Raw genomic sequence first — 57,671 nt, 5'->3', positions numbered from 1 at the left:
AGCATGCGGGCGGCGACGGGGCTTGACCTTGAAGCGGCTTCAACCTTTATGGCGCGCCCGGCCGGCCGCATGACATGCGCCCGCCCCCTTTTTCCAGCCGGAGATGCCGACGTGAAATCCCGCAAATGCCTGCCCCTCGCAGCGGTCGCGATGCTCCAGCCCCTCGCCCCCTGGGGCGTCGCCGCCCATGCGCAGGACGACCATGTCGAGGCCGAAGAAGAAGAGGCCGAGATCGTCGTGCAGGCAACGCGTTCGGGGCGCCGGGTGCAGGACGAAGCGATCCGCGTCGAGGTGATCGGCCGCGACGAGATCGAGGAAAAGCTGCTGATGACGCCGGGCAACATCTCGATGCTGGTCGCCGAGACGCCGGGCGTGCGCGTGCAGGTCACTTCGCCCGCGCTCGGATCGTCGAAAATCCGCATGCAGGGCATGGCGGGGCGCTATACGCAGCTGCTCTCCGACGGACTGCCGCTCTATGGCGGGCAGCCCTCGTCGATCGGCCTGCTCCAGATTCCCCCCACCGACCTGGGACAGGTCGAGGTGATCAAGGGGTCGGCGTCGGCGCTCTACGGCCCCTCGGCGCTCGGCGGCGTGATCAACCTCGTCTCGCGCCGTCCGCGCGCCGAGGCCGAAGCCGAACTCCTGGTCAACGCGACGACGCGCGACGGGCAGGACGCCACCGGCTATGCGTCGGGGCCGCTCGGCGCGAACTGGCGCTATTCGCTGACCGCGGGGTATCACCGCCAGACGCGCAAGGATCTCGACGGCGACGGCTGGATCGACATGCCGGGCTATGACCGCTGGACGATCCGCCCGCGCCTGTTCTGGGAAGGCGACGACGGCTCGACCGCGCTCGTCACCGTCGGCGCGACGCACGAGGACCGGCGCGGCGGCACCCTTGCCGGGCGCACCGCCCCCGATGGCCGGCCCTTTGCGCTGACGCAGGACAGTCGCCGCCTCGACGCGGGCCTCGTCGCCGAATTTCCGGTCGAGGCTCTCGGCAAGCTCCATATCCGCGCCTCGGCGATGACGCAGCGCCATCGCCAGCGCTTCGGGACCGACGCAGAGACCGACCGGCAGGACACGCTCTTCGCCGAAACCTCGCTCGCGGGGCAAAGCGGGAGCACCGGCTGGCTCGCGGGAGCGGCGATCCAGGCCGATCTCTACCGGTCGCGCACCTTTCCGGCATTCGACTACAGCTACACCGTCCCCGCGCTGTTCGGGCAGGTCGAGCAGGAGATCGGCGACCGGTGGCTGCTCGCGGGCAGCGCACGGGCCGATTTCCACAGCGATTTCGGCACGCGGCTGAGCCCGCGCCTGTCGGCGCTCTACCGCCCGGGACCATGGACGATCCGCGCCTCGCTGGGACGCGGATTCTATGCCCCGACGCCCTTCGTCGACGCGATCGAGGCGGCGGGCCTGTCGCGCCTCGAACCGCCCGGCCGGCTGAAGGCCGAATCCGCGACGACCGCGTCGCTCGACGTCGGCTATGCCAGGGGCCCGGTCGAGGCGCGGCTGACGCTGTTCGCGTCGGACATCGACAATGCGGTGCAGGTCGCGACGCTCGACGCCGACAGCGTCCGGCTGGTCAACGCCGCCGGGCCGGTGCGTACGCGCGGCGGCGAACTCATGCTGCGCTATCGCTGGAACGGCTTTTCGGTGACGGGCAGCTATGTGCTGGTCGACGCCAGCGAAGCAGACCCCGCCGGAACCGGCCGGCGCACCACCCCGCGCACCCCGCGCCACACCGCCGGACTGGTGGGCATGTGGGAAGAACATGGCAAGGGCCGGATCGGGATCGAGGCCTATTACACCGGCCGCCAGACGCTCGACGACAATCCCTATCGCGCGCGCAGCCGCCCCTATCTGGAACTCGGCGCGCTCGCCGAACTCACGGTCGGCAAGGTCAGCCTGTTCGTGAACGCCGAGAATATCCTGAACGTCCGCCAGACCCGCCACGACCCGCTGCTGCTGCCGCAGCGCGCCCCCGACGGGCGCTGGACGGTCGACGCCTGGGCCCCCACCGACGGCTTCGTCATCAACGGCGGCGTGCGGTTCAAATTCGGCGGCGGCCATTGATCGGGTGACGCCGGGCGCCTAGGCCGGGCCCATAGAAGCTGCAAGGTCTGGACCCATGCGTATCGGCGAACTGGCCCGCATCACGGGCGCGAGGACGGAAACCATCCGCTTTTACGAAAAGCAGGGGCTGCTTCCGCGTCCCGCGCGGACCGCGGCCAATTACCGGAGCTATGGCGCCGAACATTGCCAGCGGCTGGCGTTCATCCGGCGCGCGCGCGACCTGGGGTTCCGGCTCGACAATGTGCGCGAGCTGCTCGCGCTGGCCGACGACCGCAGCCAGCCGTGCGGCGCGGTCGACCGGATCGCGACGCGGCACCTCGATCAAATCGACGCGAAGATCGCCGATCTTGGCAAGATGCGCGCCGAACTCGGCCGCCTGCTTTCGACCTGTACGCAGGAAACGATCGGCGATTGCCGGATCATCGAAACGCTGGAACCGCGCGGCGCGGCGTAGCGCCTTCGCACATCGCGGCGCCTCCGGCCCCGATCCCTCGGCGCGATCGAACGGACCGGGTTCCCCGCCGAAGTCCGGGGCCCGATCGCACTCATGCCGGCGGATACGGCCGATTTTCAGGGGAATGGCGGCAACGTTTCGGGAGGAATTGTGGTGCCCGGGGACGGATTCGAACCGCCGACACTGCGATTTTCAGTCGCATGCTCTACCAACTGAGCTACCCGGGCACGGGCCGCTTCAGGTCATCGGACCTGCTGGCGAGCGGCGGCTATAGGCAGGGCTTTTCATCCTGTCCAGCATCTTTGTTGCAGGAATTTTTCTGTTCAGCCCTCGTCGAAACGATCGGTGTCGGCGGTGCCGTCGGGCGCCTGCGCGGCGGGCACGCGATAGTCCTCGCCGAACCAGTTCAGCAGGTCGCGGTCGCGGCAGCCGCGGCTGCAAAAGGGCTTGAATTCGGGGTCGCGCGGCTGGCCGCACAGCGGGCAGGCGCGCGCCTTGCCGGCATTCTTACTGGGCATGGCCCGCTCCTTCGATGGCGGCATCCGCCTCGACCGTCACCGGCCGGCCGCTCCGCTCCTGCAACAAGGCGATCCAGCGCGGATGCGCCGCGATATGCGCGGCGACCGCCGGGCGCGCGGTCAGGCGCAGCGCTCCCGTTCCCACCGCGCGTTCGGCCTGGCGCAGCAGCAGCGCGGCATCGGTCGCTACGGGGTCGAGCCGCACCTGCTCGACCAGCGACGGGCGGTCGCGGCGCCGGATGATCTGCATCAGCCCGAAACCGTTGACCGCGGTGCGCTCGAACGGCTGCGGCAGATGCGCGTCGACCAGCGCGTCGACGGCGTGGCGTTCGGCGCGGCCGGGCAAGGAGGGGAAGTCGATGCCGATCGACCCGCCGATACCGCAGCAGCGGATGACCTCCACCGCCGCGATCGCGCCCGCCCGGGCAAGCGCAAAGCCGTCGCCCTCGCCATCGATGTCGATCAGCACCATCGCCGGGGTCGCATCGACCCACAGCGCGCCGCCGGGAAAGGGAAAATGTCCGGTGCGGACATGGTCGATCAGTTCGGACCAGCCCGCCGCTTCGAGCCGGTCGGACCCGGTCGCGCGCAGCTCGGTCACCGGCCATTCGGTCGCGGCGATGCGCGCGCAGAGATCGGGTCCTTCGGTCACCGGCCCCTCGGCGAGCCGCGCCCGCGCGGGCTTGTCGCGCCCGCGCTCGCGCAGCGCCATGCGCGTGACCTCAACCGTCAGCCGCGCGCCGAGCGAGATTCCCTGGGGCAGCGCACCGATCGTCGCGACGGGATCCCCGGGCGCGTCGAGCACGATCCGCCCCGGTTCGACGAGCCGCGCGCCCAGCACCGCGCCGACGCGCGGCCCTTCGCCGTCGCGTTCGATCCACGCCTCGAAGATGCGGTCATCGGCGACCAGCGCCGCGCGCGTCTCGCCGATCCCGGCTTCGTAGAGCCATTCAGCCAAGCGGCACGCCCGCGGCGGTGAGCAGGCTGCGCGTCTCGAACAGCGGCAGGCCGACGACGTTCGAATGACTGCCCGACAGGAAGCGCACGAACATCTCGGCGCGCCCCTGGATCGCATAGCCGCCCGCCTTGCCCATCCCCTCGCCGCTCGCGACATACCAGTCGATTTCGGCGGCGCTCAGCGCCTTGAAGGCGACGATCGTGTCGGCGACGCGCACGCGCAGCCGGTCCTCGCGGTCGACCATTGCAACCCCCGACCAGACATGGTGCCGTCGCCCCGACAACAGGGCGAGCATGCGGCGCAGGTCGGCCTCGTCGGCCGGTTTTTCGAGGATGCGCCGCCCGACCGCGACCGTCGTGTCGCCCGCGAGCACGACTTCGTCCGCGCCGCGCTCGACCGCGCGCGCCTTGCTCTCGGCGAGCCGCGCGACATAGGCGCGCGGCAATTCACCCTTCAGCGGCGTTTCGTCGATGTCAGGGGCAGCGACGCGCGCGGGCACGACGCCGATCCGCGCCAGCAACTCGCGCCGGCGCGGCGATGTCGAAGCGAGAACCAGCGCGGGAAAGGAAACCGCGCCGCTCACTTGAAGCGATAGGTGATCCGACCCTTGGTCAGGTCATAGGGGGTGAGCTCGACGAGCACTTCGTCGCCCACCAGAACGCGGATGCGGTTCTTGCGCATCTTGCCGGCCGTGTGACCGAGGATTTCGTGGTCGTTTTCGAGTCGCACGCGAAACATCGCATTGGGCAGCAACTCGACCACCTGGCCGCGCATTTCCAGAAGTTCTTCTTTCGCCATCAATCCTCTATGGGCTCGAAATAAATGGATGCGCGCCCATAGCCGCAAATGGCCGCGATGGGAAGCGATCTGTAGCTTTGGTTTATTCGACCAGCCGGAATTTCCGCGCTACGCGCCAGCCGACTGTCTTTGCCCACGCATAGCTCGGCCAGCGCGGGGGCATCGCGGGGTCGAGTCCCATGCGGCGCAGCGCCGCGTTGGCGGCGTGCGCTTCGGATTCGCGGTAACTCCATTCGCTGCGCCAAGTGATCGACAGCGAGATCGACGGCGCATCGCCGTTGGCGACGAAATGCGGCGCCATCACGGGCATCAGCACCGCGTCGCCCGGCGCCAGCGGCACGCGCTGCTGCCCGCCTTCGAACCCGTCCTGCCACGGCAGGTTGCGGTGCCCGCCCGTGTGATAGCGCTCGTGTTCGACGCGGTGCGCGAAGCGTTCGTCGCCCGCGGGCCAGACGTTCATCACCTTGGTCCCGCGCAGCTGGAGCAGGATATTATGTTCGGGATCGAAGTGGAACGGCGTGATCGATCCCGGCGACGAGATGAAGATGAAGCCCTGCGGCGTCAGCATCGCGCCGGTGCGCGGTTCGACGACGGGCTCCAACTCGCCGAGCAGCCGCATCAGCAGGTCGCGGTACGGCGCTTCGGTCTCGATATTCTTGAGCACCGCCCAGCTGCGGTTCGCGTCGATCGTGCGGATCGTCTCGCCGATCGACAGCCCGTTCGATGGCACGTCCTCGGGCGCGATCCCGACGGGCAGGTCGCCGGGATTATATTCGACCTGCGCCGCGGGCAGGCCCTCGCCCAGCACCGCCAGCGCGTCGAGCGACAGCAGCGGATGGTCGGGCAGCCGGTGGTGGAGCAGCCCGGCCTCGCGCGGATAGAGCCGCGCCATCGCCGCCAGCGTATCGGGCGAAAAGACGGGGCGGTCGATGATGGCGTGGGCGGTCATGGCTGATCCTGATCCTCGATACTGTCGGGCCCGGCGCGCTTCCAGCGATGCCAGAGCCGCTCGGCCCTTTTGAGCGCGTTGAAACGAAACCGGTCGCCCGCGCCGCCCAGCGGCACATTTGTCCACACCAGCGCGCGGCGTTCGCGCCACACGCTGTCGATCATCGGGTGCCCCGGCGCGGCGCAGCTGTCGATCCACGCGATACGCGCGTCGCCCAGCAGGTCGAGGTTCGCCTGCTGGAGCAGGACCCCGGGCGAGAAACGCGCATAATCCTCGTCGAACGCGGTCTTGAACGAAAAGCCCCCGGGCACGCACAGGAAATTGACGAGCATCGCCAGCGGCCGGCCGTCGAGGTCGAGCGCGCGCATGTCGAGCTTGCCCGCGGCCGCGGCGCCCGCGACGATCGCGCGGAACCAGGCCTCGGTATCACCATGGCTCGCAAGCGCCGATCCGGCGCGCCCCTTCCAGCCGCGCGCCTCGAGATCGAGGAAGGCGTCGATCCACGGCTCGATCGCGTCGTCCGCGGCCCAGCGCCGAAACGCGACCGCCCCCTGTTCGGCGAGCCGGTTCGCCTGCCGCCGCAGTTCCTTGCGCTTCTTTCCGCGCACCGCGGCGTCCCAATAATCGGCCGGCGACAGCGCGCTGTCGAGCAGCGCGCGTTCCTCGCGATGGACCACCGCCGCATCGCCGCCCCGCCCGCGCGCCACGTCGGTCAGCGCGCGGTGCAACGGTCCGTCGGCGGTGAGCCGCGGCACATGCAGCATGGTCCGCGCCCAGGGCGCCGCGTCGCACCAGCCGAGCAGGATCGACCAGAACAGGCTTTCGGTCCCGGCGCGGACGAGCGGTGCGCCATGGAAATGATTGGGATGCGCCCAGCCTGTGACGTGACGCAGCGGCAGCGGCCCGTAGCGCGCCGCGGCCGCGAGCGGCATCACTCCGATCAGCGGTCCGTCCGCCCCGCCCTGTACCATCACCAGCCGCGCATGCCGCTCGGGATCGAGCAGGTGCAGCGCCGACTGCAGGCACCAGCGCTCGACGAAGGGATTGGGCTCGCTCGCCTCGGCCGCGAGCGCATCCCACGCCGCGGCGAGCGGCGGCGACAGCGCGAGCGGATCGACCACGCGCACCGCGATCGGCGCGGCGGGCGCGAGTCCGTCAACGGGAAAGGCGGGATGCACCGTCATTGCGGACCAGCCTAGCACCGAGGAGTTAAAATGAGGTGGCGATTCCAACCGGTGCCGTCCTTGCGACCCCCGCGCGGCGGCGCGCGAAGGTCGTGGCATGCTGGCGGAGTAGACCGGAAGCGGCAAGTCCGCTCCTCCCTGTGGCGAAGCCATGGGGAGGTGGCAGCGCGCAGCGCTGACGGAGGGGCGAAGGACGCGCCGTTGCGGCCCCTCCACCACCGCCTGCGGCGGCGGTCCCCCTCCCCATCGCTATGCGACAGGGAGGATTGGCGGAAAGCGACCGGTTGCCGCCGCTCTTCTCCCCTCCCGCTTGCGGGAGGGGTCGGGGGTGGGCAGCGGCGTCGCGATGGCCCACCCCGCTGCGGCTAGCCAGCAAGCTGGCAAGCCTCGCTGCCCCTCCCGCACGCGGGAGGGGAAACCGGTTCGTCGCTCAATCGGCAGCTCCCCACCCCGAAACCGCCACCGTCCCACGACGCCGCCGGGCCATCCCCGCGCGGCGCCGCTAGATCTCGAACAGCTTCGTCAGCGACTTTTCGAGCATGAAAAATTGCCAGATCAGCCGCCCATGGTCGCGGCGGCCCGACTGGTGCGCGGCGACGATGCGTTCGATTTCGGCCATGTCGAACCAGCCCGACCGCGCAAGCGTCGACGAGGTCGCCAGCGCCCTTGCCTGCTCGATCAGCGGCCCGCGAAACCAGTGCGACACCGGCGTCACGAACCCCATCTTGGGGCGATAGAGGATGTCGTGCGGCAGGTAACGCTCCATCGCCTGCTTCATGATCGCCTTGCCCGTGCCGCCCTTGACGCGCATCGACGCCGGCAGCGACGCGGCGAATTCGACCAGCCGGTAGTCGAGCAAAGGCTCGCGCACCTCAAGGCTCACCGCCATGCTCATCCGGTCGGTCTTGGTCAGGATGTCGCCGGGCAGCCAGATCATCATGTCGGCATATTGCGCGCGGTCGAGCGCCTCGCGCGCGGGCGCCTCGGCCATCGCCTTCCAGTAGCGCGCTTCGGCGACATGATCGCCCAGCGCCCGTTTCGCGGCGCCGTTGAACAATCGCGCGCGCTGCGCGGGGCCGGTCACGCCGACCGCCTCGGCATAGCCTTCGGCGCCGCTCTTCGACAGGCTGGCGAGCGTCGCGCGCGCGCGCAGCGGACGCGGGGCCCAGTCCATCTGCGGCCAGACCCTGGCGAGCGGCCCGAGGATATTCCGCCGCAGCACCCCGGGGATCAACCCGCGCAACCGCTCTTCCTGATGCTGGAATACCAGCCGGCGATATCCCGCGAACGCTTCGTCGGCGCCGTCGCCCGACAGCGCCACCGTCACCTCCTCGCGCGCGAGCTCGCACACGCGGTACGTCGGCAGCGCACTCGCGTCGGCAAAGGGCTCGTCGAACATGTCGGCGATGCGGTCGATCAGGTCGAAATCGCTCGCCGCGACGGTCCGCGTGCGGTGATCGGTGGCAAAACGTTCGGCGACCATCTGCGCATGGGCCGTCTCGTCGAGCGCCGCCTGGTCGAAGCCGATGGTGCAGGTTTTGACCGCCTTGCTGCTCGCCTCTGCCATCAGCGCGACGACCGCGCTCGAATCGACCCCGCCCGACAAAAAGGCGCCGAGCGGCACGTCAGCGACCATGCGGTCGGTCACCGCGGCGCGCATCAGATGCACCAGATGCTCGGCCGCCTCGCCTTCCGAAGCCCGGATGCGCTTCGAAAAATCGGGCGCCCACCACCGTGTCGGCCGGGGCATCGGCTTGCCGCGTTCGAGCAGCAGATAATGACCCGCGGGCAATTTCTCGACCCCCGCGACGATGCAATTGTCGTCGGGAACATAGCCCAGCGCGAGGAAATCCTCGACCGCCGACAGATTGGCCTCCTGCCGCAGCAGCGGGTGGCGCAGCAGGCCCTTGAGCTCGGAGGCGAAAGCCACCGACCCGTCGGACAGTCGCGCATGGTGCAGTGGCTTCACCCCCAGCCGGTCGCGCGCGAGGAACAGGCAACCGCGCCGGTGGTCGTGGATCGCAAAGGCGAACATGCCGTTGAGCCGCGGCAGGCAGTCGACGCCCCATTGCCGCCACGCCGCGACGATCACCTCGGTATCGCCGCTGGTCCGGAAACGGTGGCCGCGGTCCTCAAGCTCGCTCCGCAACTCGCGGAAATTATAGATCTCGCCGTTGAAGCTGATCGTCACCGCTTCGTCGTCGCTCGCCATCGGCTGCGGACTGCCCTCGATGTCGATGATCGACAGGCGCAAATGGCCGAGCCCGACGCCGGGCGCGGTCCAGGTGCCGCTGCCGTCGGGGCCGCGATGTCCCATCGGGTGGAGCATCGCGCGCAGCCGCGCGGGATCGACCGGCTTGGCCGTGTCCAGATGATAAAGACCCGCGATCCCGCACATATAGCGACCGCTCTTAACGCGTTTCGAGCGCGCGGTCAGCCATCACCTGCGCTCCGCCCGACGCGGAAACGAAATCGCCGATCGCTTGTACGCCCCCCTGTCCCTGTTCGCTCGACACGATCAGCGACAGCGCGCGCGGATCGCCGCCGAGCAGCCGCGCCTTCAATCCCGCGATCTTCGCGCGGCGCGGATCGCCGGTCGCGACGCCGTCGACGACATAGAAGGTTGCGGCATCGCGCAGCACGGGCCCCGGATGGAGCAGCCGTTCGGTCCGCCCGCCGTCGACGCCGGCGAGCCGCGCGCTCCATGCCCAGCCGCCGCCGGTATCGACCGCCCCCTGCCCGAAAGCGACGACCTCGCGCCCCTCGGCCTGGCGTTCATAGCCGCCGATCGCGACCGTCACCCGGCGCCCTTTCGCATCGACGAAATGGCGCAGCGTCACGCGGTCGGCGCCGTCGAAACGCGGTGTCCAGCGCACCCCGTCGGCCAGCGTTTCGCGCCAGCCCGCGGGCGTCGCGACCTCGATCGTCGCCGCGAGCGGCGCGTCGCGCCCGCCGACCAGCCCCGCCCACGCGGCGAACAGCAGCGGCAGCGCGAGCGCGGCGGGCAGCACGACCTTCGCCGGGCCCGCGAAACGCGGCGTGCCGTGCAACCCCGCGAGGTCGACCGCGGCGTCGTTCGCCGGGCGGTCAAACCAGCGCTTCGCGACCAGCATCACCAGCAGGATGACGAGTCCGAAAAAGATCCAGCCGTAAAAGATATGGTCGATGCCGCCCGCCGCCTCGATCCCCCAGATCTCCGCCGCGACCATCGTCGCCCATGCGCGCAGCGCATTGGCGAGGATCGTCGTCACCAGCGCGAGCGCGACGAAAACGATCCGCCGCGTCCAGCTTTTGAAGCAGAGATGCGCCGCGAACACCGAGTAAGCGAGCATCGCGATCAGGAAATTGACCCCCGAACATTCCTCGGCGACCTCGAAAAAACCCGCCCGCGTAGTGATGAACACACCCTCCATCTGCGCCTCGAGCCCCGCGAGATGGAGCAGGACGATGCTGATATGCGCGGTGAAGGTCTGGAGCAAAGGCACCAGTTCTTCGCCGAAGGGCACAAGCAGCAGCGCATAGGCCAGCGGGAAGAGCAGCCCGCGCACGAGCCTTTCGCCCAGCGCCGCGCCGACCGCGCCCTGCAGCATCAGCACCAGCCCAAGCTGGCGGAACAGGCCGACGCCAGCCGCTTCACCGACGAGCCAGGTCAGTCCGCCCCCCGCGATCCAGAGCAGCGCGGGCGGCCACCACGCCGGCGCCAGCGTCCTGAGCAGCGGCACGCGCTGCGACACCAGCCAGCCGATCATCGGCACCATCAGCAGGCAGTGGGTAAAGGTCGAACTGTGCCACCAGATGCCCGCCATGTCGGCAGCGTCGCCATGAAAGATCGCGAGCAGCACGGTCCACAGTCCCGCCAGCGCGGCAAGGTGCCGCTGCCAGGCCGTCCACGCCTTCGGCGACCCGAGCCGGATCTTCGGCGCGCTCATGCCGCCAGCCCCAGCAGATCGGCGAGCGGCGCGAGCCGCGCGTCCCAGCCGTAGCGCGCGATCATCCGGTCGCGCGCCGCGCGCCCCATCGCCGCCGCCCGCGCACGGTCGTCGAACAATGACGCGGTCGCTGCCGCGATGCCCTCGGCGCCGTCGGCGACCAGCAGATGATCCCCCGGGGTCGCATCGATCCCCTCGGCGGCGGCGGCGCTCGCGACGACCGGACGCGCCATCGCCATCGCCTCGAGCAGCTTGTTCTGGATGCCGCGCGCGAGCAGCAGCGGCGCCACCACCACATCGGCCGCGGCGAGCCAGGGGCGCACGTCGGGCACCTCGCCCGTCACCGTGACGCCGGGCCGCGCGGCGAGCGCGCGCACCTCTTCGGTCGGCGCGCGCCCGACGATCACGAAGCGCGCATCGGGGTGGCGTTGCCGGAGCAGCGGCAGGATGTCGGCCGCGAACCAGCGCACCGCGTCGATATTGGGGCGATAATCCATCTGCCCGGTGAAGACCGCGAGCGGTCCCTCGCCCGCGCCGACCGGTTCGAACGGCAGCGCGGGGTCGAAACGCCCGGTGTCGATGCCGTTCTCGACCGCGCGCACCCGGTCGGCGTCGAGCCCGCTCCGTCCACGGAACAGCGCCGCCTCGGCCGCGCTGACGAACAGGCTCGCGTCGACGCGCGCCGCGACCTCGGCCTCGTAATCGGCGAGCACGCGCGCCTCGCGGGCGTGCACCCAGTGCAGCGGCTGGCGCCCGTCCTGCGCCGCATAGGTGGCGAATTTCGCCGAATCGACGTCGACGAAATCCATCACCACCGGGCCGTCGAAACCCGCGGGCAGATATTGCGCCATCTGCCCCGAAAAGGCGACGATATGCGTCACGTCGCCGCGGGCCAGCAACGCCGCGACATGGCGCGCCAATGCGGCGTTGCGGAACAGCCGGTTCGACACCGGCTCGCCGCGCAGCACCGCCTGCGCCAGCGCGACCGGACGCGAGGCGTTGCGCACCTCGACCGCCAGGCTTTTGCACAGCGGCGCCATCTTCGCGCGCGCGGCGGCCGCATCGCTCTCATTGTCGGCCAGCGCCGCGACATGCACCGGCGCCAGCTTCGCCAGCGCCTCGAACATGTGCCAGCTGCGGATGCGGTCGCCGCGGTCGGGCGGCCAGGGCGCGCGGTGCACCAGAAAGAGGATTTCGGCCATCGTCAGCCGAGGCCGCGCGCGATCAGCGGCCCGATGCGGTTCGCCGCCCACAGCGGCAGCTTTTTCCACAGGTCGACCTGAAGCCGGTATCGGGCGCTGTTGGGATTGGTGTCGCGCGGGCGTTCGCCCGGCGCGAGCCAGCGGGCATAGACGCGCGGTTCGGGTTCGAAACCCCAGTTCTTCTTGTAGGCGAAGGGGCCGGTGCCGAGCTTCGAGCGCCCGAAATCGAAGCGCGTGCAGCCGCGACCGCGCGCGTGGCGCATCAGCGCATAATACATCAGCTCGTTCGCGCGCAGCCCGCGCGCGGCGAAGGTGCCGCCGCCCCAATAGGGCATCACCACGCCGCGCCAGTAGAGGCTGAGCACGCTTGCCACGACGCGCCCGTCATGGCGCACCTCGAGGATGTCGGCAGCGTCGCCAAAGGCATCGAGCACGTGCGAAAACAAGGCCTTGGGAAAGACCGGCGTGCCGAGGTTGCGGACGCTCTCGGCATAGACGGCATGGTGGGCAGCGCGCACGGCGGCGTCACGTCCGGTCGTCACCGTCAGCCCGCCCGCCAGCGCCTTGCGCACCTCGGCGCGCTGCTTGCGCGGGATCGCGAGCAGTTCGGCCTCGTCGTCGGCGGCGAGGTCGCGCGCAAAGCCGGCATAAACCCCCTCCTCGCGAGTCCAGCCCGTGCCGGTGGGCACCGCGCCGCCGCGCAGTTCGACCGACGGCACGCCGAGCGAGGCGGCCATCGCCGCCGCGCCCTCGGCGAGCGTCGCGGCCACCGCTGGATCGTCGGCGAGCAGCCCGCCGTCGACCGCGAAGCCGCTGCCGACGAGCGCCTGCCCGAACAGCGGCGAGCGGACGTGGTGGAGCGGCAACAAGCCGGTCAGCACCCCGGTCGCGTCGCGCGCGGTGATCAGGTGACAGCGATGACCGGTGGCGCGGGTGATCGCCTCGCACCACGCACGGCTGTGAAAGGGCGTCGCCTGCGGATGCGCGGCGACATAGGCATCCCACGCCGCGGCATCGGACAGGGGCGCACCGGCGAAATCCGGCCGCGGCGAAAGCGTCGGGGCATTCACGCCGCGGCTTGCCAGGGCATGGCGCGCTGCCGCTGCGCTGGAAGCAGCGCGTCGGCGCGTGTCCATTCGAAATCGCCGAGCAGTTTGCGAAGCTTGCCCGCCATCGCCGACAGGCCGCTGTAATGGCGGAACTTCGACCGGAGCGGCGCGTCGGCGACGCGCGGCTGGCCGGGGTCGATTTCCCACGGATGGAAATAGAGGATCGCGGGATGCCCCTCGGCGTTCATCCTCCCGATCGCCCAGCGCGTGAAGCCATAGGGCAGGAGCCGCATGAAACCGCCGCCGCCCGCCGCGAGCGTGCGCCCCGCAAAGCGCGCGGTGGTTACCGGCCATTCGACGAGATCGCTGTCGGCGAGCGGTCGCCACGCGTGGCGCGGGCTGGCGGGCCAGCCATAATGATCGTGCACGACCGGCGCGACGCTCGACGAATAGGCATAGCCCTGTTCGGCGAGCACCGCATGCGCCCAGGGGGTGCGGTGATCGACCGAGAAGCTCGGCGCGCGATAGCCGCGCACCGCGACCCCGCCCAGATCCTCGAGGATTGCCTGCGTCTTTTGGAGGTCGGCAGCGAATTCGGCGGCGCTCATCTGGAACACGCGCTTGTGGTCATATCCGTGGCTTGCGAGTTCGTGCCCCGCATCGACGATCCGCCGGATCAGCGCCGGATAGCGTTCGGCGACCCAGCCCAGCGTGAAAAAGGTGCCGCGCACCCCGGCGTCGGCAAAAATCTGCAACACCGCGTCGCTGTTCGCCTCGACCCGGCATTCGAGCGCCGGCCAGTCGGCACGGTCGATCGTGCGCTCAAAGGCGCCGACCTGGAACCAGTCCTCGACATCGACCGACAGGCCGTTCTGCATCATCCCTCACCTTCATCGACCGGTTCCGCACACGCAGGAGGTCGCCGTCAGGCGGCCCAGCCCTGCGTCAGCGTCGGATCGGGCGCATTCGCCGGATCGCGTTCGACCCAATCGATCAGCAAATCAAGTACGCGGCGCAGCGCGAGGTCCTGTTCGGCGATCCGCGCCTCGAGCCCCGCGATCTGGCGCTGCAACGCGACCAGCTGGGCATCGTCGGCCGGGGGCGCGGCTGGTGCCGGTTCGGCGACGCTCGTTTCGGGCGCGGTTTCGCCGACAGCATCGACCGCCGGGGCATCGGATCCGGCCAAAGCTTCGACCCGTTCGAACGGCTCGTTGACCGCGGCGACCACCGGCTCCGGCGCCGGTTCTGGCGCGGCGGACGCGAGGCCGAGCTGCTCGGCGACGAGCGAGCGCGCCTCGACGAAGCTTGCTGGACCCCGCGCCAGCGGCATCGGCTCGGCCTCTTCGGGCATGCCCCAGCGCGCCAGCCGTTCGAGGCCGCGGACGGGTTCAGCCTCTGGCTCGGGTGCCGGTTCATGTACCAGTTCGGGCGCCGCGAAGGGCGGCGCATCGCCGGCGACGGACACCGGATCGAAGCCCGCGGCTTCATGGTCGGGTTCGGCAGAGGCGGCCGGAGCGGGCCATTCGAGCGGTGCCTCGGCGTCGGCCTCGACCACCAGTTCGAGCGGTTCTTCGGCAAAGGGATCGGCGACCGGCGCGGCCGGCGGCGTCGGCATACGGATAACGGCTTCGGGCACCGCGACGAGCGAGGCCACCGGCTTCGGCGGGGGCGGCACATGGGCCGGCGCGCTCGCGGCGGGCGCCGCGAAGACCGCTTCGGGGACCGGCGGCACCAGCGCCTTTTCGTCGAAGCCGCGGTCGGCCTCGACCTCGGCGACGACCGCGCGGACATGGTGGCCGGTGATGCGGTTCAATTGCTCGACCGCACCGAACAGCAGCAAGCGGCTGACGAGCACGTTCAATTTGCGCGGCACGCCTTCGCTATGATCGAAGATTTCCTCGAACGCGTCGGGGCTGAAGCTCGGATTGCCGGTCCAGCCGACCTTGCCGAGGCGGTGGAGGATATAGGGCTCGACCTCCTCGGGTTCCATCGGATCGAGGTGGTGCGTCGCAATCACGCGCTGGCGCAGCTGTTCGAGCGACGGCGAGTGAAACAGCGTCTGGCGGAATTCGGGCTGGCCGAGCAGGAAGATCTGCAGCAGCGAATGCCCGCCGAGCTGGAAGTTCGACAGCATGCGCAGCTCTTCGAGCGCCGAGATGGCGAGATTCTGCCCCTCGTCGACGATCAGCAGCGTGCGGCGACCGGCGCGCGCCTGTTCGCGCAGATATTGCTCCATCGAGCGCAGCAGTTCGGCCTTGCTCTCGCCTTCCCAGTCGAGCCCGAACTGTTCGGCGACGAGGCGGAGGAGGTCGTCGCCCTCGACCTGCGTCGACACCAGCTTGACCGCGGTCAGCCGGCTGGGGTCGATCGTGTTCATCAGATGGCCGACCAGCGTCGTCTTGCCCGCGCCGACGTCGCCGGTGATGACGATGAAGCCCTCGCCCTGCGCCAGCCCGTATCCGAGGTAGGACATCGCCTTGCGGTGGGTACCGCTTTCGAAATAGAAATTCGGATCGGGCGTCAGCTGGAACGGGCGTCCCGTAAAGCCGTAATATTGATCGTACATATCGTCTTCCCCGTTACCGGAAATTGTAGCGCAGAGCGAAGAGCGCCGATGCGATGAGCTGGCTGTTGAAGCCATCCTGGTCGAAGCTGGTGAGGTTCGCCGCCGCGCTGCCGGTCAGGCCGCGCCAGAAGCGCCGCGAGTAGACGACCGAGGCGCCGAGCGACTGCGCGTCGGACGCTGCGGGCGAGCCATTGTCGGCATAATTGTAGAAGGCGCTGATGCCGAGGTCGGACTGGGCATCGAGCTGGCGTCCGATGCTGGCGAAGAGATAATAATTCTCGTCGATCACGCCGTCGAGGTTCGCCAGTTCGCCGAGCGCGGGCATCAGCAGGCGGCGGCGGTCGTAGCCCGCGCCGATGCCATAGCTCCACCCGCCGACGCGCGACGAGAAGATCGCCTGGACACCGCGGTTGCGGAATTGCGCGCCGGTCGCGTTCGACAGCGCATTGTTGAGGCAGCCGCCGCCCTGCGCACCGAACTGGCAGCTGTTTATGCCGCCGTCGATCGGGTTGCGCGTCGGGTCGAACTGCGTCGGCAGCGCCGCGAGGCCCGACGACAGGCCGCGGCCGAAGCTCGACATCCCGTCATAGACGCCGACCTGGAACACCGTCGCGTGGTTGGGGCGGTAATAGAAACTGCCGGTGTAGATGGTATCGCCGTAACGGCGCCCGACGCGCGCGGTCAGCGAGGTGCGGCGGCTCGGCTGCCACATCACGCCCGCGTCCCAGATCAGCCCGTCGGTATCGAAGGACAATTGGCGCGGGCTCGACTTGTCGGTGATGAAGCGGCCGTTGGCGTCGCGCACCGGCACGCCGTTCGCGTCGACCACCGGGTCGCGCTGGCCGATCTCGATATCCTCGTAACCGACGCCGCCGAGCAATGCGACGGTCGGCCCGATCGGCACCGTCACGTCGGCGCGCGCATATTTGCCCTCGAACCTCTGGTCGAGCTGGCTCGCATCCTCGCGTTCGAAACCGCCCGACACCTGCCAGCCGAACGGCAGCTCGCCGGGCTTCTGGCCGATGCTGCCCCACAGGACATGGTTGGTCGAACTGTCGAAGATATCCTGCGACACCGCGCCGGGCAGCAGCAGCGGCGGGCTGTCGACCGACACCTTGTTATAGCCAAAGCGATAGCCCGCGCCGACGTCGAGCCCGCCGATGCGCCGCGCGAAGGTCGGTCCGGCGTAGATCGAATAGACGTCGGCGACGTTCGATCCATTGCCCAGGAAGATGTCGTCGTCGGCGCCCTGCCCGTCGGCGCGCGTGCGCGTCGCGAGCGCCCCGGCTTCGAGGTTGAGCCCGCGCACCAGTTCGTAGCGGCCGCGGACGAGTCCGCTCAGCGTGCTCGAATCGTCGAGCCCGCGCGATTCGCCGATGCGATATTCGTAGCGGACCGACGCCGCGATCTCGGCGCGGCGCGTCACGATCGCCGCGTCGACGCCCGCCGACAGCGTCGTATAGGTCAGCACGTCGCCGTCGTTCTTGAGGTCGGCGGACAGCACCTGCCCGACCTCCAGATAGGGGACGACATCGACCTTGCGCTGGCTGCGGCGTTCGCCGCGCGCGCGTTTGTCGCCGCCGTCCTTCGCGGCGGGTCCGGGCGCCGATGCCGCGCCGTCACCGCCCTCGGGACCCGAAAATTGCGCGTGCGCGCTCGTTGCGGTCCCCGCGAGCAGCAGCGCCGCGAGCGTCAGTGCGCCGCGATGGCGAATTCTGGTGCGCATCAGGACGCGCCTCCCTGTCCATAATAGGTGCCGAAGCGGCGGCCGCCCGGCGAGAATTTGACCCCGTTGAGGAGCAATTGGATGTGCGGGCACGCGCCCATCAGTCCGATCGCGTCGCGCAGCGAGCTTTCGAGCGTCGTGTCGGCGCGCACGACCATGATCAGCTGGCCGACGTGCCCCGCGAGCACCGCCGCGGGCGACGCGGCGAGCACCGGCGGCGAATCGAGGATCAGGATGCGCCCCGGCGCCCCCGCCTCGAGCTGCGCGAGCAGCGCCTCGGTGCGCGCCGAGGCGAGCAATTCGGTGTCGTGCATGTGCGCGGTACCGGCGGGCATCACCTTCAGCCCCGCGATGTCGGTCTGGATCAGGCAGTCGCCGAGCGGCAGGTGCGGATCGGCGAGCGCGTCCATCAGCCCCGGCCCGTCCTCGAGCCCCAGCGTCTCGATCACGCTCGGCTTGGCGATGTCGGCGTCGATCAGCAGCACGTCGTGATCGGCCTCAACCGCGAGGCTGAGCGCGAGGTTGACCGCCGAAAAGGTCTTGCCCTCGCCCGGGTTCGCCGAGGCGATCAGCACGCGGTGGCCGCGCGGCAGCAGCGGGCGGTTCGCGGTGCCGCCGAAATTGCGGATGATCTCGCGCTTCACGATGCGATATTCTTCGGAAATGCCGGTGACCGGTGCGCCGGGCACGATCATCCCGCGCGCGCCAAGCCGGTCGCGGTCGATCGTTCCCTGCCGCGCCGGCACCACGGCCGGCGCCGCCCGCGCGATATCCTTGCGCGGCGACGGTTTGACGGGCTCGACCACCGGCGCCGCCTCGACCACGGGGTCGAGGATTTCGGCCTCGGGCGCGGATTCGGCGGCGGACGGCGGCGGCGGCGCCTCGGCCTCGGGCGCGGCCTTCCTCTTGGTCTTCCGGCGCTCGGGCTCGGCCGGCAGGCTCGACAGGTCGATCGTCGGCGCACCCGCGGCGGGATCGGTGCCGAACATGTCGGCGGCGCGTTCGAGCAGCGATGGCGTCCGCTTGACGGGGCGATGTTCGTTCATTTTCTTGTCCTCCGTCACGCGACCATGCCGCGCTGGACGAATTCGGCGATCAGCAGCAGTACGAACAGCGCGACGAGCGCCCCGCTGCCGCCGGCAAGCCAGACGAGCTTCTTGCGGCGGTCGAGATGACGCTCGGGGGTCACCACCTCGGTGATCGAACCGATCACCGGCAGCCCGCTCGCACGTTCGAGCTTGGCCGCGGTCGCATAGCTGGTGCGCACCTGGCTGAGCGCGAAGGCCGCGCCGATGCCGCCGCCGATGCCGACGAGCAGCACCGCAGTGAGGAACAGCGGCCGGTTGGGCGCCGAGGGCGAGGTCGGCTTGGTCGGCGGATCGAGCAGCTCGATCTTGACCGCATCGGTCTCGGTCTGGACGTCGCCGCGGAGCCGCACCTGCTCGCGCTGTGCGAGCAGCCGGTCGTACTGCGCCTTGAGCGCGGTATATTCGCCGTTGATGCGTTCATATTCGGCGGCAACGCCGGGATTCTGGATCTGCGCCGAAGTGATCTGCGCGATGTCGCCGGTGAGCTGCGCCTTGCGCGACGACAGCGCGGTCACGGTCGCCTGGCGTTCGGCGCGCATCGCCTGCAGCGTCGCATAGGCGGGGTTCTGGGCGTTGCCGCCGCCCCCGCCGCCGGTGCCCTCGCGGTCGGCCATGGCCTTCAGCGACGCGATCTGGCTTTTCAGCGCGACGACGTCGGGATGCGCGTCGGTCAGCCCGCGCGCGCGCATCGACGACAGTTCGGCCTGCGCGCCCGCGAGCTGCTGGCGCGCGACCCCGCCGCCGGTGGCGCCGAGACCGGGAACGTTGATCGTCGCCGGGGTCTGCGCCATCTGGCCGTTCGCCGCCGCGAGCGCGCCTTGCGCCGCGGCGAGCTGGGTCTCGATCTGGCCGAGTTCGGCGCGCGCCTGGTCGATGCGCTGGCCGGGCGAGCCGCTGCCGCTCGCGATCAGGCCGATATTCTTCGCCTCGAAGGCGGCGCGGCGCGCCTCGACCTCGCCGAGCGCCTTTTCGCGGCCGGCGAGCTGGCTGTCGAGGAACTTCAGCCCCTCGCGCGCGGTCATCCGGCCGCCGCGAAGCTGTTCGTCGCGGAACACGGTGATCAGGCTGTCGAGCACCCCCGAGGCGAGCTTGGCATTGTCGGCATCCGACAGGCTGCCGACGCCGATGCTCGACGTGATCTCGAAGATATTGTCCTGCTGCGGCACGACCTTGATATTCTTTTGCAGCATCGCGACCGCGCCCGCCTTTTCGCGGTCGCTCGCACCCGCGGGGATCATGCCCGTGGTCACCGCGACCTTCTCGAGGTTGCGCGCGCTGGTCAGCGTCTCGCGAATCTGGTCGATGCGCGCACGGTCGGCATAGGGGCCCGACTGCGCATCGGCGGGGATGATCTCGTTGATGTCGACGAGCAGGCGGGCGCGCGAATCATAGCGGTTGGGGATCGAGGCGATCGCCAGCCAGCCGAGGATGCAGATGCCCCATGCGACGGCGAGCACCAGCCAGCGGCGCGTCCAGACGCTGTGCAGCGCCACCCGGAATTCGTCGTAAAGGCCGTTCATCGTCTGGGTTCAGTCCTTGGCAGGTCGGGGGTCGCTGGCGCCGCGCGGCGTCAGAACATGCTTTCGGGGATGATGATGACGTCGCCCGGCTGGAGCCGGACGTTCGCCTTGACGTCGCCGCGCTTGATCAGGTCGTTGAGCCGCAGCGCATATTCCTGCTGCTTGCCGCTTCCCTTGTCGTAACGCACGAGGCGCGCCTTGTTGCCCGCGGCATATTCGCCGAGCCCGCCGACCGCAATCATTGCGTCGAGCACCGTCATATTGGCGCGGAACGGGATCGAGGCGGGCTTTTCGGTCGCGCCGACGACGCGTACCTGCTGCGAAAAGGTACTGTTGAAGCTCGTCACGATCACGCTGACGATCGGGTCGGTGATATATTGGCTGAGCTGGAGCTTGATGTCCTGCTGGAGCATCGTCGGGGTCTTGCCGACCGCGGGCATGTCGGTGATCAGCGGCGTGGTGATGCGGCCATCGGGGCGCACCTGCACCTTGCCGCCGAGTTCGGGGTTGCGCCACACGAAGATCTGGAGCTCGTCGAGCGGGCCGATGATATATTCCTCACCCGGGCCTTCCTGATTGGCGACAAAGGACGCGCTCGGCAGCTGCGGCGCATTGCCGGGGCCGCCCATGCAGCCGGCAAGCGCGGTCGCGGCGATGCCCGAAATCAGGGCCACGCGCGCAGCGCGAATGGCGGGGAAGGACGTCATATCAAATCACCTTTCCTGCGGCAGGGGTGTCGTTGCGGGCTAAGTACCTACAACAACAGCCAATGCGTCAGGGTCCGCCATGACGGAAAAGGGTAAACATACCGTTAGTAGTCCAGAGTCTTTGGCCCGGCCTTGTCGCGACATGTCCTGTTTCGGGACATAATTTCCCGTCTCAGACGAGCATCTCGCGTGCCGGCCCCTGCCCGAGGAAGGCCGAGGGACTCGCGCTCGCACCATAGGCCCCCGCCTGGAAGATCGCGACAAGGTCGCCGACCGCGCCGTGTGGCAGCGCCACCTGGTCGCCGAGGCGATCCAGCGGCGTGCAGAGGCAGCCGACCACCGAGACCGTTTCGACCGGCTCGACGCCGAAGCGGCCCGCGAGCGCGATCGGATAGTTGCGGCGGATCACGGTGCCGAAATTGCCGCTCGCCGCCAGCTGGTGGTGAAGCCCGCCGTCGGTGACGAGGAAGGTCTCGCCGTGGCTGGTTTTGCGGTCGACGATGCGGGTCAGATAGACCCCCGCCTCGGCGACCAGCCAGCGCCCCAGTTCCATCGCAAAGCGGCTGGCGCCGAGCACCGCATCGCGCGCGCCGAGCGTTTCGCCGAGCGCATCGCCGACCGCGGCGGCATCGACCGCGACGTCGCCCGGGAAATAGGGCACGCCCATGCCGCCGCCGAGATTGACCAGCGGCGGCACCGCACCCGCCTCGTTCGCGAGCCGCGCCGCGAGCGCCACCGTCTGCGCTTGCGTGTCGGCGATCGCCGCGGCGTCGAGCGCCTGCGATCCGGCAAAAATATGGAAGCCCTGCCAGTCGGCACCGGCGCCGCGCAGCCGTTTGACGAGCGCAGGCACTTGGGCGGCGTCGACCCCGAAAGGCTTCGCGCCGCCACCCATCTTCATGCCCGACCCTTTCAGGTCGAAATCGGGGTTCACGCGCACCGCGAGCCGCGGCGTCACCCCGAGCCGCGCGCCGATCGCCAGCGCGCGGTCGGCCTCGCCCGCCGATTCGAGATTGAGCGTCGCTCCCGCCGCGATCGCCGCTTCGAGTTCGCGGTCGCGCTTGCCGGGCCCGGCGAAGCTGACGTGCGCGGCCGTCATGCCGCTCGCGAGCGCCGCCTGAAGTTCGCCTCCCGACGCGACGTCGAAGCCGTCGACCATCGCCGCCATGTGCGCGAGCAGCGGGGTGTAGGGGTTCGCCTTCATCGCATAGTGAAGCTGGACCATATCGGGCATCGCGGCGCGCCATTGGGCGACGCGCGCGGTGAGCATGCGGCCGTCATAGACGAACAGCGGGGTGTCCCCCGCCTCCCCGGCGAGGGTATCGGCGCGCCGGCCGCCGATCAGCAGCATGCCGCCCTCATCGGCGACGAAGCCGGGCGGGATCGGACCGTGCGGTTTCATGACGGGGCTTTCCATTCGGCGGCAATCGCGACGCGATCGAGCTTGCCATTGGGTCCTCGCGGCAGCTCGGCCCGCCATTCGATTGCCTGCGGCTGCATGAAATTGGGGAGGTTCTGCTTCATATGGGCCGCCAGCGCTTCGGGATCGGCGCCGGCCTTGCCGCGCACGATCAGAACGATCGCGGCGCCGAGCCGCGCGTCGGGCACCCCGAACGCCACCGCCTCGAATATTTCGCCCGACGCGACCGCGACATCCTCGACCTCGGTGGGGCTGACGCGATTGCCGGCGGTCTTGATCATCGCATCGTCGCGCCCGACGAAATAGAGGAGATGGTTGGCGTCGCGGCGTACCGTGTCGCCCGACCATACCGCCGTGCCGCCATAGTGCGACGCGCGTGGCGCAGGCCGGAAGCGCTCTGCGGTGCGTGCGGGATCGCGCCAATAGCCCTGCGCGACCAGCGGGCCGCAGTGGACGAGTTCGCCCGGTTCCTCGTCGGCGGTGATCGTCCCGTCGGCGCGGCACACCAGGATTTCGGCGTGCGGGATCGCGCGCCCCATCGAGGTCGGATGGTCGGCGACGAATTTGGGATCGAGGAAGGTCGAACGGAACGCCTCGGTCAGCCCGTACATCGGATAGATGGCAGCGTTCGGAAAGGTCGTGCGCATCGCGTCGATCAGCGACGGGGTCAGCGCGCCGCCGCTGTTGGTGAGGCGCTTGAGGTGCGCCGCCACCTCGGCGGGCCAGTCGCTTTCGACGAGTTGCACCCACAGCGGCGGCACGCCGGCCAGCGTCGTCGCGCGGTGGCGCGCGACCGCCTTTACGACGTCGCGCGGGGTCAGATAGTCGAGCGGCGCGACCGCCCCTCCCGCATGCCAGGTCGAAAGCAGCTGGTTCTGCCCATAGTCGAAGCTCAGCGGCAGCACGCCGAGCACGCGGTCGTCGGGCGCGATCTTCAGGTAGGAGGCGACGCTTTCCGCCCCGAGCCACAGGTTGGCGTGGCTCAGCATCACCCCCTTCGGCCGGCCGGTCGAACCGCTGGTGTAGAGAATCGCGGCAAGATCGTCGGGCCCGGCGCCGGACGGCGGCAGCCCCTGCCCGACCGAATCGATCACCTCTTCGGCGACTTTCAGTTCCTGCACGGCACAGGCCTCGGGCAGGTCGCCGCCGAGCGTATCGGCGCGCGCCGCGTTGGTGATCAGCAGTTTCGCCCCGCTGTCGGCCAGGATATGCGCGACCTGCGCGCCCTTGAGCAGCGGGTTGACCGGCACATGGATCAGCCCCGCCCGCGCCGCCGCGAGCGGCATCAGGCACGCGAGGCGCGTCTTCGCGCTCCAGCTCGCGACGCGCTCGCCGGGCGCGCCGGCCATTTCGAGCAGCCACGCCGCCAGCCGCCCGACCCCGGCATCAAGCTCGGCATAGGTCGTAACGCGATCGCCGATCAACAGCGCCGGCGCGCCGGCGGCGCCGCACAGGGCGAGATGGTCGATCGGACGCGAGGGCGGATTCGGATTTTCGGTCATTGGCTGTTAGTCATGTGGTGATAGAGCGCTACCCCATGCAAGGGAACGGTGAAGATCGCGCTAATGATGAACGCCTGCCCGCCGGCGCGCGCGCGGCGGGCTTCGCGTCGCCGTTCGACCGCGGCGAATGGTTCGACCTGCTCGATGCGCACGGTTTTGCGGGCGAGGATCGCCACGATGCCCACGCGACGGTCGGTGCCGCGACCGCGTGGCTGCCGCTCCGCCGCGATCGCGCGGGACAGTATAGCGGCCTTGCCAACTGGTACAGTTTCGCGATCCGGCCGCTGTTCACCGGCCCGGCGCATCCCGGCGAGCGCGGCGCGGCGTTGCGCGCGCTCTTCGCAGGCCTGCGCAAGCGCGCCGCGCGGCTGACGCTCTATCCGGTGCCCGAAACCGAAGGTGTGCACGGCGACCTCGTGATCGCACTGCGCAAGGCGGGGTGGTGGGTCGAGGCGACCCCGGCGGGCGACCGTCACTGGCTCGACCTCGCGGGCATGACGCACGACCAGTGGTGGGAAAGCCGGCCCGGCGCACTCAAGAACACCGTCCGGCGCAAGGCGAAGAAGGGCGTGGTCGATATCCAGCTGCTCACCGCCTTCGATCCCGGCAGCTGGGCCGCCTATGAACGAATCTATGCCGCGAGCTGGAAGCCCGATGAAGGGCACCCCGCGCTGCTGCGTGCCTTTGCCGAGCACGAAAGCGCGCGCGGCACGCTCCGCATGGGGATCGCGCGGATCGAGGGCATCCCGGTCGCCGCGCAATATTGGACGGTCGAGGACGGCACCGCCTTCATTCACAAGCTGGCGCATGTCGAGGACAGTCTGAAGGCCTCGCCCGGAACGCTGCTGTCGGCCGCGCTGTTCCGTCATGTGATCGAGGTCGACGGCGTCGCGCGCGTCGATTTCGGCACCGGCAACGACGGGTACAAGAAGGACTGGATGAACCGCCACGAGCGGCTGTGGCGATTGGAGGCTTTCAATCCGTCGCGCATCGCGGCATGGGGGCCCGCGATAAAGGCTTTTGCGCGCTCGAAGCTGGGGCGCGAGTGAGGACGAAATGACCGATACTGCCGCCACCCCCGCCGCTTCGGGCGTCGACGCCACGCTCCGCGCGCTGCTCGCCGACATATTGGGCCTCGGCGAAGCCCGCGCCGCTGCGCTGACCGAGGACAGCGGCCTGTTCGGCGAACTGCCCGAATTCGATTCGATGGCGGTCGCGACCGTGCTGACCGAAATGGAGGATCGCCTCGGCATCATCATCGACGACGACGAGATCGACGGCGAGATTTTCGAGACCTATGGCAATCTGCTGGCCTTCTCGCTGCGCAAAGTGACCGACTGAGGGCTTTTGGACCGGGCGCCTTCCTTCCCTCCGTTCGCCCTGAGCTTGTCGAAGGGCCGTTCTTTTCTTTCTGACGCTGAAAGGAAGAAGGACGGTCCTTCGACAAGCTCAGGACAAACGGGCGAGGATCTGCAGCGTTGAGCGGCAGCGCGATGCCCGAACATATCCTCCGTATCGCTCCCGCGGGCGCGCCGCGCGCGACCGTGCTGGTCGTCCCGCCCTTGTTCGAGGAAGCGAACCGCACGCGCCGCACGCTGGTGCTCGCGATGCGCGCGCTCGCCGCGCGCGGCTTCGCCGCAGCGATGCCCGACCTCCCCGGGCAGAACGAGAGCCTCGTCGCGCTGGAAAGCGTCGATCTCGGCATGTGGCAAAATGCCCTCGCCGAGCGTGCGGCCGCCATCGACGGCCCCCTCCTCGTCGCGTCGGTGCGCGGCGGCGCGCTCATCGACCATCGGATCAAGGCCGCGGGCTGGTGGCGGCTGGCGCCGGCCGGCGGCGCATCGCTGCTCCGCACCCTGCTGCGCGCACGGGTCTCGGCCGACCGCGAGGCGGGCGCGACCTCGTCGCTCGAAAGCCTGACCGAAACGGCGAAGACCGCGCCGCTGCTGCTCGCCGGCAATCGCCTGTCGCCCGCGATGATCGCACAGCTCGGCAGCGCCGAGGTACAACCCGTCGAACCTCTGCGCACCCTCGCGCTCGGCGCCGACGGCATCGTGGGCACGCCCTTGTGGCTGCGCGCCGAACCCGGCGAGGACGCCGCGATGGCGGAGGCGATCGCCGACGACATCGCGACCTGGAGCACCGCATGCGGCGCCACCTGAGCTTCGCCTGCGACGGCGCCGCGCTCGCCGCGACGCTCGACGACGCGCCCGGCTCCACGGGGCTCCTCATCGTGTCGGGCGGCAACGAGATTCGCAGCGGCGCACACCGCGGCATGGCGATGCTGGCTCAGCGCGTCGCCGCGGCGGGGCACCCGGTCTTCCGCTTCGACCGGCGCGGGATCGGCGACAGCGAGGGCGGCAATGGCGGTTACCGGTCGAGCGGCCCCGACATCGCGGCGGCGATCGCGGCGTTCCGCGACGCCGCACCGCACGTCGCGCGCATCGCCGCCTTCGGCAATTGCGACGCCGCGAGCGCATTGCTGCTGCACCAGCCGCTCGCACTCGATGCGCTGATCCTCGCCAATCCCTGGACCTATGCGGATGACGGCGGCGGCGAGGCGGCGGACGAACCCGCACTGCCCCCCGTCTCGGCGATCCGCGCGCGTTACCTGTCGCGGCTGAAAGACCCCAGAAGCCTGCTCAGGCTGCTGAAGGGCGAGATCGATGTCCGCAAACTCGCGCGCGGCCTGTCAGCGATGGGCAAAAGAAGCACCGAACCGGCCGCCGGCAGCCTTGCCGGAGACCTCGACGCGGCGCTGGCCGGGCTGCGCCGCCCGGCGACGATCCTGCTCGCGACCGGCGACCGCACCGCGCAAGCGTTCATGGAGACACTCGCGGCACCCCTTGCCCGCATCGAGGCGAACCCGGGGACGCTCCGCGTCGAGCGGCTCGCAAGCTCCTCGCACAGCTTTGCCGGCGACGATAGCGAATGGCTGGCAACGCGGATAATCGCCGCTCTCGAATAATCGTCCTCGCGAGGGCGAGGTTGGTTACGCCTCCACCAGCGCCTTATATTCGGCCTCGGCAAGGAAGCGTTCGGCGTCGAGCGCCGCCATGCAGCCCATGCCCGCCGCGGTCACCGCCTGGCGATAGACCTTGTCGGTGACGTCGCCCGCGGCGAAGACGCCGGGGATGCTGGTCAGCGACGTGCCCGGCGTCACCTGCAGATAGCCGTCGGCGTCGAGCGGCAGCTTGCCCTTGAACAGTTCGGTCGAGGGGCTGTGGCCGATCGCGACGAAGCCGCCGTCGGTCGGCTCGTGGCTCGCCGCACCGGTGACGGTGTCGACCAGGTCGACCCCGACCAGCCCCGACACGCCCTCGCCCGCGACGAAACGCTCGACGCGCTTGTTCCACAAGACCTTGATCTTCGGGTTGGCGAACAGCCGGTCCTGCAGGATCTTTTCGGCGCGCAAATGATCACGGCGGTGGATCAGCGTCACATCGTCGCTGTGGTTGGTCAGGTACAGCGCCTCCTCGACCGCGGTGTTGCCGCCGCCGATCACCACGACCTTCTTGCCGCGATAGAAGAAGCCGTCGCACGTGGCGCACGCCGACACGCCCTTGCCGCCGAGTTCCTGCTCGCCCTCGACGCCCAGCCATTTGGCCTGCGCGCCCGTCGCAATCACCAGCGTTTCGGCCAGATAGACGTCGCCGCCGTCGCCGGTCAGCCTGAACGGGCGCTGCGACACATCGACGTCGACGATCGTGTCCCAGATCATCGTCGTGCCGACATGCGTCGCCTGCGCGGTCATCTGTTCCATCAGCCAGGGGCCCTGGATCACTTCGGCGAAACCCGGGTAATTCTCGACATCGGTGGTGATGGTCAGCTGGCCGCCGGGCTGGAGCCCCTGCACGACGATCGGCTTCATCCCCGCACGCGCGGCATAGATGGCGGCCGACAGCCCCGCGGGGCCCGAGCCGAGGATGAGCATCTTGGTTTCGTGCGTGGTGGGCATGGTGATCCTTCGCTGGCGTGGTGCGCCTAAATGGGTGTTGCCAACCGCGCTAGCAAGGGACAGGCTGTGCGCCAAGGGGGAGCCGATGAAAGAGGATAGCGCCGCCGACGACCAGGCGGCACCGGCGCGACGCGGCGAACGCTGGCCGCTCGTGACGGCATTCATCGCCGCGCTCGCGGTCGCCCTCGGCGTCTATCTGCTGATCGAGGTCGGGATGGGCGGCGCGGTCGGCTATACGCTGCTGGTCGTGCTGCCGGCCGCCCTGTCGGCCTTCGTCGCCTGGGTCGGCAGCCTGCGGCGAAACTGGGCGCGCTCGACCTATTTTCTCGTCCCCGTGTGGCTCGGCGGCGGCATGACCGCGATCGGCATGGTCTTCCTGCGCGAAGGCGTGATCTGCGTGCTGATGGTGCTGCCGCTGTGGCTGCTGTTCGGCATGCTCGGCGTGTGGCCCGTGTACCTCTATCGCCAACGCCGCAACCGGGCCGACAGCACGATCTTTCGCGCCAACGCGCTGCTGCTTCTGCCGTTCCTCGCGCTCGTCGTCGATCAGCAGGTCGCGCCGCCGCGCGACAGCTACGTCGTCACGCGCGCGATCATCGTCGAGGCTTCGGCGGCGCAGAGCTGGGACGCGCTGCTCGCGATTCCTGCGATCGCGCCGGGCGAAGGCCGCTGGACCTTCAGCCAGAGCGTGCTGCGCCTGCCCCGCCCGGTCGAATCGTCGCTCGCCGGCCGCGGCGTGGGTGCCGTCCGCGACGCGCGCTGGCAGGACGATATCCGCTTTCAGGAAATCGTCACCGACTGGCACCCGGGCCGCGAGATCGCCTGGCGCTTTGCGTTTCCCGATCCGTCGATCCATCGGCGCACCGACCGCCACATCAACCCGGACAGCCGCCAGTTGCGGATCGAACGCGGCGGCTATCGCCTGATCCCGATGGCGGATGGCCGGACACGGATCGAACTGTGGACGCGCTATCGCATGGCGACGCCCGTCAACGCCTATGCCGCGATGTGGGGCGAACAAATTCTCGGCGACATCCAGGCGAACGTCCTCGCCATCGTCGCTGCACGGCTGAGGAGCGAACATGGCTAGCTGGTGGGAAAGACACGGCGTACCGCGGCTGATCAAATGCGCCTGTTCGCAGGGGCAGATCATGAAGGCGCGCAGCAAGGTCGTGCCGCACGCCGCGGGCGACATACTCGAGCTCGGCTGCGGCGGCGGGATCAACATGGAATTCTATGACCGCAACCGCGTCAGGAGCTTCACCGGGCTCGACCCCTCGCCCGAACTGCTCGAAATGAGCCGCGCGGCGGCGCAAGCGCACGGGATCGACGCCGACATTCAGGGCGGCGTGGGCGAGGCGATGCCGTTCGGCGACGGTCAGTTCGACACCGTCGTCACCACCTTCACCCTCTGCTCGGTCGCCGAGCAGGCGGCGGTGCTGTCCGAAATCCGCCGCGTGCTAAAACCCGGCGGCACCGCGCTCTTCCTCGAACATGGCGGTGCGCCCGACGCCGGGGTCGCCAAGTGGCAACGGCGGATCGAGCCCATCTGGAAACGCATCGGCGGCAATTGCCATCTCACCCGGCCGATTTCGGATGCCTATGCCGCCGCGGGCTTCGCGGTCGAGCGACAGGGCGCGCTGTACATGCCCAAGACCCCCCGCCCCTTCGGCTGGGTCGAATATGGCGCCGCGCGGGCGAACTGAAGCCCAGCGCGTACCGCCAGCGGAGCGCGACCGGTCTCGACCGATAGCGGACTTAGATCCTCCCTGTGGCCGCAGGCTATGGGGAGGGGGACCGCTCGCGCAGCGAGTGGTGGAGGGGCCGCAAGGTCGCGCGACGCCGGACGGCGCCGGCCCCTCCGTCAGCGCTGCGCGCTGCCACCTCCCCATTGCTGCGCGACAGGGAGGATTGGCGGAATGCGACCGTTAGTCGCCGCTAGAGATGTGCACCCCGGCGAAAGCCGGGGCCCAGAATGCCGACACGAACCCGGCGTGTTTCTACACTGGACCCCGGCTTTCGCCGGGGCGCACGGAGGACTCGATTCGGTCGTGTTCCGTCATCCCGGCGAAGGCCGGGATCCCGCCCTGCAAGCCATGATGCACCGGTGAGATCCCGGCCTTCGCCGGGATGACGACTGGAAATGGACGCGATCCGCTTCTCACCCCGACGCGACGCTCTTCTGCAAATAGGCCTTTCCTATATTATCCGGCTATGCCGGCCTCCGTCCGGCTCGTTCATTTGGCGGACAAAAGCGGTCGCTGCCCGGCTCGCCGATGCGACCGCGCCGGGCGCGTCCAGCCCGGGGCAAGGCTCAAATCGGCGGGCGCACAGGGCTGAACTTACCTGAACTTTGAAAATGCCGCGCGGCGCTTGCCCCGACCGGCTTCAACCCGGACGACGACAGAGGGCCATGGCGGTTTACCATCCCGGAGCCGCCGCTATTCCTTCTCACCCACCTCGACCAGCCCGTGCCCGACGCTGACGCGCTCGTCGAAGACGAAGCAGCTGCCGTGCCAGCGGCTTGCCGCCTCGGGCACCTGTTCGAGATAGGCGAGGATGCCGCCTTTCAGGTGGACGACATCGTCGACGCCTTCGCTGCGGAGATAGGCGGTCGACTTTTCGCAGCGGATGCCGCCGGTGCAGAACATCGCGACACGCTTGCCCGCAAATTCGGCGGCATGGTCGCGCCACCAGCCGGGGAAGTCGCCGAAGCTCTTCGTCTGCGGATTGATCGCACCGTCGAAGCTGCCGTAGCCGACCTCGAAGCCGTTGCGCGTGTCGATCACCACGGTGTCGGGATCGGCGATCACCGCGTTCCAGTCGGCGGGGGCGACATAGCGGCCGACGTCGCGCGACGGATCGATGCCGGGCACCTTCATCGTCACGATCTCCTTCTTCAGCCGCACCTTGAGCCGCTGGAAGGGCATGGCGGCGGCGGCCGAATATTTGACGTCGAGATCGGCGCACCCGGGCAGCGCGCGGATGTGTGCGACCACCGCCGCGATTCCCGCCTCGGGCCCGGCGATCGTGCCGTTGACGCCCTCGCGCGCGAGCAGGAGCGTGCCTTTGACACCCTGCGCCGCACACAGATCGAGCAAGGGCTGACGCAGCGCAGCGGGATCGTCGAAGGGCGCGAATTTATAGAGGGCAGCGACGGTGAAGGTCATGATCGGCGCCCTTTAGCCGCACGGCACCACAAACAAAAGCAACGTCATTGCGAGGCGCCGAAGGCGACGCGGCAATCCAGAGTGTGCGTAAACCGTTCTGAATTGCTTCGCTCCGCTCGCAATGACGAGCTATTTCAGCGGAACGGATCGCCCCGTCCCGTCGCATAATGCGCCATCGCCATCGTCGTCCATTGCGCATTGACGCGGATGCAGCTCGGAAAGACGCTCGCATCGGTCACCAGCACGTTGGTCGTGCCGTGGACGCGGCAGCCGGGATCGACGATGCCATATTCGGGATTTTCGTGGATCGCATTGCCGCCGTGCGGGTGGCTGCTCGACAATGTCACATCGTCCTGTTCGCGAATCTCGCGCGCGAAAAACTCGTCGACGTCCATATCGGGGGTCAGTTTGTGACCGCTCGCGACCGCCGGATAGCATTCGATCGCGCCCGCCGCGAAATGCACGCGGGTCAAGGTCGCCATCGCGCGGCGCAGCACCGGCATGTCGTCGGTCGCATCGAGGCGGAAATGGAGCTTGCCATCCTCGACCTGCCCGCGCCGGTCGGCGGGGAACAGGATGCCCGCCGAATGGACCCGGCCGAAATTCTTCATCCGCGCCGCATGGTCGCCGAACCAGCCGGGCATCAGCGACGCCATCGCCATCGGCGGCTGGAAATGGCTTTCGAGCAGATAGTCGCCGCAGTCGACATAGCTCGTCATCTGGTCCTCGTCCCACGCGTCGCCGCCGACGCCGTCGGGCATCAGCGCGACGACGGGCGAGGCGACGTTGAGCGACACCTGGTATCCGGTGCGGTCGACGTCGCTGCGGTGGAGCAGCTTCGACGAGGCGATCGTGCCGCCCGCGACGATCACGCCGACGCGCGTGCGCACGAGCCTTTTGCTCCCGTCGGGCATCACCAGCCGCACCGCCTCCGCCGCTTGCTTGCCGCCGGGCGCGTCGCGCCACAATATGCGCTCGACCTTGGTTTCGGGCAGGATGCGCGCGCCATGGTCGCGGCACGCTTCGGGCAGATAGGTCTGCGCCATCCCCATGCGCCGGCCATAGGCGCAGCCCGAATTGCAATAGCCGCAATAGGCGCACGCCTGCGGCGTGTTCGGCGGGCCGAAATTCTTGTCGAACCAGTCGGTCACCGCGCGCCGCTCGCGCGGGTTCGTCGACGCCGCGGCATAGGCGTTCCAGCCCGCAATCAGATGCGTGCCGTTATGTCGCCCGCTGCGCGGTTCGGCGCGCGCGATGCCCAGCTTCCGCGCCACCGCATCGTAGCTGGCATGGAAGGCGGCCGGATCGACGGGCGCGCCGATGCTTGCCCATTTGGCGAGCACGTCGGCGGCATCGGGGTGCGTCCGCCCCGCTTCATTGACGCGCAGGCAGATGCCGTTGTTGATCGTCGACGACCCGCCGACGCAGCGTCCCTGAAAGATCACGAAGTCGCGGTTCGTCGTCGTCTGGACCGCACCATGTTTGTAGAGCTGGGCGATCATGTCGAGTTCGTGGTGGGTGATGTGGTGCGAGGGGTAGAAAGGCCCCGCCTCGACGATCAGCACCCTGTAACCCTGCGCCGCGACATTGCAGGCCGCGACGGCACCGCCCGCCCCCGATCCGACGACGACGACGTCATATTCGTCGGCAAGCGTGCTCGCGGTCAATATATGCGCATCGTCGATTTCGCGCCCGGTGACGTCGGTGATGTCGAGGTCGGGCGGATCGACGCGGTCGCGGAATTTGGGCAGGGTAAAACCGATCTGCGCGAGCACCGGATTATGCTCGTTCGCGTCCTGCCCCGCGTCGCGCGGCCGCTCGCCGCCTTCCCAATGACCGTAATAGCAGGCGTAGATGATGCCGCGCAGCCGCGCCATGTCCTGGAACAGGTCGAACCGGCTGTTCGCCAGCCGGCTCTGCACCCGCGCCGCGCGCTCGGCGACGTCGAGTTCGACGAACACCGGCGCCAGCACCAGCTCGGTCGCGTCGAGCGAAAGGCGGATTTCCCTGAGCTTGGTGCCTCCGACCTTGCCGAACAGCGTCTCGACATTGCGCACAACATCGCTCGCCGGGATCGCCATCGGCGCGCCGTGGAACAGCGCCTCGGTCAGCGCCTCCAGAAATTTGAGCTGCCCGAAATTGAACGGTGCCGTCATCGCCCTCTGCCCCCTCTTGTCCCGTCATCCAGATGCCGGGTCATAGCGGGCAAAGGCAAGGCGTATTGTACCGGATCGCCAATCACGCCGGTGCGGCAACAGCCTCCACGGGCAGGAACGGTCGCACCGCTGCCATCGCGCGATCGACATAGACGGCCTTCTCGCCCACCGGCGCAACATAGTGCAGCGCGGCTTCGGCTTCGCGCGGTCCCGCCAGCCGTGCGATAATCCACGCCGCCAGATATTGCGACGCAAGGCAGCCGCCCGCGGTCGCGACATTGCCGTGCGCCACGAACGGCGCGTCGAGCACCTCGACCCCGGCCTCGATCACCCACGGCCTGGTCGTGAGGTCGGTGCACGCGGGCAGGTCGCCGATCAGCCCGAGTTTCGCGAGCAGCAGCGTTCCCGAACATTGCGCCCCGATCAACTGGCGCTCCGGATCGAGCCGGATCGCACCCAGCAGCGCGGCATCGGCGGCGATCTCGCGCGTGCGGATACCGCTGCCGATAATCACCGCATCGGCATCGGTCGCGAAATCGAGCGACCGCTGCCGCTCGATGGTGGCCCCGTTCATCGAGGTGACCTGCGGCGTCGGCGACGTGATATGCGCTTCCCAGCCCCGCTCGCGCAGCCGGTTGAGGATCGCCGCGGCGACGAACGAATCGAGTTCGTTGAAACCGTCGAACGTCAGCACCGCGATCTGCATCGAAACCTCCGGAAAAGGCGCGCGTTCAGCGCACCGCGACGGTCAGATGGCGGATGCCGGCGATCCCCGCAAGCGCTTCGCGCACTGCGGCGCCCGGGTGATCGCCCGCGACCTCGACGATCGCGGCGTGCGCGCCGGGCCCGACGCGCCAGACATGCAGGTCGAGCAGCCGGATCCCGCCCAACTCCTCGATCCGCGCCCGCACCGCCTCGGCCAGCGGATCGACGCTTTCGTCGAGCAGCACCGCGGCGGTGTCGCGCATCAGCCCCCACGACCAGTGCGCGATGACGATCGCGCCGACGATCCCCATCACCGGGTCCATCCAGCGCCAGCCGAGGTAGCGCCCCGCGAGCAAGGCCGCGATCGCCAGCACCGACGTCAGCGCGTCGGCGAGCACGTGCAGATAGGCCGAACGCAGGTTGTTGTCGTGACCATGCCCCTGATGATGGTCGTGCGAATGATCATGGTGGTGATCGTGATGATGTCCGGCGCCGTGACGGTGATCGTGCCCATGGTGATGGCCATGACCATCGCCATGGTCGTGCCCGCCCATCAGCAACAGCGCGCTGACGATATTCACCGCCAGCCCGATCACCGCGACCAGCGTCGCGCTGGCGAAATCGACGCGCTGCGGATCGATCAGCCGCAGCACCGATTCGATCGCGATGCCGAGCGCGAACAGCCCGAGGATCAGCGCCGAGGCAAAGCCGGTGAGGTCGCCGACCTTGCCGGTGCCGAAGCTGTAACGCGGATCGTGCCGGTGGCGCTTGGCATAGCCATAGGCCAGCGCCGCGAGCCCCAGCGCCCCGGCGTGGGTCGCCATGTGAAAGCCGTCGGCGAGCAGCGCCATCGACCCGGTGACATAGCCCGCGACGATCTCCCCGACCATCATCACCGCGGTCAGCGCGACGACCCACAGCGTGCGCCGCGCATTGTCGTCGTGCGATGCGGCAAGGAAGTCGTGGCTATGCGCGGCGCTATGCGGGGGGCTGTGCAACGGACGCTCCATCCTGGTCATTTCGAATAGCGGCGGATCACCGCGAGCAGCTCGTCGGCGCCCGCCGTGCGCTCATCTTCCGACAGGCCCGGCGCCGCGACATGCGCGGCGAGATGATCGGCGATCACCTCGTCGAGCAGCCCGTTCACCGCGCCGCGCACCGCGGCGATGCGGTGCAATACCGTAGCGCAGGGCTCGCCCGCGATAAGCGCCTTCTCGACCGCGCCGACCTGCCCCGCGATGCGGCGCACGCGCGCAAGAAGGTCGGGGTTGGTCGTTGTGTGACTCATACCCTACCCCCCTATATTATGATCGTCACCCGGACAAGCGTGCAGCTTAACCGCTCCTCCATCTTCTCGCACTACCCCGATGCCCCGATCGGAGGCTCGGTTGCGCCATATCCTGCTCATCGCCGCGCTGCCGCTGCTCGCCTGGGGTGCGTGGGCGGGCATCGAACGCTCGGTCGCCACGGCGCCGGTCGAGACCGGCGGACCATTCGTCGCCGAAATCGCCCCCTGCGCGCCGCCGCCACCGAGCAAGGAGGCGGCGCTCGTCTTCGCGGGCTATTACAACGGCGCCGCCATCTCGTCGGTGCGCCTCGAAGCCGAAAACCCGCAGGAAGAGGCGACGACGGCGCTCGATCTCCGCATCGCGCCGGGTTTCAGGCCGCTCTATCTGGTCGTCGCGGGCGCGCGCAATTCGGTGCTGCGCGTCGGCGGCTGGACCAGCCGGATCGAACGGCTCGTCGTGGTCACGCAAAAACCCTATCCGGTCGGCGTGACCGGGGTGCCGCGATCGAAGCTGCTATTCGTCGAAGGCTGCTCGCTGCCGCCTGCGGCACTCTATCGCAGCCAGCCGGACCCCGCCGCGTGGCTGTTGGGTGGCCGGCGGACGCCGCAGCAGGGCGTGGAACCACCGCTGCTGCCGGGACTGCGCGCGCCCGATGTCGTCGGCGGCGGCTATGATCCGGCACTGCTGACGATCGGCGCGGACGCCATCGCGGCCAAAATCTATGCCGCGCACGATCAGGACCAGGACCTGCCCGAATGGCAGCGCGGCTACGCCGATTTCGAGCCCGCGGGGGTTTACGACATCGATCCGGACAGCCTCGTCGCCCCGGTCCCCGCGACGCGCTACGACCAGCTGCCCGGCTGGATGGGGCTCGCGCAGCTCGTCCGCGACGGCAAGCTCAAACGGATGGACACCGAAAATTTCCGCGTCCGCGGCCTCGTCCGCATCCCCGCGGGCCTTTTCGGCGCGCAGGCGGTGACCTTCGTCGTGCCTTCGGACCAGCCCGACCCCGCGGGGGACCTTGGGCACAGCAAGATCCACCGCGAGTAGCCCCGCCCCCCGGGCGGTTTATCCCGCCTTTTTCACCTGCCGATATTTGTGGAGCAGCGGTTCGGTATAGCCCGACGGCTGTACCACGCCCTCGAAGATCAGCGCGCGCGCCGCCTGCCAGGCGATGCCCTCGGGCGTCAGCTTTTCGTAAAGCGCGTCGCCCGCATTCTGCGCATCGACCTTCGCCGCCATCCGCGCCAGCGCGGCGTCGACCTGCTGCGCGGTGCAGACGCCGTGGAGCAGCCAGTTGGCGAGCGCCTGGCTCGAAATGCGCAAGGTCGCCCGATCCTCCATCAGCCCGACGTCGTCGATATCGGGCACCTTCGAACAACCGACGCCCTGATCGATCCAGCGAACGACATAGCCCAAAATGCCCTGGCAATTATTGTCCAGCTCGCGCGTGACCTCGGCCTCGTTCCAGTTGCGCCCGACGGCGACCGGGATGTTCAGCAGTCGGTCGAGCGACGGCACCGCCTCGCCCGCGATCTCCTTCTGGCGCGCGAAGACGTCGACCTGGTGATAGTGCAGCGCGTGGAGCGTCGCAGCGGTCGGCGACGGCACCCAGGCGGTGTTCGCGCCCGATTTCGGGTGGCCGATCTTGGCCTCGAGCATCGCCTTCATCAGGTCGGGCATCGCCCACATGCCCTTGCCGATCTGCGCCTTGCCCGAAAGCCCGCAGGCGAGCCCGATGCGGACGTTGCGGTCCTCGTAGCTCGCGATCCAGTCGCTCGCCTTCATCTCGCCCTTGGGGATCATCGGCCCCGCGCGCATCGAGGTGTGGATCTCGTCGCCGGTGCGGTCGAGGAAGCCGGTGTTGATGAAGACGATGCGGTCCTTCACCGCATGGATGCACGCCGCGAGGTTCGCTGACGTACGACGCTCCTCGTCCATCACCCCGACCTTGATCGTGTGGCGCGCGAGGCCGAGCATATCCTCGACCGCGTCGAACAGCCGGTTCGTGAAGCCACATTCTTCGGGCCCGTGCTGCTTCGGCTTGACGATATAGATGCTGCCCGCGCGGCTGTTGCGGAGCGTGCCGAGGCCCTTGAGATCGTGCAGCGAACAGAGGCTGGTGAACACCGCGTCGCACAGCCCCTCGGGCGCCTCGCTGCCGTCGGCAAGCCGGACCATCGGATTGGTCATCAGATGACCGACGTTGCGCACGAACATCACGCTGCGTCCCGGCAGGGTGAAGGGGATGCCGCCGGTCGCGGTCCATGCGCGGTCGGGCTCCATCGCGCGGGTGACGGTCTTGCCGCCCTTGGCGAAGCTCTCGGTCAGGTCACCGCGCATCAGGCCGAGCCAGTTGGTATAACCAAGAACCTTGTCCTCGCCGTCGACCGCCGCGACGCTGTCTTCCAGGTCGATGATCGTCGTCAGCGCGGCTTCGAGCAGCACGTCGGCGATGCCCGCAGGGTCGGTCCGGCCGATCGCGCTGTCGGGATCGATGACGAGCTCGATGTGCAGGCCATTGTGTTTCAGCAGCAGCCCGCCGTCCTTCGTGCCGGCCAGCTGCGCGGGATCGGCGAGGTCGGGCATACCGCCCGGCCAGTCGGCCCAGCTCCCCGAAGCAAGCGGGACCGCTTCGTCGAGGAAGGCCTTGGCGCGCGCGATCACCGCCGCGCCGCGCACCGCATCATAACCGCCGGGCGTCGCCGGCGGCGCGTCGAGTGCGTCGGTACCGTAGAAGGCGTCGTAGAGGCTGCCCCAGCGCGCGTTGGCGGCGTTGAGCGCGAAGCGCGCGTTCAATGCGGGCACGACGAGCTGCGGCCCCGCCATGGTCGCGATTTCGGGGTCGACATTCTGCGTGCCGACCTGGAAGGGCGCGGGCTCGGGCACAAGATAACCGATCTCGCGCAGAAACGCCTGATAGGCTTGCGGTTCGTGCGGCTGCCCTGCCCGCTCGCCATGCCAGGCGTCGATCCGCGCCTGCAGGTCCTCGCGCTTTTGCAGCAGCGCGGCATTTTCGGGAGCGAATTTTCCGAGCAGCGCGGCAAAATCGGCCCAGAATTTGTCGGCGTCGAGCCCCGTTCCCGGCAGCGCGCGATCCTGTACGAAATCGACCAGCCGCGCATCGATCGACAGCCCGTGGCGGTCCAGAAATTCGGTCATCTAAGCACCCTTTGGTTCGGCGCGGCGCGCCAGTGGACCCGGGGAGGAAAGGGCCGCCGCCCTATGCCGCGATTGCGCGGGGTTGGCAACTGCCAGCATCCTCAATCACTCCCCCCTCTTGTCGGTCGGTCCGCGATTGTCGTGCGGAATGGCATCGCCTAAAGCCGGTCACAGGATTTCGAGGCACAAGGACTCTTTGATGACTATTTCGGCATTGATTATGGCCGCCTTCATAGCCGCAGGCGAACTGGTGCCAACGCCCACGTCTCCACTGGAATCCGCTTCGGCACGGCTCGACGAGACGCAAGACCAGTTTCGTCGTCGCGCAGCACAATGGGTGCTCCAATCGTCGGAATACGGTCCTTGGTCCGCAGAAATCACTGTCAATTCGATCGTGTTTTTCCGCTGGGATAAGGCGCAACAACCGCAAGACGTTCGCGCTTTCGATTTGACCTTTCGCCTTTCGGATCGACGCTGCGTCAGCGTTGCTCTCCTGTACAGACCGGCTAAGGATCTATTCGAAAAGGGCCGAAGCCTTAGTTGGGATTGCCACGAGTTTTTTCCGAAGATGGGGCACTCTGACGAGCATATGCCCCTTGGCCGCGAAGGGATTGCGCGCGCCGCATGATCCCCCGCACCCTTCTTGCCACCGCATCGGTTCCCGGCGGCGATTCGCTGCGCCTGATCCAGCGCGGCGACGATTATTTCATTACGCTCGGCCACAGCGAATTGATGACCAGCCGGATGGCGGGGTCCGAAGAAGCGCTGGCGGAGATGAGCTGCGACCGATTGCGCGAAACCCCCGCCCCGCAGCTGTTGATCGGCGGTTACGGCATGGGCTTCACGCTGCGCGCGGCGCTGGCGCGGCTCGGCGCCGACGGACGGGTGACGGTGGCCGAACTGGTACCCGAAATCATCGACTGGGCGCGTGGGCCGATGGCCGCGCTCACCGCGGGCTGCCTCGACGATCCGCGCGTCGAGGTCGTGCTGGACGATGTCGGCGCGGTAATCGGCGGCGCGAGCCGGCGCTATGACGCGATCCTGCTCGACGTCGACAATGGCCCCGACGGGCTGACGCGCGAGGGCAATGACCGCATCTATTCGATGGCCGGGCTGGCCCGCGTGCGCGGCGCGCTGCGTCCCGGAGGCGTGCTCGCTATCTGGTCGGCGGCGCCCGACGCGCGCTTCACGCGGCGGCTGAAGGACGCGGGCTTCGCGGTCGAAGAAGTCCCCGTGCGCGCGCGCAGCAGCGGCAAGGGCGGCCGCCACATCATCTGGTTCGCCCGCGCGCCCTAGAATTCCTCACCGTAGCCCTGAGCCTGTCGAAGGGCGTCTATCCGAGAAACGCCCTTCGACAGGCTCAGGGCTACGGTTCCATGTGAACGGGATGGACTCTAATTCGCCAGCGCCCCGCCCCCCAGCGCCTGATACAAGGCGACATAGGCGGTCAGCCGGTCGGTCCGCAGCTGGATCAGCGCGATGTCGACCGCGAACAGCGCCCGCTGCGCGTCGATTTCCTCAAGATAGGGCGAATAGCCCGCACGATAGCGGTTGGTCGCATGGCGCAGCGTCTCCGCCACCGCCGCGCGCTGCGCGACGAGCGCCCTTTCCTGCACCGCCAGCCGGTCGATCACCGCAAGCTGGTCCTCGACCTCGCGAAAGGCGGTGAGCACGCTGCGGCGATAGGCAAAGGCGGCCTGGTCGCGCTGCGCGGTCGCCGCGTCGAACTGCCCCTGCAGCCGCCCGCCCGAAAAGATGGGCGCAAGGATGCTGCCGCCGATCGACCAGACCGAAACCGGATCGCCCAGCAGCGACGAGATCGCCGCCCCCGCCGAAGCCGACAGGCGGACCTGCGGCAGGAATTGCGCACACGCGGCGCGCAAATTGGCGTCGGTCGCGGCGAGCGCATATTCGGCCTGCGCGATGTCGGGACGGCGGCGGACGAGGTCGGAGGGCAGCACCGCGGGCACCGCCGGGGTGGCGAGCGCGTCGAAATCGGCGCCGCGATCGATCGCGCGCGGCGTTGCGCCGACGAGCAGCGACAGCGCATTCTCCTGCCGCGCGATCGCCGCCTCGATCGCGGGAATCTGTTGCTCGGTGGCGCGATATTCGGCCTCGGCCTGGCTGAGTTCGAGCCGCGAGGTATAGCCCGCCTCCGCCCGGTCGCGCGCGATGCGCAGCGCTTCGCCGCGGGTGACGAGCGTCTGGTGGAGGAGATCGCGCCGTTCGTCGAGCGCGAGCAGCACGATATAGCTGCTCGCGGTCGTCGCGCTGACCGACAGCAGCGCCGCCTCGCGCGCCGCTGCGACCGCCGCGGCATTGGCGCGCGCCGCGTCGGCCTGCGCCGCATTGCGCCCGAACAGGTCGACCTCATAGGCGGCCTGAAAGCCCGGCTGGGCCGAAAAACTCTCGCTCGGCTGGCCGAAAGCGTTGACGCTGCGCGCCTCTGCGCCCGACGCGCTGGCCGACAGCGTCGGAAGCAGCAGCGAGCGGGCAACGCGTTCCTGCGCCCGCGCCTCGGCGACGCGCGCCGCGGCAATGGCAAGGTCGCTGTTGTTCGCGCGCGCCTGTTCGACCAGCGCCGCCAGCCGGGAGTCGCCAAAGCCGCCCCACCAGGCGCTTTCGACCGCGCCGCCCGCGGGCATCGGGCTGCGCCAGTCGGCGGGCGGCGCAACGATGCTCGCCGCGGGCCGCGGTGCGATCGCGGGCGCGCAGCCCGCAACGAGCAAGGCGAGGACCGGAACCAGCCGCCGCATCAGTCGACCCCTGTGTGGATCGTCGCGACCACCGACATGCCCGGGCCGAGCCGCGCGGCGAGTTCCTGCTTCGGATCGATGCGGATGCGCACCGCGATGCGTTGCGGCACCTTGACGAAATTGCCCGATCCGGTGTCGGGCTTGATCACGCTGAACTCGCTGCCCGCGGCCGGGGCGACGCTTTCGACCACCCCCTTCAGTTCGGCGCCGCCGAGCGCGTCGATCTTCATCGTGGCGCGCTGTCCGACGCGGATCTTCGCGGTCTGCGCTTCCTTGAAATTGGCGACAACCCAGTGCTTCTCCGGCACCAGGTACATCATCTGGGTCCCCGGATTGACCAACTGCCCGACGCGCACCGTGACTTCGCTGAGCCGGCCCGCGCGCGGCGCGCGGACGATGGTGCGCTGAAGGTCGATGTTGGCAAGGTCGCGCGTCGCCCTGGCATTCTGGACCCCCGCCTCCAGACCGCCGCGCCCGACCGTCACCGTGCGCACCTGTTCGAGCGCGATCTGGCGCTGTGCCTCGGCCTGACGGACGCCCGCCTCCGCCTGACGCAGCGCGGCGAGCGTCTGGTCGCGCTCGCGCAGCGATACCGAGCCCGCGTCGACCAACTCGCTGACTCGCCGCATGTCGGCCTGTGCACGCTGGAGCTGGGCGCGGGCGTTGGCGACGGCGGCGTCCTGCGCCTTGACCTGCGCCTCGGCCGACCGCTGGCTTTGCGCGCTGTTGTCGAGGCTGGCGGTCTGCGCTGCGATGCTGGCGGCGCCCTGCGCGACGCGCTGGCGATAGATGCTGTCGTCGATCTTGACGAGCAATTGCCCCGCCTTCACCGGTTCGAAATCCTGCACCAGAACCTCGGTGACATAGCCACCGACCTGCGGCGCGATGATCGTCGTCTGGCCGCGGACATAGGCATTGTCGGTGGTCTGGCTCGACGCGCGGAAGGGCGGCAGCCCCCACGCGTAGAGAATGGCGAGCGCCCCCGCGAGGATCAGCGCGCCGAACAGCAGGATGCGGCCGCGCGACTGCGGCGCGGGCTTCCACCCCTCCTCTTCCTTTTCCACGGCGGGTTCGGCGGCCGGCGCTTCGGCCGGCGGCAGGACGGCGGCAGGTTCGGGCGCCGGCGCGACCGGCGGCGGCACCGGCTTCGCCGCTGCGCCGCCTGCGTCGGTTTCTTTGCGTTCGTCGCTCATTCGTTTCCGGCCCTCATCTTCTGCAATGCCTCCAGCTCGCGCGCGAGCGGGTTGTGGCCGCGCCGGCGGTCGTACAGCCAGCGCAGGAACATGATGACGAACGCCGTCGCCGACGCCGCGCCGATCACGTAGAACACGTCGTTGAACGCGAGGATCGTCGCCTCGCGCGCCGCCTCGCGGACGACCTGCGCGCCCGCCAGTGCGCTGCGCAGCGCCGGGTCGGTCATCGTCCCGGTCAGGCTCGCGGCGAGGTCGGCGATGCCCTGCGCCACGGCGGGATCGCTCGTCGACAGGCTCTCGCCCAGCACCATCAGATGCGCCTTGGTGCGGATCGTGTGGAACGCCGACAGTGCCGCGACCCCCGCCAGCCCGCCCAGCGTCTGCGACAGGCTGAACAGCGCGAGGAAGCTGACCATATAGGCGGGCCCGCGCGACAGCGCGCGCAACAGCCCCTCGAGCAGCATCGGCCCCATGAAATAGACTGCGGCAAAGGCGATCGCGGCCTGCGAGAAATAGAGGTTCATCGGTCCGGTGCGCAGCCCCGAATGCGTGTCGAGGAACGCACCCACCGCGATCACCGCGAGCGAGACGAGGATCGGCCGCCGGAGGTCGGTCGGGTCGAGCCGCGCGATCGACAGCAGCGCCCCCGCCAGCGTCGCGAGCGTCAGCACCGCATAATAGCTGACCAGCTGGTCGTTCACCATCCCCGTCGCCGAGAGCAGCCCGGTGGCGCCGAAATTCTGCTCCGACGTCAGCACGCGGACCAGCGCTCCGGTCAGCGCGAATTTGAGCAGCGCGCGGCTGCCCATCCAGCGCGTGTGCAGCATCGGGTTGGCGCGGTTATGCTCGATCAGGAAGGCGATTCCGATCAGCAGCAGCGATGCCGCGAGCGCGGCGCCCAGCCAGGGCGTCGTCCACCACAGAATGCGTCCCTGGACGAGAAAGGCGCAGAGCAGTCCGACACCGACCGCCAGCATCGGAAAGGTCAGAAGGTCGAGCTTCTCGAACGAGCGGATCGTCTCGCCGGGGGGCAGCTGCAGCATGTTCACCAGTCCGACCGCGACGAGCGACAGCGCGAACTGCAACACGAACAGGTTGGCGACATCGCCGTCGAACAGCAGCAGCGGCGAGATCGCGCGCGCCAGCGGGATCGCGACCTGCCCCAGCCCGATGCCGATCAGGAACCCCGCGATGCGCGCCTTGGCCGGCAGCCCCTGCATCAGGTAGAAGGCCGCGAGCGTCGAGAGGCCGCTCGCCGCGATCCCCGATACACCGCGCGCGACCAGTTCGAGCCGGTATCCGGCATCGAACAGCTGGAGGAAATTGGCGAGCAGCAGCGCCAGCATCGTCGCGCGCACGAAGCGCTGGATGCCGAATTGCTGGCGCGACTTGTAGAGCAATATGCTCATGCACGCGTTGGTCATGTTGTACGCGACGGTGACCCAGCCGCCCTCGGCCGGGGTCAGCCCCATATGCCCCTGCAAGGTCGTCAGATTGGCGATCAGCAGCCCGTTGGTGAAACCGCCGACGAGCGCGAGATAGACGCCGATCAGCAGATAGCCCGCCTTGCGCAGCGCCGGATGGTCGGGCGAAGCGGGCGACCCCGGCATGAACGGGCGCTCGTGCGGCTTGAAGACATAGCCGCCGTCCGCGGGACGCTCAGCCATGGCGAGCGAGGGGCGCGGCAGGCGCGCGCATGGACCGGCGGCTTCGGGTCATCATCTGGTCCATAGACCAAGCCGGGCCGGGTGCGATACGCTTTATCGCCGGGTCGCGCCGGTCCCGGCCGGCAAATTTATCCCGCTTCGGCTTGCGCAGGCGGCGCCGGGGACAGTTCGGCGAGCGTGGTGCCGACGCGGTTCCGCCCGCCCGCCTTCGCACGATAGAGCGCGGCGTCGGCGCGGCGCGCAAGGTCGAACAGGCTGTCGTCGGGCATGAGCTGCGCGACGCCGAAGGAGGCGGTCACCCGCTGCGCGATCCCGGTCTCTGCGGGCGTCGCCCCCGCGAAGGCGACGCGCGCCGCCTCAGCACCGGCGCGCCCCTCGGCCAGATTGACACCGGGCAGGAACACGACGAACTCCTCGCCGCCGAGCCGGCCGACGATCGCATCCGGCGGCATCCGTTCGCGCAGCAGACGCGCGAAGGCGGCAATCACCCCGTCGCCCGCGGCATGGCCGAAGCTGTCGTTGATCGCCTTGAAATGATCGAGGTCGGCGGCGATCAGAACCGCCGGCTCGCCGAGCCGACGCGCGCGCGCTAGCGCCGCTTCGGCGCGCGTGTCAAAACCGCGCCGGTTGAACAGTCCCGACAGGACATCGGTTTCGGAGCGCGCGGCCATTTCGGCCGCGGTATCGCGCATCATCACCAGCAGCAGCACCAGCGCGATCGCGATCAGCGTCACCATGCTCCCGCTCTGCGAAATTGCGGCGTAAGTTGTATCCATATAGCCCTGCGGCGCGTCGGCGCGCCCGACAAACGTCGCGATCGCCGGCTTGGCGAGATAGAGCAGCGCGGCGACAATCTGCAGCGCGAAAAGCAGCAGGTCGAGCGCCTGCCGCCGCCGCGAGCGCCAGAGAACGAAGGCGAACAGCGCCTGCATTGCGAAATAGGGCAGCTGGTACAGCGCGAGCCGCAGCGACGAGCCGTAGGGCATCGAGAAGAGCAGCGGCACCGCAAGGATGGTGAGGCACCAGATGGCCGCCATCGGGCGCCACGGCGGCGCGACACGATAATGATGCGCAACCCCGATCAGGCAGAAGGTCTGCGCGAGCAGGAAGACGAGGAAAATGCCGACCCCGACCGGGGTCGGATCGACCTGCTGCGTCAGCAGGAATTCGAGCACGATGTCGACGATGCCCATGCCATAGCCGGCCGCGAGCCACCGCGCCCCCGACGCGCCGCGATTCGTCGCCGCGACAACCCCGAAGGCGATGGCGAAGATGGCGGCGATGGCCATGTTGATACCGAGGACGAACGCTGCTGTCATGGACCCGTTCTGCGATGCTTTCGTCCGTCGTAGGATCGGCGAAGCGAATCTTTGGTTAATGCGGCTCCATGAACCCGATTTTGCAAGCTCGCCAGCACGTCACGGTATCATGCGGAACGGCAGTGCCTCCCGCAGTGCCGTCGCGAACCGGCCGCGATGCGCAGTCTATCCGCGCCGGCCCAAAAAAACGTCTGTCGAAAGGCATTGGCGTCCGGATTGACTCGTTCCCATGCCCGGTTAATCAATCATCATGTCCGACGCGTCCTTCGATTTCGGTTCCCGAAAAAGAAAAATCAAAGACAACGGAGACGATTTCGAGGATTTCGTGTTCGAATGTCTCACGATTTCGGGGGAAATGCCCGGCCTGGAAAAGCGTTTGGCGCGCGGGCGCGACGGCGCGGTCGATCTGGCCGACCGTTTCAGCGATCCGGGCGAGCTCGCCATCGCCGAATGCAAATTCATCGGATCGGGGGGCTTCAGCCAGGCGAAGGCGCGTTGGAAAGAGGTCTTCAAGAATCTGAAGACCAACCTGCCGGCGCTGTCCGCTGCCCCGGCGACGCGGCAGGCGTCACCCTATCGCGCGTGGCTCGACCGCGACCGCCCGGTCGTCTGCTATCGCTTCTGCATCACCCTTTCCCTCTCCGACGCGGAAGTGCGGGAGCTCGAAAAGATAATCGCCGAGGACCTCGGCGAGCTGGTCGACGCCGGAGTCGACGAGCTTCGCCATCTGGCAGCCACCGCCGGCGCAATCCGCGTGCTGCGCTGGGACTGGTTCCACAGCGAACTCGAACGCCACCCCGCGCTCGCCTTTCGCTGGTTTCGCGGCCTGCCCAAGGGGATCGAACTCTTCGACGCAGCGCCGGGCGGCGAGACCAGCTTTCGCACCTTCCTCAACCAGGGGAGCCTGCGCTATTTTTCGCGCGACGAATATGCGGCTCAGCCGGGGGCGGCGCGCATCGAACGGCGCGAGGGCGACCTGATAGCCGACCTCGCCGGAAATACCGCCCACGGCCTGCTCATTTCTGGGCCCGGCGGGGTCGGCAAGACACGCCTCGCGCACGAACTGGCGAGCGGGCTGGGCAGCGCGGACCATGGCTTCGACATCTACCAACTCGGCCGGAGCGCCGACTATACCTCGCTCGAAACGCTCGCAGGCCGCTATTCGCAGCCGGCTTCGATCTTGCTGATGGCCGACTATGCCGAGGCGATCGCCAAGCTCGCCGATATCGCGGAGGCGGCCGAATATCTCGAAGCCGAGGCAGGACACCGAATCCGGATCATCGCGACCTGCCGTTCGAGCGCGACCAACCAGGTGCACGGAAGCCTCGCCGCACTCCGCCCGAAACAGGCCCACCTGGCATCCCCGCTCGGAGGCGAGGAGGGCTTCGCCCAATGGGTCACACAGTCAATCCTCGCACTCGAACGCTTTCCCGATGCCGACGCGCTCGAACGCGTCTGCCACGGCGTCCCCGTGCTCGCCGCCTTCGCCGTCTATCTGTTCCGCCGCCACCGCGCGGCATTCGACAGCCAATTCGGCGGCCTGCTGAACGCGGACGGTTTCGACGCGTGGATGCAGCAGCGCATCATCCTGCTGCTCGCCGGCGGCGGACAGGCGCAGCAGCAGACGCTGGCCCGTATCGGTCTCGCCCTCCCCTGCTCCCGTGCGGAACTCGACGAGTTGGCGGCGGGCGACACGAACCAGCTGTCACGGCTCCGCACCGACCGCTGGATCGAAGACGATGGCGCGCTCTGTTACGCCGCGCACGACGTGCTCGCCGACGCGCTCGTCGGGCGCTGGATCTTCGAGGCGCCGCACGCCGCCACCGATCGCGTCATCGACCTCCTCGACGAAGCCGCCGGCCGCGACGCGCTGCTGCCGGCACTGATCGCGCTCGAACGCCAGGCGCAGGATCCGCGGTTCGAGGCGCTGTGCGGCGGGACGATCGCGGCAACACTCCACGCCCGCCATGCGGCGCAGGCGCCTCAATGGGCAGGCATCCTGCTCGACGGCCGCCTCCTCGATTTCGACGAGAAGCTGGCACTGCTCCAGATCGACGACTTGATCCGCCCCATCGTCGAGGCAAGCAGGGCGCTTGACGTCCAGCTCTGCCGCCTCGCGGGGGAAGCCGCCGCCTCGCGGCAAACAGCGGCGACCAATGCGCAGACCGAAGCGCTCGCCGACTTGCTCGAGCTTGCATGGCAAGCGGGGCAGTTTTCAAACTTGGTGCTCAGACGTGCTTATGCGTTGGATCCCGGCCGCTTCCGCGATCGCGCCGTTCGAAACGTCGACGAATTTCCGCGGTCCGAAACCACGCACTACATGTTGACCCAATTGCTGCGATCGGGCGAACCACCCGACGATTTGCGCCAGCAGGTCAGCAATTGGCTGACAGGCAACAGCACGGTTTTGCGCGCCAGCTTCGTCTATGCAGCCTGGCTGAACGCCCAGGGCGATGCCAATCTCGTGAGGCAGGGTGCGCTTGCCTGGATCGACAAGTACGGGACCCGGCTGGACGCCCAATTTCTCTATGCCGCCTGGCTGAATGCCGGGGAAGATCCCGGCGTCGTGCGGCCCTACGTCCTGGCCTGGATGGAGGAATATAGCACGCTGCCGGAAATGCGTTTCGCGTGCACGGCTTGGCTGGACGCTGGCGGAGCAACCGATGACATACGCGACATCGTGCGATCATGGGTCGCGCTATACGGGACGCTGCTGGATTCGAGTTTTGTATTTCGAAGCTGGCTGAACGCCGGGGGCGATGTTGATGCGATACGCGACGATGCGCTGGCATGGCTCGATGCGCATGGCGACCAACCGGAAGCGCGATTCCTCTACACCGCCTGGCTCAACAGCGGAAACGACGTCGATGCGGTGCGCGACAAAGCCCTGGCATGGATAGCGCAACATGGCGCTTCCGCCGAAGCCAGCTACATGTATCCGGCTTGGTTCCATGCCACCGGCGAACTCGACGCGCTCCGGGATGGAACGCTCGCCTGGATCGCCGCCCATGTGAACCTGCCCGAAGCGAGTTACGTCTATAAGGCGTGGCTGGACGCCGGAGGTGACATCGCCCCGCTTCGCGAAGCGATAGACGCCTGGATTGCGGAGCATGGCACGCTGGTCGAGGCCAGCTTCATCCTTGCCGCATGGCTGGACGCTAGCGGAGACACTGCTGCTCTTCGGGACAAAATAATGGCCTGGATTGCCATCCACGGCATACGGCCCGAGGCACAACATGTGTATGCGGCCTGGCTGAACGCCGCAGGTGACTTCGACCTTGTCCGTGAGGACATCGAACGCTGGATCGGTGAACATCATGAACACGCCGATGCCCAACTCATATTTGCCAGCTGGCTGAAAGCCGGGGGAGAAGTCGACATAGTCCGCGAGAAGATCCGGGACTGGATTACGCGGCATGGATCGCACCGGGAGGCCGATTTTCTCTATCGCGCGTGGCTCGAAACGGGCGGTGACTATGATTTTGTCGAAACAGGACTGATCCGATGGGTCGAAAAATGGGGAAAAACCCACGATTTCGTGTTTCTCAGTAAAACCCTTTCAAAACGGATCGACCTTCCGGAATCTCTGGCCCTCGCGATAGCCCGCTGGTGCGCAGCCTTCCCGACCGACGGTGATGCCTTGTATCGCCTGACCTCCCTCCTCCTACCCTATGGAAAATCGACCACACCCTTGGGCATGTCCGAACTCGTCCGGTGCGTGCAGCAAGTCATCATGGTTCGGACGATTCCGACCCCGATGGATCGCGCCCAGCTCTGGTCGATATGCCTGTCGCTCGGCGGCCCCCAGCAGTATAATATTGATCCGTTCGGCATCATGCGCGTCATTGCGGCTATCATCGGCTCGGGCACCGTGTTCGCCCCGGGGCTGCAGCCGATGAGCATGCCCGCCTTGCGATACACTCACGGCCATATCGCCTTGCTGGTATTATATGGGCTGCGTCAGGGGGAACTGAGCCTCGATGACGACCATTCGGCGCTGTCGAATTTCGTCGCTTGGCTGAAATCCGATGCTCCTACGCTGCAAGAAACCCAAATCCTCCTTCGCCGGCTCGACGCCGAATTTCCCAGTCCGCTCTGGCGCTGATCGACCGGGGCGATGAGAGGGGGTGCCAAAGCCCCTCGCCGCTCGCTATAGCGTCTCCATGACCCGCCTCACCGTCACCGAAAGCGCGACGCTCGAACGCGCCGCCGACGCCCCGATGCTCGCGCAGGTCGAGCGCTGGGCGGCGGTGAACAGCGGCACCGGCAACCTTGCGGGACTCAAAACGGTCGCGGCCATGCTTGCCGACGCCTTTGCCGTGCTGCCCGGCACCATCCGCCTCGTCACGCCCGATCCGGTCGAAAGCGTCGATGCCGCGGGCACCATCCGGACCACACAGCGCGGCGACCATCTGCACCTTCGCGTGCGCCCGGAGGCGCCGGTGCAGTTGCTGCTCACCGGACATATGGACACGGTGTTCGCCGCCGACCATCCGTTCCAGACGCTCAAATGGCTGGAGCCCGGCTTGCTCAACGGCCCCGGCACCGCCGACATGAAGGCGGGGATTTCGGTGATCCTTGCAGCGCTCACCGCGCTCGAGGCTTCGCCGCTCGCCGAGCGCATCGGCTATGACGTGATGATCAACAGCGACGAGGAGACGGGCAGCCATGCCTCCGCCGCGCTGATCGCCGAACTCGCGCGGGGCAAAACCGCTGCGCTGACCTACGAACCCGCGCTGCCCGACGGCACGCTCGCGGGCGCGCGGCCGGGCAGCGGCAACTTCAGCGTCCTTATCCACGGCCGTTCGGCGCACGCCGGGCGCAACCCCGAGGAGGGGCGCAACGCCCTTGTCGCGGCCGCCGACCTCGCGGTCCGACTGAACGCACTCAAATCGTTGGAATTAAAGGTTAATCCTGCAAAAATCGACGGCGGCGGACCGAATAATGTCGTGCCCGACCAGGCCATCCTGCGCGTCAACATGCGCCCGATGACCCCCGCCGCCATGGTCGCCGCCGAAGCCACGCTGCGCGACACTATCGCCAACATCCAGCGCGACCATGACGTCCACTGCCACCTCCACGGCGGTTTCAACCGCCCGCCCAAGCCGCTCGACGCCGCCGCGACGCGCCTCTTCGAACTGGTGCGCGACTGCGGCGCCGCGCTCGGCCTGCCGCCGATCGGCTGGCACGCGACCGGCGGCGTGTGCGACGGTAACAATATCGCCGCGTGCGGCATTCCGGTGGTCGATACGATGGGACCGCGCGGCGGCGCCATCCACTCTTCGGACGAATTCCTGATCGTCGACAGCCTCGCCGAACGCGCGATGCTGTCGGCGCTCACCATGATGAGAATAGCGGAACGGGGGACTGTGTGAATTATGTGATCCGGGCGGCGAAGCCGGGCGATCTGCAGAGCATTTACGAGATGGCGAAGCTGACGGGAGGCGGTTTCACCAACCTGCCCCCCGACAAGAAGGCGCTGCGTGCCAAGCTCGAACGCGCCGAGGCGGGTTTCGCGAGCGATAAGGAATATCCGTCGGACGAACTCTACCTGATGGTGCTCGAGGATCTCGACAGCGGCGAAGTACGCGGCACCTGCCAGATCTTCGGGCAGGTCGGCCAGCGCTGGCCCTTCTATTCCTACCGCATCGGCACCGACAGCAAGCATAGCGAGCAGTTGAACCGTACTTTCCACGCGCAGGTGCTGATGCTCAGCAACGACCTCAACGGCGCGAGCGAGGTCGGCGGGCTGTTCCTGCATCCCGCAGCGCGCGCCGGCGGGCTCGGGCTGCTGCTCGCGCGCTCGCGCTACCTGTTCATCGCGTGCCACCGCGCGCGCTTCGGCGACCGCATCCTCGCCGAATTGCGCGGCGTGATCGACGAGGCGGGCGGATCGCCCTTCTGGGACGGGGTCGCGGGCAAATTCTTCGGGATGAATTTCCAGGAAGCCGACCAGTTCAACGCGGTCCACGGCAACCAGTTCATCGCCGACCTGATGCCCAAGCACCCGGTCTACATCGCGATGCTGAACGAACATGCGCGCAGCGTGATCGGCGTCCCCCACCCCACCGGCCGCGCCGCGATGCGGATGCTGGAGAATGAGGGCTTCGCCTTCGAAAATTATGTCGACATCTTCGACGGCGGCCCGACGATGACCGCACGCACCGACCAGGTCGCGAGCATCCGCAACGCCAAACATGTCGAGATGATGGGGATCGCCGAAGGCGGCGAGGATGCGCTCATCGCAACCGGACGCCTCGCCGACTTCCGCTGCTGTTTCGGCAAGGTCGACAGCGACGGGACGATCGATGCCGACACGGCGCGCATCCTGGGCGTCGGCAAGGGCGATACGATCAGCTGGATCGGGCGATAGGCGATGCTCACCGAGATTAATTTCGACGGCATCATCGGCCCCAGCCACAATTATGCAGGCCTCAGCCGCGGCAATATTGCCTCGGCAAGCCACGCGGGCGACGTATCGCAGCCGCGCGCTGCGGCGCTGCAGGGCATCGACAAGATGCGCCACAATCTCGCTCTCGGCCTGCCGCAGGGCTTTTTCGTGCCGCTCGACCGCCCCGACGCGCCATGGCTCGCCACGCTGGGAACGACGCCCGAGGCGGCCGAACCGCATCTCCGCGCACAAGCATGGTCGGCCTCGTCGATGTGGGCGGCGAACGCCGCGACCGTATCGCCTGCTCCCGACAGCGCCGACGGAAAATGCCACCTGACCGTCGCCAACCTCGTCACCATGCCGCACCGCAGCCACGAATGGCCGGGCACGCTCGCGCAGCTACGCCTTGCCTTCGCGAACCCGGCCTTTGCGGTCCACGCCCCGATCCCCGCACCCTTCGGCGACGAGGGCGCGGCGAATCACATGCGGCTGTGCAGCGGGCACGGCGCGCCGGGGGTGGAGATTTTCGTTTACGGCGTCGGCGGCGGCCGCTTTCCGGCGCGCCAGCATCTCGACGCATCGAAGGCGATCGCGCGCCATCACCGGCTCGATCCGTGGCGTACGCTCTTCATCCGCCAATCGGACAGCGCGATCCAGGGCGGCGCTTTTCACAACGACGTCGTGGCGGTCGCGAACGAGCATGTGCTGTTCACCCACGAAACCGCGTTCGAGGATCGCGAGGCCGCACACGCCAAAATTCGCGCCGCCTTTCCGGCAGTCGAGATCGTCGAGGTTCCCGCCGATGCGGTCAGCCTGCCCGATGCGATCAAATCCTATCTGTTCAACGCCCAGCTCGTCAGCCTGCCCGACGGCGGCGGCATGGGGCTGGTCGTACCGACCGAGGCGCGCGAGACGCCCGCGGTATGGAACTGGCTCGAAGCACATGTCGCTGGAAACGGTCCGATCCGCCGGCTGCTGCCCGTCGACGTCCGCCAGTCGATGGCGAACGGCGGCGGTCCGGCCTGCCTGCGGCTGCGCGTCGTCGCCGACCCGGCGACGGTCGACCCGCGTTTCATCGCCGATGCCGACAAGCTCGACCGGATTTCGGAGGTGGTGACCCGGCATTGGCCCGAAGCGATTGCATCGGCCGATCTCGCTTCGCCCGCGCTGGTCGCCGACGTGCGGCGCGCCCGGACGGCGCTGCTCGAAATGCTCGATCTCGCCGCGCTGAATTGAGCAGCGTTCGGGACGGCGAAGCGCCGATTGACTGACGCGCGGCAAAGATACAGGCTGGCGGCAATCCGGCAAAAGGGGGCCGGCAAAAAAGGGGGGAGCACGCGATGCGGAAACTGGCGATACTGGGGGCAAGCCTGCTGATCCTTCAGGCGCAGCCTGGCGCGGCGCAGGAGACGCCTGCCACAGCGACCGACGCACCAGCCATGTCGGCGTCGGCGGCAGGCAGTGCGCGCACCGCCCCCGAGCGGCGCTTCACCGGTGCCGACCTGTTCGATCTGTCGATCGCCGCCGATCCGCAGATCAGCCCCGACGGTCGCCGCATTGCCTATGTCCGCCGCGCCAACGACATCATGTCCGACCGCGCGGTCAGTTCGATCTGGCTGATCGACACCCAGACCGGCGCCGAAGTCCCGCTCGCCGGAACCAACGGCAGCGCCTTTTCCCCGCGCTGGTCGCCCGACGGCAAGCGCCTCGCCTTTGCCTCGACCGAGGGCGGCAGCGCCCAGCTGTGGGTGCGCTGGATGGATGGCGGCGAGGCGGTGCGGCTGACCGGCCTGCCGACCAGCCCGTCGAGCCTCGCCTGGTCGCCCGACGGCCGTTCGATCGCCTACACGATGCTCGTCAAGGATGAAGGTCTGACGCTCGGGAAGGCGCCCGCGAACAAGCCGGAAGGCGCCAAATGGGCCGAGCCGCTCGAAATGTACGACCTGCTCACCTATCGCGCCGATGGCGAGGGTTATGTCGAACCCGGGTTCGAAAAGATCTTCGTCGTGCCCGCCACAGGCGGGGCGCCGCGTCAGCTGACCTTCGGCCGCTATCATGACGGCGGACCGCTCAGCTGGTCGCGCGACGGGCGCACACTCTATTTCGGCGCCAATCGCAAGCCCGACTGGGAAACCGATCGTGTCGAGAGCGAAATCCACGCGCTCGACATCGCCAGCGGTACGGTCACCGCGCTCACCGACCGCAATGGCCCCGACGCCAATCCGCTGGTGTCACCCGACGGGCAGACGATCGCGTGGCTTGGCTTCGACGACGCGCGCCGCGCCTACGAGAACAACAATCTCTATGTGATGAACCGCGACGGATCGGGACGACGCAACCTGACCGAAAACTGGGATTATGGCGTCGACGCCATCCAGTGGGCGGCCGACGGGCGCAGCCTCTACGCCCAATATGACGATCGGGGCGAAACGAAAGTCGCGCGCATCGGCCTCGACGGATCGGTGCGCATGGCCGTGAGCGGCCTGTCGGGCGGCGGGCTCGACCGGCCGTACACCGGCGGCAGCTTCACCGTCGCCGATACCGGCGCGATCGCTTTCACTGGCGGCACCGCGATACGTCCGGCCGAAGTACAGGTCGTGCAGGGCGGCAAGACGCGCATGCTCACCGATCTCAACCGGTCGCTGCGCGAGGTGAAGACGCTCGGCGAGGTGCGCAAGATCACGACACCGTCGAGTCACGACGGCAAGGAGATCGAAGGCTGGCTGACGTTGCCGCCGGGTTATCGCGAGGGACAGCGCGTGCCGCTGATCCTCGAGATTCACGGTGGGCCCTTTGCCGCCTATGGGCCGCATTTCGCGACGGACAACCAGCTATACGCCGCTGCGGGCTATGCGGTACTGTCGGCGAATCCGCGCGGATCGACCAGCTACGGCGAAGCCTTCGCCAACGAGATCGACAAGGCCTATCCGGGCAATGACTATTTCGACCTGATCAGCATCGTCGATCGCGCGATCGCGCTGGGTATCGCCGATCCCGACGCGCTGTTCGTCACCGGTGGATCGGGCGGCGGCGTGCTGACGAGCTGGATCGTCGGCAAGACCGACCGTTTCAAGGCCGCCGTGACGCAAAAACCGGTGATCAACTGGACGACACAGGCGCTCACCGCCGATGGTCCCGGCTTCTTCGGTCCCTATTGGCTCGGCGCCGAGCCGTGGGAAAAACCCGAGCTTTTCTGGGCACGCTCGCCACTGTCGCTGGTCGGCAATGTGAAGACCCCGACGCTGGTCGTCGTCGGCAGCGAGGATTACCGCACCCCGGTGAGCGAAGCCGAGCAATATTATACCGCACTGCGGCTGCGCGGCGTCCCGACCGCGCTGGTCAAGGTGCCCGGCGCGAGCCACGGCGGCATCGCCGCGCGCCCGTCGCAATCGGCGGCAAAGGCATCGGCGATCCTCGCCTGGTTCGAGAAATACCGCAAGGGATGGACTCCGCCCGCCGACTGAGCCGCGCCACTTGCTTTTCGGGGTCGGACGCGGAAAATGACGGCGTTTTCAGCCGGGGGGCTTTTCAATGCACGACGATCTGGTCGACCGGATCTATGAATGCTCGGTGGTGCCCGAGGCGTGGCCCGCGGTGCTCGACGATGTCGCGGCGCTCGCGGGATCGACCGGCGGTCTCCTCTTCTCGGCGCGCCGGGCGCTGAACTGGACCGCCTCCGAACGTGTCGCCGACGTCTTCGCCGACTATGTCAACGACGGCTGGTTCGGCAAGTGCAGCCGGCGCACCTGCCTGATGAGCCACGAAGACCCTGCCTTCTTCGTCGAACATGATTTCTGGAGCGACGAGCAGATCGACGCCGACCCGGTCTATCGCGACTTCTTCCGCCCGCGCGGGCTCGGCTGGTCGGCGGGAACCGGCCTGACGGTCCCGACGGGCGACAATATCGTGTTCAGCGTCGAACGCGCCTTTGCCGCCGGCCCCGTCGATCGCGCGAGCGTCGCGCGGCTCAATGCGCTGCGTCCGCATCTGGCGCGCAGCGCGCTGGTCAGCGCGCGGCTGCAACTGAGGCGCGCCGCCGGCGCGACCGAGGCGCTGACCGCCCTGCAGCTGCCCGCCTTCCTGCTCCGCGAGTCGGGCGAGGTCGCCGAAGCGAGCCCGCTCGCCCGGACCTTGCCTGAGCAGGCGCTGTGGGGCGCGAAGGGGCGACTGCACCTGACCGACAGGATCGCCGACAAGGCGCTGGCCGACGCACTCGCAATGCTCGCCGGCGGAGGCGAGGACAGTGTCCGCTCCTTCCCCGTGCGCGATGCCGACGGCCAGCCGGCGTCGGTCGCGCACGTCATTCCGGTGCGGCGAAGCGCGCACGATGTGTTCGGCGACAATTTCGCGCTGCTGCTGCTGATCCCCGTCGCGACGGAGCGCACCCCCTCGGCGACGCTGATGAAATCGTTGTTCGACCTCACCCCGTCCGAGGCACGCGTGGCGCGCGGTATCGCCGCTGGCGACACGCCCGAAACGATCGCCGCAGCCGGCGACGTCGCGATCAGCACGGTACGCACCCAGCTTCGACGCGTGCTCGAAAAGACCGGCTGCGCGCGGCAGGCCGACCTTGCGGCCCTGCTGGCGCGGATCGGCGCAACGGCACCCGATTGAACCGCATCTTTGTCGAACGATCCTCCATATGGAGGATGCGCCCGGTGCTAGCGCGGCGTCTATAGGCTGCAACTGCCGGCCCTTCTGCGACCCTGGGCTGTCGGCCAGCGGCGCTTCCGCCTTGTGCGGGGGCGCCGCTTTCCTGCGCGCGGGCGCCTTGCCCCTTCCCCTGCCTGTCGGATTAACTTACAGTTTACCATAAGTGCGACGGCTCGAATCCCCGTTTTGCGCCACTGGCACAGCTCTTGCTGGAGCAATGGTGATGCTGAAGAAAATCGGACGCCTGTTCGTCATCAAGACCCGTTTCGAGGCCTGCCTGATCATCTATGCGCTCGCCGTCGGCGCGATCGCGCGCGGCATGACCTATATCGACCAATATCCCGGCTGGGGCGGCAAGCTGCTGCTCGTCGCGTGCAGCGGCTCGGTTTTTCTCGCAGGCGCAAAGATTTTCGACTGCCTTCGCTACGAACAGGCCGAACGGGCGGCAGCCGAACCGGCGCATTGATCCCGCCGGACTTTCGCCGGTCACCGACTTGTGCCAAGACCGGGCCGATGAGCAAGATCAGCGGTCGGCCAACCCTCAGCATGCAGCACGTCTATGGCATGCATCTGCGCGTCGCCCGCTGGCGCGAAGGCGCTCCCGGTACGCCGCTCCTTTTTCTCAATGGTATCGGTGCCGACATTGCAGCCGCAGCGCCGCTGCTGGCGCAGGTGGCGGGACGCGAGGTCTGGACACTCGACATGCCCGGGGTCGGCGGGTCGCCCGATGCGCTGCTGCCCTATGGCGCGCCGACGATGGCGGCGATCCTGATCGAGATCGCCGACCGGTTCGGCCACGCCCGCATCGACCTCGCGGGGTTCAGCTGGGGCGGCGCGCTGGCGCAACAGGTCGCGGTCCAGTTTCCCGCCCGGATACGCCGGCTGGTGCTGATGGCGACGACGCCGACCGTCGCGGCGCCGGGAATCGGCTGGGCGGCGCTGCTCGACGACGACATGCTGGCAAGCGGGCTCAAGCTGCCGACCGCGACGCCGCTCGGCCTCGCCTATCAGACGATGGCGATGGCGGGCTGGACGAGCGCGGCGATGCTGCCCAACCTCAAGAACATCCCGACGCTGGTGCTGATGGGCGAACGCGACGGCGTCGTTCCCGCCTGCCACGGCGAAACGATCGCGCAGTTGATCGACGGAGCCCGGATCGAAGTGGTTCCGGGATCGCACCTCTTCCCCTTCACCCACGCCGCGACGGTCGCGGCGCGGATCAGCGCGTTTCTGGACCAGCCGGCGGCAGAACAAGCCGCCGCTTGAGGAAATCGGCAACCGCCGCGGCGGTCGCGTCGGGCGCCTCTTCCATCGGCAGATGGCCGATGCCGTCGAGGATCAGCACGTCCGACCCCGCGATCCGTTCGTGAAAGGTCTGCGCCGCGGTCGCGTTGACCAGCCGGTCCTGCCGACCGAACAGAATCAGCGTCGGCGCGCGTATCTCGCCGACGCGCGCCGCCATCGCGGGTTCGCGGTCCATCCGCGCGCGCAGCACCGTCGCTTCGCGATTGCCCGGAAAGCGGAGCAGTTCCCAGTAGCGATCGATCATCGGTTCATCGACGATCGCCTGTTTTTCGACCGACCCGCGCAGCGACTGTTCGAC

Annotated in this window: 48 protein-coding genes, 1 tRNA gene and 1 pseudogene (1 of these 50 only partly in view); 19 read left to right on the top strand and 31 right to left on the bottom strand. The window is 68.4% G+C overall.

The annotated features are described in order from the left end of the window. Window positions 1–111: 111 nt before the first annotated feature. A complete protein-coding gene (locus tag EAO27_RS03855) occupies window positions 112–2,079 on the top strand; it encodes a TonB-dependent receptor (RefSeq protein WP_242777281.1) in 1,968 nt (655 codons plus the stop codon). 55 nt (window positions 2,080–2,134) lie between these two features. Continuing rightward, complete coding sequence (locus EAO27_RS03850; protein ID WP_242777279.1) at window positions 2,135–2,533, top strand: helix-turn-helix domain-containing protein; 399 nt, start codon at window positions 2,135–2,137, stop codon at window positions 2,531–2,533. Between the two features lie 151 nt (window positions 2,534–2,684). On the opposite strand, the gene EAO27_RS03845 is transcribed toward EAO27_RS03850, so the two are convergent. The 19 genes and pseudogenes from EAO27_RS03845 to EAO27_RS03755 form a co-directional block, all read right to left on the bottom strand. Further along, window positions 2,685–2,760: transfer RNA gene (locus EAO27_RS03845), tRNA-Phe, on the bottom strand. 96 nt (window positions 2,761–2,856) lie between these two features. Then, window positions 2,857–3,051, bottom strand: a complete 195-nt coding sequence (gene yacG, locus EAO27_RS03840; protein WP_242777277.1) for a DNA gyrase inhibitor YacG — start codon at window positions 3,049–3,051, stop codon at window positions 2,857–2,859. Then, window positions 3,041–4,009: a ribonuclease gene (locus EAO27_RS03835; protein ID WP_242777275.1), complete on the bottom strand. Its 969-nt coding sequence runs from the start codon at window positions 4,007–4,009 to the stop codon at window positions 3,041–3,043. The genes yacG and EAO27_RS03835 overlap by 11 nt, the downstream gene beginning before the upstream one ends. Next, window positions 4,002–4,592, bottom strand: a complete 591-nt coding sequence (locus EAO27_RS03830; protein WP_242777273.1) for a nucleoside triphosphate pyrophosphatase — start codon at window positions 4,590–4,592, stop codon at window positions 4,002–4,004. Before EAO27_RS03830 ends, EAO27_RS03835 begins: the two co-directional genes overlap by 8 nt. After that, window positions 4,589–4,807: a translation initiation factor IF-1 gene (infA, locus tag EAO27_RS03825; protein WP_003049127.1), complete on the bottom strand. Its 219-nt coding sequence runs from the start codon at window positions 4,805–4,807 to the stop codon at window positions 4,589–4,591. Before infA ends, EAO27_RS03830 begins: the two co-directional genes overlap by 4 nt. Before the next feature lie 82 nt (window positions 4,808–4,889). Then, a complete protein-coding gene (locus EAO27_RS03820; RefSeq protein WP_242777271.1) occupies window positions 4,890–5,756 on the bottom strand; it encodes a cupin-like domain-containing protein in 867 nt (288 codons plus the stop codon). After that, window positions 5,753–6,940: a GNAT family N-acetyltransferase gene (locus EAO27_RS03815; protein WP_242777269.1), complete on the bottom strand. Its 1,188-nt coding sequence runs from the start codon at window positions 6,938–6,940 to the stop codon at window positions 5,753–5,755. Before EAO27_RS03815 ends, EAO27_RS03820 begins: the two co-directional genes overlap by 4 nt. Before the next feature lie 502 nt (window positions 6,941–7,442). Next, on the bottom strand, window positions 7,443–9,338 hold the full coding sequence (locus EAO27_RS03810) for an XrtA/PEP-CTERM system amidotransferase (protein ID WP_242777267.1): 1,896 nt from the start codon (window positions 9,336–9,338) through the stop codon (window positions 7,443–7,445). Between the two features lie 13 nt (window positions 9,339–9,351). Next, entirely contained in the window at window positions 9,352–10,869 is a 1,518-nt protein-coding gene (gene xrtA, locus EAO27_RS03805) for an exosortase A (RefSeq protein WP_242777265.1), read from the bottom strand. Then, window positions 10,866–12,071: a TIGR03087 family PEP-CTERM/XrtA system glycosyltransferase gene (locus EAO27_RS03800; RefSeq protein WP_242777262.1), complete on the bottom strand. Its 1,206-nt coding sequence runs from the start codon at window positions 12,069–12,071 to the stop codon at window positions 10,866–10,868. The genes xrtA and EAO27_RS03800 overlap by 4 nt, the downstream gene beginning before the upstream one ends. A gap of 2 nt (window positions 12,072–12,073) precedes the next feature. After that, entirely contained in the window at window positions 12,074–13,141 is a 1,068-nt protein-coding gene (locus tag EAO27_RS03795; protein WP_242777260.1) for a FemAB family XrtA/PEP-CTERM system-associated protein, read from the bottom strand. Beyond that, window positions 13,138–13,998, bottom strand: a complete 861-nt coding sequence (locus EAO27_RS03790; RefSeq protein WP_242780422.1) for an XrtA system polysaccharide deacetylase — start codon at window positions 13,996–13,998, stop codon at window positions 13,138–13,140. The genes EAO27_RS03795 and EAO27_RS03790 overlap by 4 nt, the downstream gene beginning before the upstream one ends. A 746-nt stretch (window positions 13,999–14,744) precedes the next feature. Continuing rightward, a pseudogene (locus EAO27_RS03785) lies at window positions 14,745–15,686 on the bottom strand (XrtA/PEP-CTERM system-associated ATPase); the annotation flags it as partial. 13 nt (window positions 15,687–15,699) lie between these two features. Then, window positions 15,700–17,412 carry a hypothetical protein gene (locus tag EAO27_RS03780; protein WP_242777258.1) on the bottom strand — a complete coding sequence of 571 codons (1,713 nt, stop codon included), beginning with the start codon at window positions 17,410–17,412 and terminating at the stop codon, window positions 15,700–15,702. After that, window positions 17,412–18,458 carry a P-loop NTPase gene (locus EAO27_RS03775; RefSeq protein ID WP_242777256.1) on the bottom strand — a complete coding sequence of 349 codons (1,047 nt, stop codon included), beginning with the start codon at window positions 18,456–18,458 and terminating at the stop codon, window positions 17,412–17,414. The genes EAO27_RS03780 and EAO27_RS03775 overlap by 1 nt, the downstream gene beginning before the upstream one ends. Window positions 18,459–18,472: 14 nt before the next feature. Then, window positions 18,473–20,020, bottom strand: a complete 1,548-nt coding sequence (locus tag EAO27_RS03770) for an XrtA system polysaccharide chain length determinant (RefSeq protein WP_242777254.1) — start codon at window positions 20,018–20,020, stop codon at window positions 18,473–18,475. Between the two features lie 50 nt (window positions 20,021–20,070). Continuing rightward, window positions 20,071–20,727, bottom strand: coding sequence for an XrtA/PEP-CTERM system exopolysaccharide export protein (locus tag EAO27_RS03765; protein ID WP_242777251.1), 657 nt, complete (start codon window positions 20,725–20,727; stop codon window positions 20,071–20,073). Window positions 20,728–20,899: 172 nt separating this feature from the next. Beyond that, window positions 20,900–22,129: a pyridoxal-dependent decarboxylase, exosortase A system-associated gene (locus EAO27_RS03760; RefSeq protein ID WP_242777249.1), complete on the bottom strand. Its 1,230-nt coding sequence runs from the start codon at window positions 22,127–22,129 to the stop codon at window positions 20,900–20,902. Next, window positions 22,126–23,649, bottom strand: a complete 1,524-nt coding sequence (locus EAO27_RS03755; RefSeq protein WP_242777247.1) for an acyl-CoA ligase (AMP-forming), exosortase A system-associated — start codon at window positions 23,647–23,649, stop codon at window positions 22,126–22,128. The genes EAO27_RS03760 and EAO27_RS03755 overlap by 4 nt, the downstream gene beginning before the upstream one ends. 35 nt (window positions 23,650–23,684) lie before the next feature. Between EAO27_RS03755 and EAO27_RS03750 the strand changes: the two genes are divergently transcribed. From EAO27_RS03750 to EAO27_RS03735, 4 genes are all read left to right on the top strand, one after another. Continuing rightward, the gene (locus EAO27_RS03750) at window positions 23,685–24,698 is read left to right on the top strand and encodes a GNAT family N-acetyltransferase (RefSeq protein ID WP_242777245.1); all 1,014 of its coding nucleotides are present in this window, start codon (window positions 23,685–23,687) and stop codon (window positions 24,696–24,698) included. A 7-nt stretch (window positions 24,699–24,705) separates the two neighbouring features. Continuing rightward, window positions 24,706–24,990, top strand: coding sequence for a phosphopantetheine-binding protein (locus EAO27_RS03745; RefSeq protein ID WP_242777243.1), 285 nt, complete (start codon window positions 24,706–24,708; stop codon window positions 24,988–24,990). A gap of 137 nt (window positions 24,991–25,127) precedes the next feature. Next, entirely contained in the window at window positions 25,128–25,811 is a 684-nt protein-coding gene (locus EAO27_RS03740; protein WP_242777241.1) for a hypothetical protein, read from the top strand. Continuing rightward, entirely contained in the window at window positions 25,796–26,617 is an 822-nt protein-coding gene (locus tag EAO27_RS03735; RefSeq protein WP_242777239.1) for a hydrolase 1, exosortase A system-associated, read from the top strand. Before EAO27_RS03740 ends, EAO27_RS03735 begins: the two co-directional genes overlap by 16 nt. A gap of 24 nt (window positions 26,618–26,641) precedes the next feature. On the opposite strand, the gene trxB is transcribed toward EAO27_RS03735, so the two are convergent. Continuing rightward, window positions 26,642–27,607: a thioredoxin-disulfide reductase gene (gene trxB, locus EAO27_RS03730; protein WP_242777237.1), complete on the bottom strand. Its 966-nt coding sequence runs from the start codon at window positions 27,605–27,607 to the stop codon at window positions 26,642–26,644. A gap of 85 nt (window positions 27,608–27,692) precedes the next feature. Here trxB and EAO27_RS03725 point away from each other — a divergent pair, with 85 nt between their 5' ends. Then, window positions 27,693–28,697 (top strand): SRPBCC family protein, encoded by a 1,005-nt coding sequence (locus EAO27_RS03725; RefSeq protein ID WP_242777235.1) that lies wholly within the window; start codon window positions 27,693–27,695, stop codon window positions 28,695–28,697. After that, window positions 28,690–29,313: a class I SAM-dependent methyltransferase gene (locus EAO27_RS03720; protein ID WP_242777233.1), complete on the top strand. Its 624-nt coding sequence runs from the start codon at window positions 28,690–28,692 to the stop codon at window positions 29,311–29,313. Before EAO27_RS03725 ends, EAO27_RS03720 begins: the two co-directional genes overlap by 8 nt. A gap of 735 nt (window positions 29,314–30,048) precedes the next feature. On the opposite strand, the gene EAO27_RS03715 is transcribed toward EAO27_RS03720, so the two are convergent. The 5 genes from EAO27_RS03715 to EAO27_RS03695 form a co-directional block, all read right to left on the bottom strand. Further along, the gene (locus EAO27_RS03715; RefSeq protein WP_347567116.1) at window positions 30,049–30,777 is read right to left on the bottom strand and encodes a rhodanese-related sulfurtransferase; all 729 of its coding nucleotides are present in this window, start codon (window positions 30,775–30,777) and stop codon (window positions 30,049–30,051) included. Between the two features lie 134 nt (window positions 30,778–30,911). Further along, window positions 30,912–32,933, bottom strand: a complete 2,022-nt coding sequence (locus tag EAO27_RS03710) for a GMC family oxidoreductase N-terminal domain-containing protein (protein ID WP_242777231.1) — start codon at window positions 32,931–32,933, stop codon at window positions 30,912–30,914. Window positions 32,934–33,015: 82 nt separating this feature from the next. After that, complete coding sequence (locus tag EAO27_RS03705; protein WP_242777229.1) at window positions 33,016–33,639, bottom strand: DJ-1/PfpI family protein; 624 nt, start codon at window positions 33,637–33,639, stop codon at window positions 33,016–33,018. A gap of 25 nt (window positions 33,640–33,664) precedes the next feature. Continuing rightward, a complete protein-coding gene (dmeF, locus tag EAO27_RS03700; protein WP_242777227.1) occupies window positions 33,665–34,636 on the bottom strand; it encodes a CDF family Co(II)/Ni(II) efflux transporter DmeF in 972 nt (323 codons plus the stop codon). Between the two features lie 17 nt (window positions 34,637–34,653). Further along, window positions 34,654–34,926, bottom strand: coding sequence for a metal/formaldehyde-sensitive transcriptional repressor (locus EAO27_RS03695; protein ID WP_242777225.1), 273 nt, complete (start codon window positions 34,924–34,926; stop codon window positions 34,654–34,656). Between the two features lie 79 nt (window positions 34,927–35,005). Between EAO27_RS03695 and EAO27_RS03690 the strand changes: the two genes are divergently transcribed. Further along, entirely contained in the window at window positions 35,006–35,977 is a 972-nt protein-coding gene (locus EAO27_RS03690) for a hypothetical protein (RefSeq protein WP_242777223.1), read from the top strand. Window positions 35,978–35,995: 18 nt separating this feature from the next. Here the strand turns inward: EAO27_RS03690 and EAO27_RS03685 are convergent, their stop codons facing one another. Then, entirely contained in the window at window positions 35,996–38,089 is a 2,094-nt protein-coding gene (locus tag EAO27_RS03685; RefSeq protein WP_242777221.1) for a malate synthase G, read from the bottom strand. A 199-nt stretch (window positions 38,090–38,288) separates the two neighbouring features. Between EAO27_RS03685 and EAO27_RS03680 the strand changes: the two genes are divergently transcribed. Further along, a complete protein-coding gene (locus EAO27_RS03680) occupies window positions 38,289–38,717 on the top strand; it encodes a hypothetical protein (RefSeq protein ID WP_242777219.1) in 429 nt (142 codons plus the stop codon). Next, window positions 38,714–39,385: an MnmC family methyltransferase gene (locus EAO27_RS03675; protein WP_242777217.1), complete on the top strand. Its 672-nt coding sequence runs from the start codon at window positions 38,714–38,716 to the stop codon at window positions 39,383–39,385. Before EAO27_RS03680 ends, EAO27_RS03675 begins: the two co-directional genes overlap by 4 nt. A 98-nt stretch (window positions 39,386–39,483) precedes the next feature. Here EAO27_RS03675 and EAO27_RS03670 read toward each other — a convergent pair whose 3' ends face one another. The 4 genes from EAO27_RS03670 to EAO27_RS03655 form a co-directional block, all read right to left on the bottom strand. Next, window positions 39,484–40,845: an efflux transporter outer membrane subunit gene (locus tag EAO27_RS03670; RefSeq protein ID WP_242777215.1), complete on the bottom strand. Its 1,362-nt coding sequence runs from the start codon at window positions 40,843–40,845 to the stop codon at window positions 39,484–39,486. Next, window positions 40,845–42,038 carry an HlyD family secretion protein gene (locus EAO27_RS03665; RefSeq protein WP_242777212.1) on the bottom strand — a complete coding sequence of 398 codons (1,194 nt, stop codon included), beginning with the start codon at window positions 42,036–42,038 and terminating at the stop codon, window positions 40,845–40,847. The genes EAO27_RS03670 and EAO27_RS03665 overlap by 1 nt, the downstream gene beginning before the upstream one ends. Then, the gene (locus tag EAO27_RS03660) at window positions 42,035–43,705 is read right to left on the bottom strand and encodes an MFS transporter (RefSeq protein WP_242777211.1); all 1,671 of its coding nucleotides are present in this window, start codon (window positions 43,703–43,705) and stop codon (window positions 42,035–42,037) included. The genes EAO27_RS03665 and EAO27_RS03660 overlap by 4 nt, the downstream gene beginning before the upstream one ends. Before the next feature lie 128 nt (window positions 43,706–43,833). Continuing rightward, entirely contained in the window at window positions 43,834–45,024 is a 1,191-nt protein-coding gene (locus EAO27_RS03655) for a GGDEF domain-containing protein (RefSeq protein WP_242777209.1), read from the bottom strand. A gap of 250 nt (window positions 45,025–45,274) precedes the next feature. Between EAO27_RS03655 and EAO27_RS03650 the strand changes: the two genes are divergently transcribed. From EAO27_RS03650 to EAO27_RS03615, 8 genes are all read left to right on the top strand, one after another. Continuing rightward, window positions 45,275–49,129, top strand: coding sequence for a hypothetical protein (locus EAO27_RS03650; RefSeq protein ID WP_242777207.1), 3,855 nt, complete (start codon window positions 45,275–45,277; stop codon window positions 49,127–49,129). 58 nt (window positions 49,130–49,187) lie between these two features. Further along, the gene (locus EAO27_RS03645; RefSeq protein ID WP_242777205.1) at window positions 49,188–50,399 is read left to right on the top strand and encodes a hydrolase; all 1,212 of its coding nucleotides are present in this window, start codon (window positions 49,188–49,190) and stop codon (window positions 50,397–50,399) included. After that, window positions 50,396–51,397, top strand: coding sequence for an arginine N-succinyltransferase (locus EAO27_RS03640; RefSeq protein WP_242777203.1), 1,002 nt, complete (start codon window positions 50,396–50,398; stop codon window positions 51,395–51,397). Before EAO27_RS03645 ends, EAO27_RS03640 begins: the two co-directional genes overlap by 4 nt. Before the next feature lie 3 nt (window positions 51,398–51,400). Next, a complete protein-coding gene (locus EAO27_RS03635) occupies window positions 51,401–52,651 on the top strand; it encodes an N-succinylarginine dihydrolase (RefSeq protein ID WP_242777201.1) in 1,251 nt (416 codons plus the stop codon). Window positions 52,652–52,755: 104 nt separating this feature from the next. Continuing rightward, entirely contained in the window at window positions 52,756–54,879 is a 2,124-nt protein-coding gene (locus EAO27_RS03630) for a S9 family peptidase (protein ID WP_242777199.1), read from the top strand. Window positions 54,880–54,946: 67 nt separating this feature from the next. Then, on the top strand, window positions 54,947–56,029 hold the full coding sequence (locus EAO27_RS03625; protein WP_242777197.1) for a helix-turn-helix transcriptional regulator: 1,083 nt from the start codon (window positions 54,947–54,949) through the stop codon (window positions 56,027–56,029). Window positions 56,030–56,291: 262 nt separating this feature from the next. After that, window positions 56,292–56,534 carry a hypothetical protein gene (locus tag EAO27_RS03620; RefSeq protein ID WP_242777195.1) on the top strand — a complete coding sequence of 81 codons (243 nt, stop codon included), beginning with the start codon at window positions 56,292–56,294 and terminating at the stop codon, window positions 56,532–56,534. 47 nt (window positions 56,535–56,581) lie between these two features. Then, the gene (locus EAO27_RS03615) at window positions 56,582–57,334 is read left to right on the top strand and encodes an alpha/beta fold hydrolase (RefSeq protein WP_242777193.1); all 753 of its coding nucleotides are present in this window, start codon (window positions 56,582–56,584) and stop codon (window positions 57,332–57,334) included. On the opposite strand, the gene EAO27_RS03610 is transcribed toward EAO27_RS03615, so the two are convergent. Beyond that, on the bottom strand, window positions 57,288–57,671 hold the final stretch of the coding sequence (locus tag EAO27_RS03610; protein WP_242777191.1) for an alpha/beta hydrolase. 651 nt of this gene lie beyond the right edge of the window; the window shows 384 of its 1,035 coding nt (coding positions 652–1,035); its start codon lies off the right edge, out of view; it ends in the stop codon at window positions 57,288–57,290. The two genes, EAO27_RS03615 and EAO27_RS03610, sit on opposite strands and share 47 nt — an antisense overlap.

This window comes from Sphingopyxis sp. YF1, from assembly GCF_022701295.1.
Classification (GTDB): Bacteria; Pseudomonadota; Alphaproteobacteria; order Sphingomonadales; family Sphingomonadaceae; genus Sphingopyxis.
This window is presented reverse-complemented; position numbering and strand designations above follow the sequence as displayed.

Excerpts from the sequence above, each read along its gene's own strand:
- EAO27_RS03850 (WP_242777279.1), top strand. The coding sequence starts at position 2,135 with ATGCGTATCGGCGAACTGGCCCGCATCACGGGCGCGAGGACGGAAACC.
- yacG (WP_242777277.1), bottom strand. The coding sequence starts at position 3,051 with ATGCCCAGTAAGAATGCCGGCAAGGCGCGCGCCTGCCCGCTGTGCGGC.
- infA (WP_003049127.1), bottom strand. The coding sequence starts at position 4,807 with ATGGCGAAAGAAGAACTTCTGGAAATGCGCGGCCAGGTGGTCGAGTTG.
- EAO27_RS03820 (WP_242777271.1), bottom strand. The coding sequence starts at position 5,756 with ATGACCGCCCACGCCATCATCGACCGCCCCGTCTTTTCGCCCGATACG.
- EAO27_RS03815 (WP_242777269.1), bottom strand. The coding sequence starts at position 6,940 with ATGACGGTGCATCCCGCCTTTCCCGTTGACGGACTCGCGCCCGCCGCG.
- EAO27_RS03810 (WP_242777267.1), bottom strand. The coding sequence starts at position 9,338 with ATGTGCGGGATCGCGGGTCTTTATCATCTGGACACGGCCAAGCCGGTC.
- xrtA (WP_242777265.1), bottom strand. The coding sequence starts at position 10,869 with ATGAGCGCGCCGAAGATCCGGCTCGGGTCGCCGAAGGCGTGGACGGCC.
- EAO27_RS03800 (WP_242777262.1), bottom strand. The coding sequence starts at position 12,071 with ATGGCCGAAATCCTCTTTCTGGTGCACCGCGCGCCCTGGCCGCCCGAC.
- EAO27_RS03790 (WP_242780422.1), bottom strand. The coding sequence starts at position 13,998 with ATGCAGAACGGCCTGTCGGTCGATGTCGAGGACTGGTTCCAGGTCGGC.
- EAO27_RS03780 (WP_242777258.1), bottom strand. The coding sequence starts at position 17,412 with ATGCGCACCAGAATTCGCCATCGCGGCGCACTGACGCTCGCGGCGCTG.
- EAO27_RS03775 (WP_242777256.1), bottom strand. The coding sequence starts at position 18,458 with ATGAACGAACATCGCCCCGTCAAGCGGACGCCATCGCTGCTCGAACGC.
- EAO27_RS03770 (WP_242777254.1), bottom strand. The coding sequence starts at position 20,020 with ATGAACGGCCTTTACGACGAATTCCGGGTGGCGCTGCACAGCGTCTGG.
- EAO27_RS03765 (WP_242777251.1), bottom strand. The coding sequence starts at position 20,727 with ATGACGTCCTTCCCCGCCATTCGCGCTGCGCGCGTGGCCCTGATTTCG.
- EAO27_RS03760 (WP_242777249.1), bottom strand. The coding sequence starts at position 22,129 with ATGAAACCGCACGGTCCGATCCCGCCCGGCTTCGTCGCCGATGAGGGC.
- EAO27_RS03755 (WP_242777247.1), bottom strand. The coding sequence starts at position 23,649 with ATGACCGAAAATCCGAATCCGCCCTCGCGTCCGATCGACCATCTCGCC.
- EAO27_RS03750 (WP_242777245.1), top strand. The coding sequence starts at position 23,685 with ATGCAAGGGAACGGTGAAGATCGCGCTAATGATGAACGCCTGCCCGCC.
- EAO27_RS03745 (WP_242777243.1), top strand. The coding sequence starts at position 24,706 with ATGACCGATACTGCCGCCACCCCCGCCGCTTCGGGCGTCGACGCCACG.
- EAO27_RS03735 (WP_242777239.1), top strand. The coding sequence starts at position 25,796 with ATGCGGCGCCACCTGAGCTTCGCCTGCGACGGCGCCGCGCTCGCCGCG.
- trxB (WP_242777237.1), bottom strand. The coding sequence starts at position 27,607 with ATGCCCACCACGCACGAAACCAAGATGCTCATCCTCGGCTCGGGCCCC.
- EAO27_RS03725 (WP_242777235.1), top strand. The coding sequence starts at position 27,693 with ATGAAAGAGGATAGCGCCGCCGACGACCAGGCGGCACCGGCGCGACGC.
- EAO27_RS03720 (WP_242777233.1), top strand. The coding sequence starts at position 28,690 with ATGGCTAGCTGGTGGGAAAGACACGGCGTACCGCGGCTGATCAAATGC.
- EAO27_RS03715 (WP_347567116.1), bottom strand. The coding sequence starts at position 30,777 with ATGACCTTCACCGTCGCTGCCCTCTATAAATTCGCGCCCTTCGACGAT.
- EAO27_RS03710 (WP_242777231.1), bottom strand. The coding sequence starts at position 32,933 with ATGACGGCACCGTTCAATTTCGGGCAGCTCAAATTTCTGGAGGCGCTG.
- EAO27_RS03705 (WP_242777229.1), bottom strand. The coding sequence starts at position 33,639 with ATGCAGATCGCGGTGCTGACGTTCGACGGTTTCAACGAACTCGATTCG.
- EAO27_RS03695 (WP_242777225.1), bottom strand. The coding sequence starts at position 34,926 with ATGAGTCACACAACGACCAACCCCGACCTTCTTGCGCGCGTGCGCCGC.
- EAO27_RS03690 (WP_242777223.1), top strand. The coding sequence starts at position 35,006 with ATGCCCCGATCGGAGGCTCGGTTGCGCCATATCCTGCTCATCGCCGCG.
- EAO27_RS03685 (WP_242777221.1), bottom strand. The coding sequence starts at position 38,089 with ATGACCGAATTTCTGGACCGCCACGGGCTGTCGATCGATGCGCGGCTG.
- EAO27_RS03680 (WP_242777219.1), top strand. The coding sequence starts at position 38,289 with ATGACTATTTCGGCATTGATTATGGCCGCCTTCATAGCCGCAGGCGAA.
- EAO27_RS03675 (WP_242777217.1), top strand. The coding sequence starts at position 38,714 with ATGATCCCCCGCACCCTTCTTGCCACCGCATCGGTTCCCGGCGGCGAT.
- EAO27_RS03670 (WP_242777215.1), bottom strand. The coding sequence starts at position 40,845 with ATGCGGCGGCTGGTTCCGGTCCTCGCCTTGCTCGTTGCGGGCTGCGCG.
- EAO27_RS03665 (WP_242777212.1), bottom strand. The coding sequence starts at position 42,038 with ATGAGCGACGAACGCAAAGAAACCGACGCAGGCGGCGCAGCGGCGAAG.
- EAO27_RS03660 (WP_242777211.1), bottom strand. The coding sequence starts at position 43,705 with ATGGCTGAGCGTCCCGCGGACGGCGGCTATGTCTTCAAGCCGCACGAG.
- EAO27_RS03655 (WP_242777209.1), bottom strand. The coding sequence starts at position 45,024 with ATGACAGCAGCGTTCGTCCTCGGTATCAACATGGCCATCGCCGCCATC.
- EAO27_RS03650 (WP_242777207.1), top strand. The coding sequence starts at position 45,275 with ATGTCCGACGCGTCCTTCGATTTCGGTTCCCGAAAAAGAAAAATCAAA.
- EAO27_RS03645 (WP_242777205.1), top strand. The coding sequence starts at position 49,188 with ATGACCCGCCTCACCGTCACCGAAAGCGCGACGCTCGAACGCGCCGCC.
- EAO27_RS03635 (WP_242777201.1), top strand. The coding sequence starts at position 51,401 with ATGCTCACCGAGATTAATTTCGACGGCATCATCGGCCCCAGCCACAAT.
- EAO27_RS03630 (WP_242777199.1), top strand. The coding sequence starts at position 52,756 with ATGCGGAAACTGGCGATACTGGGGGCAAGCCTGCTGATCCTTCAGGCG.
- EAO27_RS03625 (WP_242777197.1), top strand. The coding sequence starts at position 54,947 with ATGCACGACGATCTGGTCGACCGGATCTATGAATGCTCGGTGGTGCCC.
- EAO27_RS03620 (WP_242777195.1), top strand. The coding sequence starts at position 56,292 with ATGCTGAAGAAAATCGGACGCCTGTTCGTCATCAAGACCCGTTTCGAG.
- EAO27_RS03615 (WP_242777193.1), top strand. The coding sequence starts at position 56,582 with ATGAGCAAGATCAGCGGTCGGCCAACCCTCAGCATGCAGCACGTCTAT.